The sequence below is a fragment of the Streptomyces sp. NPDC041968 genome (genome assembly GCF_055589025.1).
This window is the reverse complement of sequence record NZ_JBVJCB010000019.1, coordinates 1-53,820: the sequence shown is the minus strand read 5'-3', so window position 1 is coordinate 53,820 and position 53,820 is coordinate 1. Positions and strand designations below refer to the sequence as shown.

Here is a 53,820-nt window from a genome sequence, read left to right as displayed (position 1 = left end):
GCCTACGTCATCGGAGCCGACGCGGCCGTCCAGAAGGCCAGCGACGACGGCGAGCCCGGCGGGACGGCCGGCGTACCGATGCTCCAGATGCTGCTGCGCCGCGACATGCGGTACGTCGTCGCCGTCGTCACCCGGTACTACGGCGGGGTCAAGCTCGGGGCGGGCGGCCTCATCCGCGCCTACGGGGGTGCGGTCGGCGAGGCTCTGGACGACCTCGGCACGCTCACCCGCCGCCGGTTCCGGCTGGCCACGGTGACGGTCGACCACCAACGCGCCGGAAAGCTCCAGAACGACCTGCACGCGGCGGGACGCGCGGTACGCGAGGTGCGGTACGCCGAGGCCGTCACCATCGAGGTCGGCCTGCCGGAGGCCGAGGTGGACGCCTTCCGGTCCTGGCTCGCGGACGCCACCGCGGGCTCGGCCGGCTTCGCCCTGGGCGGCGAGGCGTACGGCGACGCGTAGGGCCGGAGCAACCGACAACGGACAAGAGGGTCGTAACGGCCTTTTGCGGGGCGGTGTGAGGGGCGAAACGGGAGTAACCCCCCGGGCTGTCGGACCCTGCCGTTAACCTCGGGGATCATGCGACTGCTGCACACTTCCGACTGGCATCTGGGCCGGGCGTTCCACCGCGTGAACATGCTCGACGCCCAGGCCGGCTTCATCGGCCACCTCGTCGCGACCGTGCGCGAGCACGCCGTCGACGCCGTGGTCGTGTCGGGAGACGTGTACGACCGGGCGGTGCCGCCGCTCGCCGCGGTCGAGCTCTTCGACGACGCCCTGCACCGCCTCGCCGACCTCGGGGTGCCGACGGTGATGATCTCGGGCAACCACGACTCGGCCCGCCGCCTCGGCGTCGGCGCCGGACTCATCGACCGTGCCGGCATCCACCTGCGCACCGACCCCGCGGGCTGCGGGACCCCGGTGCTGCTGGCGGACGCGCACGGCGAGGTGGCCTTCTACGGACTGCCGTACCTGGAGCCCGCCCTCGTGAAGGCCGCGTTCGGGGTGGAGAAGGCGGGGCACGAGGCGGTGCTCGCCGCGGCCATGGACCGGGTCCGCGCCGACCTCGCCACGCGCGCGCGGGGGACGCGGTCCGTCGTCCTCGCCCACGCCTTCGTCACCGGCGGCGAACAGAGCGACAGCGAGCGGGACATCACCGTCGGCGGAGTGGCCGCCGTGCCCAGCGGGGTCTTCGACGGCGTCGACTACGTGGCACTCGGGCACCTGCACGGCTGCCAGACCCTCACCGAGCGCGTGCGCTACTCCGGCTCCCCGCTGCCGTACTCCTTCTCCGAGGCCACGCACCGCAAGAGCATGTGGCTCGTCGACCTCGACGCCGACGGCTCGGTCACCGCCGAGCGCCTCGACTGCCCCGTGCCGCGCGCGCTGGCCCGCCTGCGGGGCACCCTGGAGGAGCTGCTCGCCGACCCCGGGCTGACCCCGCACGAGGAGGCGTGGGTCGAGGCGACCCTCACCGACCCGGTCCGCCCGGCCGACCCCATGGCCAGACTCACCGGCCGCTTCCCGCACACCCTGAGTCTCGTCTTCGACCCCGAGCGGGGCCCGGAGGACCCGGCCGTCTCCTACGCGCGGCGTCTCGCCGGCCGCGACGACCAGCAGATCGCGGAGGACTTCGTGACGCACGTACGGGGCGCGGGACCAGACCGCCACGAACGGACCGTGCTGCGGGACGCCTTCGACGCGGTGCGCGCGGACGAGACCGTCCGGGAGGTGGCCCGGTGAGGCTGCACCGACTGGACATCACCGCGTTCGGGCCCTTCGGCGCCTCGCAGAGCGTCGACTTCGACGAGCTGTCGGCGGCCGGGATCTTCCTGCTGCACGGCCCGACCGGCGCCGGCAAGACCTCCGTCCTCGACGCCGTGTGCTACGCGCTGTACGGGTCGGTGCCCGGCGCCCGCCAGAGCGGCCAGGGCGCGACCCTGCGCAGCGACCACGCCGCCGTCGGCACACGCACCGAGGTGCGCCTCGAACTCACCGTCGCCGGCCGGCGGCTGGAGGTCACCCGGCAGCCGCCCTGGGAGCGTCCGAAGCTGCGCGGCAAGGGCACCACCGTCGACAAGGCCCAGACCTGGCTGCGCGAGTACGACGCGGGCGCCGGGGCCTGGAAGGACCTCAGCCGCTCGCACCAGGAGATCGGAGAGGAGATCACCCAGCTGCTCGGCATGAGCCGCGAGCAGTTCTGCCAGGTCGTGCTGCTGCCCCAGGGCGACTTCGCGCGCTTCCTGCGCGCCGACGCGGAAGCGCGCGGCAAGCTGCTCGGCCGGCTCTTCGACACCCGGCGCTTCGCCGAGGTCGAGAAGCACCTGGCCGAGAGGCGCCGCGCCGCCGAGGCCCAGGTGCGCGAGGGGGACGCGGCCCTGCTGGCCGACGCGCACCGGATGCAGCAGGCCGCCGGCGACGCCATGGAACTGCCGGAGCTGGCGCCGGGGGAGCCGGGCCTGGCCGAGGCCGTGCTGGGGGCCGCCGCGGTCGCCCGCAGCACGGCCCGGGAGCTGCTCGACATCGCCGAGGGCCGGCTCGCGGCGACCGAGTCCGCGCAGGCAGCCGCCGAGCGCGACCTGGCCGAGGCCCGGGACCTGCACCGGCTCCAGCTGAGGTCCGCCGAGGCGCGGGAGCGGGCCGCACGGCTCGCGGAGCGGGCCGACGCCCACCGCGCCGCCCAGGAGCGTATGGAGCGGGGCCGCAAGGCCGAAACCGTGGCCCCCGCACTGGAGCTGAGGGACGGCACGGACAGCGAACACCGCCGGGCGACGGCCGCCGAGGCACGGGCGCGCGCCCTGCTGCCGGAGGCCCTCGCCGACGCGGGCGCCGCCGGCCTGGCCGCCGCCGCCCGCCGGACGGCCGAGGAACTGGGCGGGCTGGAATCGGCACGCCGAGCCGAGCAGCGCCTCGCCGAACTGACCGAGGAGCGGACCCGGCTGGAGCGCCAGGAACGCGCCGACGAGGACGTCCTGCACGAGGCGGAGACCTGGCTCGCCGGCTGGGAGGCCACGCGCACCGGACTGCAGAGCCGCCTCGACCTGGCGCAGGAGGCGGCGGCCCGCGCCGAGCAGCTCGCCGTCCAGCGCGACCCGGCCCGGCGCCGGCTGAACGCGGCCCGGCAGCGGGACCAGTTCGCCGGTGACACCGACGAGGCCGGGCGCCGGGCGCTGGACTCGGCCGAACGGGCCGTCGCGGCCCGCGCCCACTGGCTCGACCTCAAGGAGCAGCGGCTGGAGGGCATAGCGGCCGAACTCGCCGCGGGTCTCACCGACGGCGCACCGTGCGCGGTGTGCGGCGCCACCGAACACCCCGCCCCCGCCCGCAAGGTCGTCGGGCACGTCGACCGGGAGGCGGAGGAGGAGGCCCTCGCCGCCTACCAGGCGGCCGACGACCGGCGCGCCGAGGCCGAACGACGCCTGGGCACCGTACGGGAGGCGCTGGCCGCGGCCACCGCGGAGGCCGGGGACGCGCCCACCGCCCGGCTGGCGGAGGAGGTCGAGGAACTGGAGCGGCAGTACGCGCGGGCACGGGCCACCGCCTCTGGGCTGCACGCCGCGCAGGAGGAGCTGCGCCGGGCCGGGGAGGAGCGGGAGCAGCGGGTCGCCGCCCAGCAGCAGGCCGCCGTCCGCGCCGCCTCGCGGGTCGGCAACCGGGAGCGACTGGAGAGCGAGCGGCTCGCCCTGGAGGAGGAGTTGACCCGGGCCCGCGGGACCGCGGACAGCGTGGCGGCGCGGGTCACGGAGCTGGAGCGCCGGGCCGAGCGGCTCACCGAGGCCGCCGAGGCCGCCCGCGTCGCCGAGGACACGGCCCAGCGGCTCAAGGACGCCGACGCCCGGCTCGCCGACGCCGCCTTCCGCGCCGGTTTCGACACTCCCCGGGACGCCGCCGCCGCGCTCCTCGACGACGCCGCCCACCGAGACCTGCAACGGCGGCTCGACGCCTGGCAGTCCGAGGACTCCGCCGTCCGCGCCCTCCTCGCCGAGGCCGACACCGCCGACGCGGCCCGGCGCCCGCCCGCCGACCTCCCTGCGGCGGAACGCGCAGCCGCCGACGCGGGCCGGCGGCTGCGCGAGGCCTCCTCGGGACGGGACGCCGCCGCCCGGCGCTGCGCCGAGCTGGACCGCCTGTCCACGCAGGCCACCGCCTCCGTGCGCCGACTGCTCCCGCTGCGTGAGGAACACGGACGCGTGGCCCGTCTCGCCACCCTCGCCGCCGGCACCTCGGCCGACAACGAACGCCGGATGCGCCTGGAGTCCTACGTGCTGGCCGCCCGGCTGGAGCAGGTCGCCGCGGCGGCGACCGCGCGGCTCGGGCGCATGTCCTCGGGCCGCTACACCCTCGTCCACTCCGACGACCGCACCGGGCGCGGCCGCAGCGGCCTCGGCCTGCACGTCGTCGACGCCTGGACCGGACGCGCACGCGACACGGCCACCCTGTCCGGCGGTGAGACGTTCTTCGCCTCGCTCGCCCTCGCCCTCGGCCTCGCCGACGTGGTCACCGACGAGGCCGGCGGTGTGCGCCTCGACACCCTCTTCATCGACGAGGGTTTCGGGAGCCTCGACGACCAGACCCTCGACGAGGTCCTCGACGTCCTCGACTCCCTGCGCGAGCGGGACCGCAGCGTCGGCATCGTCAGCCACGTCGCCGACCTGCGGCGGCGGATCCACGCCCAACTGGAGGTGGTGAAGGGCCGGTCGGGGTCGGCGTTGCGGCAGCGGGGCGCCGGCTGAGCGGCCGCCGGACCTTCAACGGCCGCCGGACTTCAGCGGCCCAGGGGCCGGCGGGGGAGGGGCGAGGAGTAGACGACGCTCGTGGTCACCGAGCCGAGGGCGCTGATCCGGCCCGAGACCTGCTCCAGGTGCCGCATCGAACGGGCCGCGACCTTGATCACGAAGCAGTCGTCCCCCGTGACGTGATGGGCCTCCAGGATCTCGGGCGTCACGGCCACCAGGTCGTGGAACGGCTTGTAGTTGGCGACCGGGTAGCGCAACCGCACGAACGCCAGGATCGGCAGCCCCAGCCGTTCGGGGTCCACCACCGCCGCGTACCCCTGGATCACCCCGGTCTCCTCCAGCCGGCGCACCCGCTCGGTCACCGCGCTCGCGGACATCGAGACGGCACGGGCGAGTTCGGCGAAGCTGGCCCGCCCGTTGCGCTGGAGGGCGTCGAGGATGAGCCAGTCGGTGGCGTCCGGTGAATACGTGGTCATCCCGGATGGATAGCAGGGAATCCCCGGCGGAGCAACGTGTACACCGGGGAAGTGTCCTTCTGCGGGGCGTTCGCGGACCTTAGATTTCTGGCCAGGAGATCCGACGAGGAGAGGTCCGAGCATGAGCGCCACCACCGCCAACCCCGTCCTGCGCGTCGCCCCCGCGCCGTCCGCGGAGGCCGCCGCCTACTTCCGGGCGAGCCTCGCCTTTCACACCGACGTCTCCGACGTGGCCGCCGCCCTCGCGGCCGACGGCGAACCGGGATTCGTCCTCGTGGACTGCCGCTCCACCGAGTCCTGGGACCAGGGCCACGTCCCCGGCGCCGTCCACCTGCCCACCGCGCTCGTCCCCGAGCAGGCCCCCCGGCTCCTCGACCCCGCGGTGCCGGTCGTGACGTACTGCTGGGGGCCCGGTTGCGACGGAGCGAAGCGCGCCGCCCTCGCCCTCGCCGAACTCGGCTACCGCGTCAAGGAGATGCTCGGCGGATTCGAGTACTGGGTGCGTGAGGGTTTCGCCCACAAGACGTGGCAGGGCACCGGGCGCCGCGCCGTGGACCCCCTGACCTCCCCGGTGGACGCGGCCGACTGCGGCTGCTGACGGGCGTGTAGGTTCTGCCGCATGGTGCGATACGCGGAGCCGGGCGCGGTGGAGTGGGTCGAGTCGGGCGGCGGTCCGCTGATAGCGGTCCCGGAGACGGTCCTGCCGTTCTGGACGGGTGCCGACGGCGAGGAGACGGCCTCCGACTACGACCGGGCCTGCGAGGTCGACGGCCACGTCGGGCTCCTCCCGGTCGGCGACGCCACGGCCCTGGTGCTGGGCGAGGAGCCCGCCTCCACCGCGTATCTGCCCGAACACGGTGCCTTCGTCCGCTGGTGCGCCGCGGACTCCGAGGCCGAGGTCCTGGCCGGGGTGCCCGCCGCCCTGGACGTCGCCGAGTGGAACGCCGAGGTGTCCTGGCGGGTGTCCGGCCCCGTGCTGCTGTTCGACGCTGCGTGGCCCGGCGCCGACTGCGAGCGCGCCGACCACGTGCGGGTCGCCCTGGAACCGGGCCGCTACGCGGTACGCGCGGCCGAGGTGCGCCCCGGCCCCGAGACCTGGCTGAACGTCGTGCAACTGCGGCGGCTCGACGGGTAGTCGACGCGGGTGGTCGATGGTGGAGTCGACCGATGACCTCCCCGGAGGGCCGCCCGCGCCGGCGGAGCGAAATCGGCGTGCGGGCCGGTGGCGGACCGCCCATCATGGTTGCCCATGCCACGAATTCCCCAGCCGACCCCCGAAGAACTGCGCCGCGACCCCCTGCCCCTGCGCGGCCGGACCGCCCTCGTCACCGGAGCCAGCCGACGCCGCGGCATCGGTCACGCCGTGGCCCGGCGGCTCGCCGCGTACGGAGCAAGCGTCTACCTGCACCACCACGTCCCGCACGACGCCGCCATGCCCTGGGGCGCCGACCGGCCCGAGGAGGTGGTCGCCTCCGTACGTGCCGCACTCGGCGACCCGGACGCCGCCGTCGTCGCCGGCCCCGGCGACCTCTCCGACCCCGAGGCGCCGGGCGAACTCCTCGCCGCCGCCGCCGGGGCGCTCGGCGGGAGGCTGGACATCCTGGTCGCCAACCACGCGCTCAGCGGCTCCGACGGCACCCTCGACACCATCGACGCCGCCATGCTCGACGCGCACTGGCGGGTCGACACCCGCTCGGTGCTGCTGCTCGTCCAGGCCTTCGCCCGGCTGCGCGCCGAACTGCCGCCCCGCACGCCCGGCGGACGCGTCGTGCTGATGACCTCCGGCCAGGACATCGCGGGCGGCATGCCCGGCGAGATCGCCTACGCCCTGCAGAAGGGCGCCCTAGCCTCCGTCACACGCTCCCTGTCGACGGCGCTCGCCGAGCAAGCCGTCACCGTGAACGCCGTCAACCCGGGCCCCGTGGACACCGGCTACATGACCGGCGAGGACTACGAGGCCATCGCCGCGCTCTTCCCCGCCGGACGGTGGGGCATGCCCGACGACCCGGCCCGCCTCGTCGCGTGGCTCGCCACGGACGAGGCGGAGTGGGTGACCGGTCAGGTCATCGACTCGGAGGGCGGCTTCCGGCGGTGAGCCGGTGCCGGCGTGCTCAGAGCCGGGACAGCTCGTCCACCAGGTCGTCCAGCCCCAGCGAGCCCTGGGAGAGGGCGGCCATGTGCCAGGCCTTGAGGTCGAAGGAGGCACCGTGCCGCGCGCGCGCCTTCTCCCGGCCCAGCAGCCACGCCCGCTCACCGAGCTTGTAGCCGATCGCCTGGCCCGGGATCGTCAGGTACCGGGTCAGCTCGCTCTCCACGAAGTCCGCCGGGCGGCTGCTGTGCGCGCCGAAGAACTCCTGGGCCAGCTCCGGCGTCCAGCGCTCGCCCGGGTGGAACGGCGAGTCGGCCGGGATCTCCAGCTCCAGGTGCATGCCGATGTCCACGATGACCCGGGCGGCCCGCATCATCTGCGCGTCCAGGTAGCCGAGGCGCTGCTCGGCGTCCGTGAGGAAGCCCAGCTCGTCCATCAGCCGCTCCGCGTACAGCGCCCAGCCCTCGGCGTTGGCGCTGACCATGCCGACCGAGGCCTGGTAGCGCGAGAGGTCCTCGGCGACGTGCGCCCACTGGGCGAGCTGGAGGTGATGGCCGGGGACGCCCTCGTGGTACCAGGTGGAGACCAGGTCGTAGACGGGGAAGCGGGTCAGGCCCATCGTCGGCAGCCAGGTGCGGCCGGGGCGCGAGAAGTCCTCCGACGGAGGCGTGTAGTAGGGGGCCGCGGCGCTGCCCGGCGGGGCGATGTGCGACTCCACCTTCCGCACCCGCTCGGCGAGTTCGAAGTGGGTGCCGTCCAGCGACTCGATCGCCTCGTCCATCAGGCCCTGGAGCCACGCGCGGACCTCGTCGACGCCCTCGATGTGCCTGCCGTGCTCGTCCAGGTGCGCCAGCGCCACCCAGGGCGTCTCGGCGCCCGGCAGGATCTTCTCCGCCTCCTGCTTCATCTCGGCGAGCAGCCGGTGGTACTCGGCCCAGCCGTACGCGTACGCCTCGTCCAGGTCCAGGTCGGTGCCGTTGTAGTAGCGCGACCAGCGTGCGTAGCGCTCGCGGCCGACCGTGTCCGGGGCCCCCTCGATCGCCGGCGCGTACACCTCGCGCATCCAGTCCCGCAGCCGGACCACGGCCGCCGTCGCGGCTCCGGCCGCCTCGTCCAGTTCCGCGCGCAGCGCCTCGGGACCGGCGGACGCGAAGTCCTCGAACCAGCCGCGGCCCTCCCCCGTGTCGGCCCACTCGCCGAGCTGGTCGACGAAGGTGGCGGTCGGCCGCGGCGAGGCGTACAGCTTGCGCTCCAGGCCCAGCGACAGGGACTCGCGGTAGCCCGCGAGCGTCGCGGGCACCGCGCGCAGCCGCTCGGCGATCCGGGCCCAGTCCTCGTCCGTCCCCGTCGGCGTCACCGTGAAGACCTCGCGCACCCCGTGCACGGCGGTGCCCAGGTTGCCGACCGAGCGCAGGCCCTCCTCCGCCTCGTGCACGGCGAGTTCGGCGGTGAGGCGCTCGCGCAGCAGCCGGGCGCAGCGCCGCTCCACGTCGCTGTCCCCGCCGGGCCGGCGCTCCGCCTCGTCCAGCCGGGCGAGCGTGGTCCGCGCCAGCTCCGCGAGAGCTTCCTGCCCCGCGGGCGAGAGATCGGGCAGACGACGGGAACTCTCCTGCACGCCGAGGTACGTACCGGTGACCGGGTCGAGGGCGATGAGGTCGTCGACGTAGGCGTCGGCGACCTCGCGGGGCAGCGGGCTCTTGGTCTCTGACATGCGGACATCCTCGTACGGATACCGGTGCCGCGTCAGCCCGCTCCGGCAGGCCCGGTGGCGCGGGCGGCCGGATTTCGCTCAGGGCGTGGCCGGGGGCGCGGAGGGCGGCAGCAGGGGGCCGCACTCCCACTGCTGGAAGATCAGCCGCGTCTCGACCCGGGCCACTTCCCGGCGGGACGTGAACTCGTCCAGGACCAGCCGCTGGAGATCCGACATGTCGGCGACCGCGACATGGACCAGGTAGTCGTCGGGACCGGTGAGATGGAAGACGGTGCGCGACTCCGGAAGGGCCCTGATCCGGTCCACGAACGGGCCCACCAGCTCCCGCCGGTGCGGGCGCACCTGCACCGACAGCAGCGCCTGGAGCCCGCGCCCCAGCTTCGCCGGGTCCAGTTCGAGCCGGTGGCCGAGGATCACTCCGGCCCGCCGCAGCCTGACCACCCGGTCCAGGCAGGTCGACGGGGCCACGCCGACCTGGGCGGCGAGGTCGCGGTAGGTGGTCCGGGCGTCGTTCTGCAGCAGCCGCAGCAGCTGGAGATCAACCGGATCCAGTACGACGGACTCGGTCATGTGCCGAACGTAGCACGGTCACCGGCCCGGCAGGCCCGTTCGGTGTTCACCCTTGCGCCCATGGACTCCGCGCGCACGCCCACGTCATCACCCCACGACGTACGCACCGCCCCGCACCCGGGCAGGGCACTGGCCACCGAGGCGGTGCACGCCGGCCGCGACGACCTCGCGGGCCGGGGACTGCACGCCCCGCCCATCGACCTGTCCACGACCTACCCGTCGTACGACAGCCGCGGTGAGGCGGCCCGCATCGACGCGTTCGCCACCACCGGCGCCGACCCGCAGGGCCCGCCGGTCTACGGCCGTCTCGGCAACCCCACCGTCGCCCGTTTCGAGACGGCGCTGGCCCGGCTGGAGGGCACCGAGGCCGCCGTCGCCTTCGCCAGCGGGATGGCCGCGCTGACCGCGGTCCTGCTGGTCCGCGCCTCGATGGGACTGCGGCACGTCGTGGCCGTACGGCCCCTGTACGGCTGCAGCGACCACCTGCTGACCGCCGGCCTGCTGGGGTCGGAGGTCACCTGGACCGACCCGGCGGGCATCGCCGACGCGCTGCGTCCGGACACCGGTCTGGTGCTCGTGGAGTCGCCCGCCAATCCCACCCTGGCCGAGGTGGACCTGCGGGCCGTCGCCCACGCCTGTGGCTCGGTGCCACTGCTCGTGGACAACACCTTCGCCACGCCCGTCCTGCAGCGCCCCGCCGAGCAGGGCGCCCGGCTGGTGCTGCACAGCGCCACCAAGTACCTCGGCGGGCACGGGGACGTGCTGGCCGGTGTCGTGGCCTGCGACGAGGAGTTCGCCGGCCGGCTGCGGCAGGTGCGGTTCGCCACGGGGGGCGTTCTGCACCCGCTGGCCGGATACCTCCTGCTGCGCGGGCTGTCCACCCTGCCCGTGCGGGTACGGGCCGCCTCCGCCAACGCCGCCGTCCTGGTCGAGCGGCTTGCCGCCGACCCGCGCGTGACCCGCGTCCACTACCCGCGGATCGGCGGCGCGATGGTCTCCTTCGAGATCCACGGCGACCCGCACGAGGTCATCGCCCGGGTCCGTCTGATCACCCCGGCGGTGAGCCTCGGCAGCGTCGACACGCTGATCCAGCACCCGGCGTCCATCAGCCACCGCATCGTCGACGCCGACGACCGCCGGGACGCCGGGGTGGGGGACCGGCTGCTGCGACTGTCGGTCGGCCTGGAGGACGTGGACGACCTGTGGGCCGACCTGGACCACGCGCTGGGGGAGCGGGTGGCCGAGGCGATCCCGCCGCGGGAGGCGCTGGCACGGGCCGAGTGACCACGGGGGCGCGCCTTTGCCCGCTCACTCCCGGCCGATCCGCTCCCCGTGGGGCAGCCGCGCCGCCGCCCGGGCCGCGGCGTCCAGGCGGGCCGTGACGACGAGGGTCCCCTCCTCGATCTGGTAGTCGAGGGGGAGGCCCAGGCCCCGCATGGCGGCGACCATGCCGGTGTTGGACGCCTGCGTCACGGCGTACACGCTCTCGCAGCCGGTCTCCGCGGCCATCGCCACGAGCCGGCGGAGCAGCTCACCGCCGATGCCCCTGCGCTGCCACGCGTCCTCCACGAGCAGCGCGACCTCCGTCTCGTCCCCGTCCCACAGCAGGTGTCCCAGCGCGACGATCCGCCCCGAGGCGGTCTGCACGGCGAGCGTCCGGCCGAAGCGCGGGCTGAGCAGGTGGGTCAGATACCGGTCGGCGTCACCGACCGGCCCGTGGTACCGCATCCCGACGGTCGTGGCCGAGCACCGCTCGTGCATCGCCTTCGCCGCCGCCAGGTCACGCGGGTGGGCGCGGCGGACCGTGATGTCGCTCCCCTCGGGCAGCGTCAGTACGTCCCGGCCGCGCGGGACCCGCGGACCGAGCCGGGCGTCCAGCTCCACCAGTGCCCGGGCCCGGGCGAACTCGGCGGGCGTGAACGGCAGGTACGGCCGCTCCACGCTGATCGTCCCGCCCTCCGGCGCGCGCAGCCGCAGCACGGTGTCCTCCAGTACGCCTTCCGGTGGCACCTCCTCCGAAGGGCGTCCCCCGAGCGGCGCGGGCAGCGACCGGATGGTGCAGCGGCCCAGCAACTGCCGTAGCGCGAGCGGGAGTTCCGCGGTGTCCAGGGCGGTGCGGGTGGCCAGCCCCAGTATCCGGGCCGGCGCGTCCACCAGGTCGTGCGCGTCCGCCCGTTCGGTCCAGGTCCCGGTTCCGCCGGCCGCCGACACCAGGCCGGACAGCTCCGTGCCGGTCAGCTCGCCCGGGGCGCGGAGCAGGAACTCGTCCACCGTGCCGTCGGCCAGCGGGTGCGTCTGCAGGCTGAGGATGTCGATCCGCCGGCCGGCGAGGGCCGCGCACAACCGGGCCAGCGATCCGGGGGCGTCCCGCACCGTCGTCCGCATCCGCCACAACGCGCTGTCCGTGGCCCGGGCCCCGGAGCCGCCGTCGGGGGCGGACGTGGTCCCGGTCTCCGGCGACCCGGCCGGCCGTGCCGCGGACGGCCGCCGGGCGCCGGTATCGTCCGGCGGCGGGGCGTGCCCGTGGCGCCTTGACCGCCAGGTGCGGACGCCCGCCGTGGCGGCCAGGGCCGCCACCGAGGCCACGAGCAGGGCGGGCACCCCGGGGCCGTTCTCCATCAGGGGCGCGGCGGTCGTCGTCAGGTCGGACAGGTAGCGACTCATGCAGCCACTGTGGAGGAGGGGTGTTGCGTGATCGCGAACGCCCCGTGACAGACGGGTAAAGAGTGCCTCTGGGGCATTTGTTGCACTTTTTACGACGAGGGCGGAGACGCGGCTTTCCCCCGTCTCGGACGGCAACTCCGGGCCGCGCACCGGGGGATGACGCCGATGCGCGGCACACCCGACAGGCTACGGGACCTACGGGACCTACGGGAGCCAGGGGACCTACTGGCCGACCCGGCCCGGCCGGAGCACCTTCGTGAACAGCACCGTGCCGTCCTGCTCGCGCAGCCGGACCGTCATCTCGGCGGTGTCACCGTCGATGTCGACCTCGCCGAAGAACTGGTAGCCGCCCGCGGGCGAGACGTTCGACGCGGTCGGCGCCTTCACGAAGACCCGCTCGGGGCCGAAGGTGCCGTCGAGGGCGCTGGCCGGGAAGGCACCCGCGTTGAGCGGCCCGGACACGAACTCCCAGAACGGCTCGAAGTCGTTGAACGCGGCCCGTGAGGGCTGGTAGTGCTGCGCCGACGTGTGGTGCACGTCGGCCGTCAGCCACACGGTGCCGGTGATCCGCCGGTGCTTGACGAACCGGAGCAGTTCGGCGATCTGCAGCTCACGGCCCAGCGGCGCGCCCGGGTCGCCCTGCGCCACGGCCTCGACGTTCGCGCCGCCCTCGGAGGTGTCGGGGACGACCAGGCCGATCGGCATGTCGGCGGCGATCACCTTCCACACCGCCCGCGAGCGGGACAGCTCCCGCTTGAGCCACTCCAACTGCTCGCGGCCCAGGATGCCCTGCGGGTCGACGCTCTGGTCGCCGGGGGAGTTGGCGTTGCGGTAGGTCCGCATGTCCAGCACGAAAACGTCGAGCAGCGGCCCCTGGCGCAGCACCCGGTGCACGCGTCCCTCCCGGGCGCCGGGGCGGAGAGTGGAGATCGGGAAGTACTCACCGAACGCGCGCCGGGCCCGGGCGGCCAGCACGTCGACGCTCTTCTCGGTGTAGCGGGCGTCCGTGTCCGCGATCACCTGTCCCGGGTACCAGTTGTTGCGGACCTCGTGGTCGTCCCACTGGATGACCGAGGGGACCCGGGCGTTGAAGCGCCGCAGGTTCTCGTCGAGCAGGTTGTAGCGGAAGTTGCCGCGGAACTCCGCGAGGGTCTCGGCGACCTTCGACTTCTCCTCGGTGGTGACGTTCCGCCAGGTACCGCCGTCGGGCAGCGCGGCCGTCCCGGCGATGGGGCCGTCGGCGTAGATGGTGTCGCCGCTGCACAGGAAGAAGTCCGGGTCCAGGGCGCCCATCGCGTCGAAGATGCGGTAGCCGCCGAGGTCGGGGTTGATGCCCCAGCCCTGGCCGGCCAGGTCGCCGGACCACACGAACCGCGTTCCCCCGCGCCGGCGCACCGGCACCGTGCGGAAGGTGCCGGGGACCGGCTCGCCGGTGCGGCGCGGGTCGTCCGGGTCGGCGAGGAGCACGCGGTAGTGGATCTGCTCGCCGGGCGGCAGACCGGTCAGGCTGGTCGTGCCGGTGAAGTCGGTGCCGGCCCCGAGCAGCGGGCCGCGCCATCTGCGCGGGTTGCGGAACGACTCGGTCGCGGACGTCTCGACGATCATCCGGGCCGGCCGGTCGGACCGTACCCACACCAGACCGGAGTGGGAGGTCACGTCCCCGGTCTGCACGCCCCACCCCGCACCCGGCCGGCCGGAACGGGCGAACGCCGGCGCGGACCCGAGGGCCGTGGGCAGGGTGAGGGCCGCGGACGCGGCGAGGGAGCCGCGCAGCACGCTGCGGCGACCGGGCGACGGGCGGTGGGACATGGATACGCCTCCAGGGACGGGAACCGGCCGGCGCTGCGGCCGGGGTGTGCAGAGCCAGACCTACTGGTGCGGCGCGGCGGCCACGGAAATTCCGGGTGAACAGGCGCCCGCCCCCACGGGGTCATCCGGCCGTGCCGCGCGCGGTACTCGTCCGGGGGGCGTCCCGCTCCCGCGTCGTACGGCACTCGCCCGAGGAACGCTCCGCTCCCGCCCCGCACGGGGACGCGGCACGTCTCATACGGCCCGCGCCATCCGTTCCACCCCCGCCCGGACGCGCCCCGGCGTCAGGTGCGCGTACCCCAGCACCAGCCGCACCCCCTTCTCCGCCGCCTCCTCGCCACCCGCCCCGTGTCCGTACTCCGTCAGCGCACGCACCGCGATTCCGGCCTCCCTCGCCCGTGCGAGGAAGCGCTCCTCGGGTCCGTGGCGCTCGGGGAGCGCGGCGATGGCGTGCAGGCCGGCGGCGATGCCGGAGACCCGCGAGCCGGGGAAGTGCTCGCCCAGCGCGGCGACCAGGGTGTCGCGCCGCTCGCGGTAGGCGCGCTGGCACGACCGCAGTTGACGGTCGTAGTCGCCGCGTTCCACGAAGCGCGCGAAGACGGCCTGGTCGAGGGCCGGATGTCCGAGGTCGGTGGTGCGTTTGCGCTGGACGGCGTCCTCCGCGAGCCACTCGGGAACCAGCAGCCAGCCCAGCCGCAGCCCCGGCGCGAGGGACTTGCTGACCGAGCCCGTGTAGGCGACGCGTTCGGGGTCGAGCCCCTGGAGGGCGCCCACGGGAGCGCGGTCGTAGCGGAAGTCACCGTCGTAGTCGTCCTCCACGACGAGGCCGTCCACGGACCGCGCCCAGTCCAGCAGTTCGGCGCGCCGCCTCGCGGAGTAGGCGATCCCGGTCGGGAACTGGTGGGCCGGAGTCGTCACGATGCAGCGCACGCCCGAGGCGCGCAGCGGGCCGACGGCGATCCCCTCGTCGTCCAGGGGCAGCGGCACGGTGCGCACACCCGCCGACGCGTACAGGGCGTCGTGCTGGGGGCTGCCGGGGTCCTCGACGCCGGCGGTACGCGTCCCGCGCGCCCGCAGCACGCTCGCGAGCAGGGCCGTCGCCTGCGCCACCCCGGAGACGACCATGATCCGTTCCGGATCGGCCACCACGCCCCGGCGCCGCGAGAGCAGTTCGGCCAGCGCGGTCCGCAGCCGCGGCAGCCCGCGCGGGTCGGGGTAACCGAGGCTCTCGTGCGGCAGCTCCGCCAGCACGCCCCGCTGTGCGGCGGCCCAGGCCGCGCGGGGGAAGAGCGACAGATCCGGTGTCCCCGGCACGAAGTCGGTGTGGTCGCCCGGCGCGCGCGGGGCGAGGTCCCGCGCACGAGGGCGGGCGGCCCGTACGGCGTCGCCCACCCAGGTCCCCGCGCCGCGCCCGCTGCGCAGGTAGCCCTCGGCGGTGAGTTGCTCGTACGCCTCGGTCACCAGTCCGCGCGACACCCCGAGGTCGGCCGCGAGGTCCCGGCTCGACGGCAGACGGGTGCCGGGCGAGAGCCGTCCCGAGCGGACCGCGTCCCGCAACGCGGCCTGGAGCGCGCGGCCGCGCGCCCGCGCCGGCGCCGAGGCGGCGGGCAGCAGCAACTCCCATGCGGCGGTCCCGGTCGTGCCACCGGCCCCTGTCGTGCTGCCGTGGATGCAACCCGGTCGGCCGCCCGGGCCGGTCGGCGCTGGCGTCATGAAAGCAGTCCCCCCGAGATTCATCCGCGCCCGATCACCCTCACCCTACGAGGGGTTGGGCCCGTCGACACCGGATACCGCCGCCCCGAGGGCCGCCGGGTCGACCGGGCCGAGCGGGGCGCCGATGTGCCGGATGTGCTGACGAATGTTATCGGGGGCATTCTTCCAAGGCCTTCGTGCACGCTTTTCTCAATCGTGCACGCCCCCTGGTGAAGGCGGCCTCTGCCGCCTTCAGTGAAATATTGTGCAGACGGGCGAATTCCGCAGTGGATATGCCCTTGGTGCGGGCGAGTATGATTTCCTGCTCCCGCCCCCGAAGATGCCGGACCTGGCCGAGCAGCCATCTGCCGAAGTCCTCGTCGCAGACGTCCTCCTCACCCGGGCCGGGGGTGTCGACGAACGCCGCACGGTGGAGGAGTCTGCCGCGACGTTCCAGGTCACGGTGGAAGTCGATGCAGAGGCGGAGCGCCACGGAGGTCAGAAAGGCACCGAGTCGATTCCGGTCCAGCGTGGCGTGGGCAGCAGTGCGGGCCATGGTCTCCTGAACGCAGTCCTCGGCGTCCTGAAGGCTCGGCAGTCTTCGCCGAACCAACCGCATGAGGCGTTCGCGATGCTGGAGGATTTCCTCCCAGGGGCATTCAGCGGGCGATGGGAGGATGGAATGGTGCGCCATGTCGGATTGCGGCCCGTCGTCTCTCGGTGAAGCAGGGGAAACCGAGGCCGACTTTCCCGTGGTCGGCCAGGGCCCTTTCCTACCCGAGCGTTTGGAGCGACAAACCGGAATGCCGGTCCCCGCCGGAGGGGACATCGCCTCGGACGGCCGCGGCCGGCATGCGGACGCGCTACGAGGCGACCGCGCGGAGCGAGGTGCTCACGGTCCCGGCCGACCGGCTGCGGCTGCCGTCCAGCAGGACGCGGGCGACCAGTGCCGGGTCGTCGTTCATCGGTACGTGACCGCAGCCGGGCAGGCGCACCAGCCGGGCCCGCGGGATGACCCGCTTGGCGCGGACGCCCTGCCGGGGCAGCAGCAACCGGTCCCGGGTGCCCCACGCCACGGTGACGGGGAGGCCGGGGACGTCGTCGGAAAAGAGCACGGTGCGCCCCGCCCGGAGCGTCTCGGCGAAGCCTTCGGCGCGGGCGAGGGCGAGCGTCTCGGCGACCACGGCCTCGGGGGAGCGGCGCGCCGGACGGGCGTAGATCGTGCTGGTCAGGGCGGTGCGGCCGGCCGCAGTGCGGGACAGCCGCTCGACGAGGGGGAGCGGCAGGGCGCGAGCGGTCCGGCGCATGCCCGTGAGCACGCCGAAGGCGTAGCGCCGCTCGGTCTGCGTCCAGAAGCCGGCCGGGGAGAGGGTCGTCACCGACCGCACCAGGTTCTCCCGGCCGAGTTCCAGGGCCAGCAGACCGCCCAGGGAGTTGCCCGCCACGTGCGGCCGGTCCAGGCCCAGCGCCGCGCAGAACGCGCCGAGCACCGCGGTCGTCGTCGGCAGGTCGTGCGGGAGCCCTTGCCGCAGCGCGGAGGACTGCCCGAATCCCGGCAGGTCCACGGCGATCACGTCGCGCTCGGTCGCGAGGATGTCGACCACCGGGTCCCAGGCCTGCCGGTGGTGGCCTATGCCGTGCAGCAGGAGCAGCGGCTCACCGGCGCCCGCGCGCGTGTAGGACAGGGTGATGTCCTGGGGGCCGTGCTCGGTGGGGGCCGTGAAGGAGAGCGTTGCGGACATGGGACTCCTTGTCGGGAATACGCGTCTGCGGGACGGCGTGGGCGATGACGGCGTTGCGTAGACAGACTGTCAGTAGTGGCTACCGACGGGTAGCCCCCGGGCGCCGCCCCTTCGCCCGGACCCTCCCGGAGGCGGGCGATCCCGCCTGGACAGGGCGAGGCGCGTCCGCTGGGATGGAGCGGTGACCGCCGACACCGCCACCGACGTCTTCGAAGCGCACCGCCCCGTCCTCCTGGGGGTCGCCTACCGCATGCTGGGTCGACTGGCCGACGCCGAGGACGTGGTCCAGGAGGCCTGGCTGCGCTGGTCCGGTGCCGACCGGTCCGGCGTCCGCGAGCCGCGCGGCTACCTGGTGCGGATCACCACCCGGGTCGCCATCGACCGGTTGCGGCAGATCAAGTCGCGGGGCGAGACGTACGTCGGACCGTGGCTGCCCGAGCCCTGCGTCACCGACTTCGGGGACGTCGTCGCGGACACCGAGGAGCGGGCCGTGCTCGCCGACTCCGTGTCCCTCGCCGTCCTCGTGGTCCTGGAGTCGCTGTCGCCGCTGGAGCGGGCGGTGTTCGTCCTGAGGGAGGCGTTCGGCTACCCGTACGCCGAGATCGCCGCCATGCTGGAGCGCGGTGAGGCGGCCGTGCGCCAGCTGGCCGGGCGGGCCCGCAGGCACGTGGACGAACGGCGGCCCCGCTACGAGGTCGACCCCGCGCAGCGCCGGGACCTCACCGAGCGCTTCCTCGCCGCGGCGACCGAGGGCGATCTCGACGGGCTGATGGCGCTGCTCGCGCCGGACGTGCGGCTGGTGGGCGACAGCGGCGGCAAGGCCAGAGTGCCGCTGCGCGTCGTGGAGACCTCCGGCAAGGTGGCCCGCTTCCTGCTCGGGGCCGCGCACAAGGGAGTCCCGGACGTCTCGTTCCACTTCCTGGAACTCAACGGAGGCCCGGCGCTGCTGGTGCTGTCCGGCAGCGAACCCGACTCCGTCTTCCAACTGGACGTGGCGGACGGCCGCATCCAGTCGGTCTACATCATCCGTAACCCCGACAAACTGCGCTCCCTGGCCGCCCTCGGCTAGCCGCCCCTGCCCCGCCCGAGCCCCCGCCCCGCGGCGGGGGCTCCGCCGCCCTGTTCACCGGATTGGTCTTGACCAAGGGTGTGGGCCGTTTTATGGTCGCAGAGAACTGCAACAACCTTTAATAAACAAGGGCGTCAAAACGCCGCCGGACCACGGCGATTGCGGAGGACAGGGTGGGGACCACGCAGTTGGAACCGGTACCGGAGCCGAAGTACTGGCATCTCAGGAACCTGCTCGGCCGGGCCCTGGACACGGAGTTCTCGGTGGGCGAGGTACTGCCCAACGAGCGCGACCTCGCCGCCCGCTTCGGCGTCGCCCGCGCCACCCTCCGTCAGGCCCTGGAGCAACTCGAACTGGAGGGCAGGCTTCAGCGTCGACGCGGCGTCGGCACGACCGTCGCCCCGCCGCGCGTCGGCGTGGCCGTCGGCACCCGGCGGCACGACTGGCCCGGAGCGCCCGACGACGTCTGGCAGCCCGCCGACTGCGTCCTCGCCGCACCGCCCGCGGCCGTCGCCGACGCCCTGGGCACCGGACGGGACGAGCCGGTGCACACCGTGCGCCGTTCCCGCGGGACGCACGGCCTGCCCGTAGCGGCCGAGCTGCTCTACATCGCGCCGTCCTCGGTGCCCGACCTCACCGCCATCGACGCGCCCTCCGGCGCCGCACGCGCCCGTGCCGTGCTGCGCGAGTTGCAGCGCGGCGAACTGGAGGGGCAGGAGAGCGCCGTGGAGCTGGGATCGGCCGGCGCCGACGACGCCAAGGAGCTGGACCGGCTGCCGGGAGCGCCCGTCCTCGTGGTCACCACCCGCTATCTCGCCGAGGGCCGCACCGCCGCGCTCTCCGTCGCCACCTACCGCGCGGACACCTGCCGGCTGACGTTCGGGGACTCCGGCGACGTCGAGATACACCACGGCCCGCAGACCCGGGCCTCCTGACGGCGGTCCGGGTCGGCCCGCCGACGATCGGGCCCGGCCCGGCCGGTGCCCTCGCCGGTGGGCCGGCCCGCACCGGGTCAGCGGCGGGCCGTCGCGCCCTCCACGGCGAACAGCTGCTCCTCCACGTGGTCGAGCGCCAGCCGCAGCGAACCCGTGGCCACGGCGGCCTCTCCGAGGAGCGAGAGGGCCACCTTCGGCGGGCGCAGACAGTAACGTGCCAGCTCCTGCCGCAGCGGCTCCAGCACGCCGTCGAGGCCGGCCGCCCAGCCGCCGATGACGACGAGTTCGGGATCGAGCGCCAGTACCAGCGCCGCCACGTCGTGCACCAGCCGCTGGAGGAAACGCTCGACGGCCGCGCGCGCCCGTGCGTCGCCCCCACGCGCCTCGGCGAACACCTTCGCGACCGCCTGCTCGTCCAGCGGATGCAGCGGCTGGTCCGTCGTGGACAGCAGCGTCTCCGGTGTCACCCCCCGGCCCAGCAGGTGCAGCGCGCCGATCTCACCGGCCGCCCCGCCGTACCCCCGGTGCAGCCGCCCGCCGATCAGCGCCCCGGCCCCCGGACTGAGCCCGGCCAGGACGAACACGACATCGTCGGACTCGGTGGCGGCGCCCTTCCAGTGCTCGGCGACGGCCGCCGCGTTCGCGTCGTTCTCGACCAGCACCGGACACTTGAAGGAACGGCTCAGCCGCTCGCCCAGGCGCAGCCCCGTCCACTCGGGCAGCGCGGTGCTCAGCCGCACCGTGCCGTCCGCCTCGACGATGCCCGGCGTGGCGGCGCCCACGGCCCGCAGCGAACCACGGGCGACCCCGGCCCGGCGCAACAGCTCGGCGACCGCCGTGCGCAGCCGCTCCAGCCGCTCGTCCGCCGAAGCGGTCTCGTCGACGTCCTTGGCCTGCGCGCCGATCACCCGGCCGTCCAGACCGGACAGGAGCGCGGCGACGCGGTGCGGACCGATCTCCAGACCGAGCAGGTGCCCGGCCTCCGCCCGGAACCGGAAGCGCCGGGCCGGCCGGCCCTGCCGCCGGGCCGTGCCCTCGTCGGCGGCCGCCTCGACGACCAGACCGGTCTCGATCAGCCCCTCGACGACACCCTCGACGGTCGGCCGGGACAGCCCCGTCACCCGGGTGATCTCGGTCAGCGTCGCGCAGTCCGTGGCACGCAACGCGTGCAGCACCACAGCGGAGTTGATCCTCCGCAGCAGCGACGGATCCCCGCCGGTCAGCCCTCCCAACGTCCGTCCTCCCAGCTTGTGCGCGTGTTGGCCGGATCGTACTCGGCCCGGTCCACCCCGGCGAGTGCCGGTCCGTGAGGTCACCACGGGCGGGTTTCCTCAGCCGGGCGCGACGAACCCCGACTCGTACGCCGTGATCACCGCCTGGGTGCGGTCCCGCGCACCCAGCTTGGCCAGAACCGCGCTCACGTGCGACTTCACCGTCTCCGTGCCGACGACCAGCCGGGCGGCGATCTCCGCGTTCGACAACCCGCGGGCCATCAGCCGCAGCACCTCGCCCTCCCGCTCGGTGAGCTGAGCCCGCGTCAGCTCCGCGCGGGCCGCGCGGTTACCGCCGCCGTCGCCGTACTCGGCGGCGAGCTGCCGCACCGAGGCCGGGAACAGCAGCGACTCGCCCTCGGCGATCAGTCGTACCGCGTGCACGATCTCGGCGGGCCGGGCCCGCTTCAGCAGGAACCCGTCGGCGCCGGCGCGCAGTGCCTCGTACACGTACTCGTCGTTCTCGAAGGTCGTCACCACGAGGATCTTCGGCGGGTCGGCCACCGTCCGCAGCAGCGCGCGGGTGGCCTCGATGCCGTCCAGCAGCGGCATCCGGACGTCCATGGCCACCACGTCCGGCCGCACCTGCCGCACCAGCGGGATGACCGCCGCCCCGTCGGCCGCCTCCCCGACCACCTCGATGTCCGGCTGCGCCTCCAGCACGGCCCGCAGACCCGCGCGTACGAGGGGTTCGTCGTCGACGAGGAGCACTCTGACCGGCATTCGTCCAGCGTAGATCAGCCCGCCGGCAGCTCGACCCGCACCCGCCAGTCGCCGGCGCCGTCCGGCCCCGTGTGCGCGTGCCCGCCGAGCAGCGCGGCACGCTCGCGGATGCCGCGCAGACCGCTGCCGCGTCCGGGGTCGGCTCTCCCGTCCAGCAGCGCGTTGCACACCTCCAGGGTGAGCGCACCGTCCGCCACCGCGACGCGGACCCGCGCCGGCACCGTCCCCGCGTGCCGCAGCACGTTGGTCAGCGCCTCCTGGAGGATGCGGTAACCCTCCCGGGAGACGGGACCCGGCAGGGTCTCCACCGGCCCCGTGACCTCGGCGTCGACCGTCGCCCCGGAGGCGCGGGCGGACTCCAGCAGACGGTCGGCGTCGGCGAGCGTCGGTCTGGCGCTCAGGGGCCGCTCCGTCTCCCGCAGCACGCCGAGCACCCGCTCCAGATCCTCCAGCGCGGCCCGGCCGGTCTCCTCGATCGCGGTCAGGGCCCGGTCGGTGAACTCGGGACTGTTCGCCGTGCGGGCGGCCCCGGCCTGAACGACGGCGACGGTCAGGGCGTGCCCGATGGAGTCGTGCAGCTCGCGGGCTATGCGGGTGCGCTCCAGGAGCTGTTCGGTGCGTTCCTCGAGGGCGGCCAGGCGCTCGGCGGCCGAGGGGCCGAGGAACGTGCGGGCGCCCGCTGTCGCCAGGGCGCCGAGGCCGAGCACGGCGCCGTACAGTCCGAGCAGAGGGAGCGGCGCGAGGAGCGCGTACGCCCAGTGCGTCGCGGCATCGCGCAGGACCGGTATGTCGTCGATCCGGTACCCCAGGGCGAGCCGGACCAGTTCGACGCTGACGATGGGCAGCCAGACGCAGGCCCCCGTGGTCAGCACGCCCAGCAGCATGCGCAGTTCCAGCCACACCACGGTGCGCATCCGGTCCCGCCAGGTCGCCGAGGGCGCGACCGAGAAGGCGGAGTCCTCGGGGCCGGGCGTGAGAAGCAGCCGGGCCTGCACGCCCTCACCGGTCCGCACCGCCGGAATGAAGCCGATCGGGACCAGCACCGCCGCGGGCACCCACAGTGTGGTGTCGTCGATGAGCGCCCACACGCTCACCACGAGCATGGGCACCCACAGGTGCAGCAGCCGTGTGTACGTCGTCCCTCGGATCAGCGGGCGCAGAAAGCGGACCATTCCGTCATCCTGTCAGCGGCCACTGACAGCACACCTCCCCCGCACGGGGGAGGCGGTCTCCGCGTGCGGGGGAGGACCCGCCCCCGCACGGACCGTCACGCTGTAGCCATGACCAGCATCGACGTCCAGAACCTCACCAAGGAGTACGGCACCCGACGAGCCGTCGACGACCTCACCTTCACCGTCCGCCCCGGCCGCGTCACCGGCTTCCTCGGCCCCAACGGCGCCGGGAAGTCGACCACGATGCGCCTGGTCCTCGGACTCGACCGGCCGACCTCCGGCACCGCGACCGTCGGCGGACGCCCCTACGCCACCCTCGACGAGCCGCTGCGGCACGTGGGCGCCCTGCTCGACGCGGACGCCGCCCACGGCTCCCGCACCGGTCGGGACCACCTGCGCGTCCTCGCGGCGAGCAACCGCCTTCCCGCGCGCCGGGTCGACGAGGTGCTGGAGGAGACCGGCATCGCCTCGGTGGCGCGCCGCCGGGTGAAGACGTACTCCCTGGGGATGCGCCAGCGGCTCGGCATCGCCGCCGCGCTGCTGGGCGACCCCGAGGTGGTGATGCTGGACGAGCCCTCGAACGGTCTGGACCCGGAAGGCATCATCTGGATCCGCGAGCTGTTGCGCCGCCTCGCGGCCGAGGGGCGCACGGTCCTGGTCTCCAGTCACCTGATGAACGAGACCGCGTCCTTCGCCGACCACCTGGTCGTCCTCGGGCGGGGCCGACTGCTCGCCGACACCCCGATGCGGGAGTTCATCGACGCGCGTGTGCAGCCCAGCGTCCGTGTCCGGACCTCGGACGCCACCGCGCTCAAGGCGGCTCTCGCCCGGCACGGGCACGAGGCGGTGGAAGACCACGACGGGTACTGGACCGTGCCGCACGCACGCGTGGACGACATCGGCCGCGCCATGTCCGGTGCCGGCGTCCCGATCCTCGAACTGAGCCCGGCGGAAGGCACCTTGGAACAGGCCTACCTCGACCTGACGGCCACCGAGACCGAGTTCACCGCACAGCCCCAGGAGGCCTGACCATGCACTTCGCACCCGTACTCCGCTCCGAGGCGCTCAAGGTACTCACCCTGCGCTCACTGTGCGGCGCGCTGCTGGCCGTGTTCGCGGTCACCACCGCCTTCTCCGCGCTGGCCGGGGTCTCCGAGACCTCCGATCCGGACTTCGACCCGCTGTTCATGGCCCTGTCCGGCGTCATGCCCGGCCAGATCGCCGCCGTCGCCTTCGGCGCCTTGGTCGTCTCCTCCGAGTACCAGGGCAACGGGATCCGGCTCTCCCTTGCGGCGGTGCCGCGGCGCGGGCGGTGGTTCGCGGCGAAGCTCGGCGTCGTCGCCGTACCGGTCCTCGTGGTGGGGCTGCTCACCGCGTTCGCCGCCCTCGTGGCGGCCCGGGCGGGACTCGGCCCCGCGGCGGACGGGCTCACCCCGGGCGAGCAGGCGCGCGGAGTGGTGGGCTGCGGCATCTACCTCATGCTGATGGCCCTGCTCGCGGCCGGCCTCACCGCCCTGTTCCGCAGCGGCGTGGCCACCCTGTCCACCCTGATCCCGTTCCTCCTCGTCGTCTCCTTCGTGATCGGGGACGTCGCGGGCGGTGCCACTGACTTCCTGCCGGACAAGGCCGGTCAAGTCGTCCTGTACCAGACGCACGACGGGATTCTGGGCCCCTGGGCGGGACTCGTGGTGACGGCGCTGTGGACCGCGGCGGCCCTCCTCGCGGGAGCCTGGCGGCTGCGCGGCCGGGACGCCTGACGACGCCCGCGACTGACGCTCCGCCAATTGTCAGTGGTGGCCGGTTTACTGGACGGCATGGACATCGCCCGGCACATCGCCCTCGTCGACGAGTTGTGCTTCCGGCCCTTCCCGGCGGAGCACGGCCCGTCGGACGGGGGCGCCGCGGGGCCCGGCCACTTCACGGCGGTGCTGGAGAGCAGCCACGGCCTGCCCGACGGCGACCCGGCGGAGCGGGCGGTGGCGGTGGAGCAGTACGAGAAGGTCCGGGACGCGCTGTACGAGCGCCTGAGCATCCGCTGGGGGGAGACGGACCCCTGGAATCTGCTGACGGTCCTGCTGCGGAGCGACCGGGAGGAGATACCCGAGCCGTGGGCCGGCCTGAGCGCCCGCGCGCGCGTGGCGTACCTCTGGGAGGCGGAGGGCACCGGCCGCTGGGTCGCGGTCGCCGTCGCCGACCGGGACGAGACGGACGAGGTGCGGTTGCTGGCCGTCGTCACGCAGGAGGCACCCCCGTGACCCCGGACTACTCCTCCGCCTCCGCCGCGACCCGCAGCCGCGCGAACTCCTCCGCCATCGTCTGCGCCGTCCAGTGCGCGTTGAGCCCGCTGGGGTTGGGCAGCACCCACACCCGGGTGTCCCCGAAGGTCCTGGCCTGCGGGCCCACCTGCGCCTTGCGGTCGTCGAACGCCGCGCGGTACGCGGTCACTCCGACGACGGCCAGCCAGCGCGGCCGCAACCGCGCCACCTTCAGCGCCAGCAGCCGACCGCCCTCGCGGTACTCCTCGGCCGTCAGTTCGTCAGCCCGCGCGCTGGCCCGCGCGACGACGTTCGTGATGCCGAGCCCGTAGGACGGCAGCTCGCCCTGCTCCGACGGCTTCAGCAGCCGGGGTGTGAACCCGGACAGATGCAGCACCGGCCAGAAGCGGTTCCCGGGGCGGGCGAAGTGGTGGCCCGTGACCGCCGTCATCAGACCGGGGTTGATCCCGCAGAACAGCACGCGGAGGCCGTCCGCGACGACGTCCGGTACGAGACGGTCGCGGGCGGCCTCCAGCTCGGCCCGGGTGAAGCGCGTCAGAGGATCGCTCCGGGGGTGTAGGCCGCGGCGGCCGGGTGCTGCTTGACGATCTCCTCGATGCGGCCGACGACGACACCGACCTGGTCGGCCGCGGCGCCGGTGAAGGAGAGCTTGTCGGCCATCAGCGCGTCCAGCGCGGCGCGGTCCAGCGGGATGCGCTCGTCGGCGGCCAGCTTGTCGAGCAGCTCGTTGCGCTCCGCGCCCTGCTCACGCATGGCCAGGGCGGAGGCGACGGCGTTCTCCTTGATCGCCTCGTGCGCGACCTCGCGGCCGACACCGGCCCGCACCGCGCCCATCAGGACCTTGGTGGTGGCCAGGAAGGGCAGGTAGCGGTCCAGCTCCCGGGCGACGACGGCCGGGAAGGCACCGAACTCGTCGAGCACGGTCAGGAAGGTCTCCAGCAGTCCGTCCAGCGCGAAGAACGCGTCGGGGAGCGCCACCCGGCGCACCACCGAGCAGGACACGTCGCCCTCGTTCCACTGGTCGCCGGCCAGCTCGCCGGTCATCGAGGCGTAGCCGCGCAGGATCACCATCAGGCCGTTGACGCGCTCGCAGGAGCGGGTGTTCATCTTGTGCGGCATCGCCGAGGAGCCGACCTGGCCGGGCTTGAAACCCTCGGTGACCAGCTCGTGCCCGGCCATCAGCCGCACGGTCTTCGCCAGCGAGGAGGGCGCCGCGGCCAGCTGGACCAGCGCGGTGACGACCTCGTAGTCCAGCGAACGCGGGTAGACCTGGCCGACCGAGGTGAAGGCCTGGGAGAAACCGAGGTGCGTCGCGATCCGCTGTTCCAGCTCCGCGAGCTTGCCCGCGTCGCCGCCGAGCAGGTCCAGCATGTCCTGGGCGGTGCCGACCGGGCCCTTGATGCCGCGCAGCGGGTAGCGGCCGAGCAGCTCCTCCACCCGGCCGTACGCCACGAGCAGCTCGTCGGCGGCGGTGGCGAAGCGCTTGCCCAGCGTCGTGGCCTGCGCGGCGACGTTGTGGGAGCGACCGGCCATGACCAGCTCGGCGTACTCGCCGGACAGCTTGCCCAGCCGGGCCAGGACGGCCACCGAGCGGTCGCGGATCAGCTCCAGCGAGAGCCGGATCTGGAGCTGCTCGACGTTCTCCGTCAGGTCGCGGGAGGTCATGCCCTTGTGCACGTGCTCGTGCCCGGCGAGGTCGTTGAACTCCTCGATCCGCGCCTTCACGTCGTGCCGCGTGACCTTCTCGCGCTCGGCGATCGAGGCGAGGTCCACCTGGTCGAGGACGCGTTCGTAGTCGGCGAGCGCGGCGTCCGGCACCTCGATGCCGAGGTCCTTCTGGGCCCGCAGCACGGCGAGCCAGAGCTGTCGCTCGAGCTTCACCTTCTGCTCGGGCGACCAGAGCGTGGCGAGCTCGGCGGAGGCGTAGCGTCCGGCGAGGACGTTCGGGATGCGGGGCTTGGCGGGAGCGGAAGTCACGTGTACGGATTCTACTGGCGATTCGTGCAGGCCAGCGCCGCGGGGTTGTTCGTCGGAAGCTACGAAGGCCGTCCGGGCGGGCCTGGCGCGGGCCGGCGCGGGGTCACGCCAGGTCCTCGTAGGGCAGCAGCTCCGGGCGCTTGGCCGGCAGGCCGTCGCCGGAGGACCGGCCGGTCAGCCTGCGGCCTATCCAGGGCAGCAGGTGCTGCCGGGCGAACCGTACGTCCGCCGTCCGCCGCATGATCCAGCCCGGTGGCGGCGTCTTGGGTACCGGCGCGTGCCAGTCGGGGTCCTCCGGCTCGTAGCCGAGGGACTGCCACACCGCCTCCGCCACCCGGCGGTGCCCGTCGGCGGTCAGGTGGAGCCGGTCCACGTCCCACAGCCGCGGGTCGGCCAGCGACCGGGCCCCGTACAGGTCGACGACGACGGCGTCGTGCTCCGCGGCCAGGTCGTCGATGATCGCGAACAGCGCCTCCATGCGCGGCCGGAACCGGTCCAGCACCGGCCCCTGCCGGCCCGGGCTGCGCATCAGCACCAGCTGCTTGCAGTGCGGGGCAAGCCCTTCCACGGCCTGCGTCAGCAGGTCCCGCACCCGGGCCATGTCGCACTTGGGACGCAGGGTGTCGTTGAGCCCGCCGACCAGCGTGATCACGTCGGCGCCCATGGCCGCCGCGACGTCGACCTGCTCGTCGACGATCTGTCCGATCAGCTTCCCGCGCACCGCGAGGTTCGCGTACCGGAAACCGGGGGAGCGGGCGGCCATCCGCGCCGCGAGGATGTCGGCCCAGCCCCGGTAGGAGCCGTCGGGCAGCAGGTCCGACATGCCCTCGGTGAAGGAGTCGCCGACGGCGACGAGGCTGGTGTGGGTGGGATGCGTCTGCATGGCGACAGAAATGGTAGCCCCCGCACATACCCGCCGGTCGGTCGCCTCCGCCTTTCGGCTTCCGTTCAGGTCCGCTGCCCGAACAGTTCGCGCAGCACGTCCTCCATGGTCACCAACCCGGCCAGCCGTCCGTCGGACCCGAGCACCGCCGCCAGGTGCGTGCGGCTGCGCCGCATGGCGGTGAGCACGTCGTCCAGCGGCGTGCTCTCCCGCACCCGTGCGATGGGCCGCATGTCCGGCAGCCGGAAGGGCAGGTCCCGCGGCGAGGCGTCCAGGGCGTCCTTCACGTGCAGGTAGCCGACGATCCGCCGCCCGTCGTCCACCACCGGGAACCGGGAGAAGCCGGACCGGGCCGACAGCCGCTCCAACTGCTCCGGGGTGATGCCCACGCGCGCGTGGACGACCTTCTCCAGGGGCAGCACCACGTCCCGGACCGGCCGCCGGCCCAGTTCCAGAGCGTCGTGCAGCCGCTCCTGGGCCCGGTCGTCGATCAGCCCGGCCTCACTGGCGTCCTTCACGATCTCGGCCAGTTCCGCGTCCGTGAAGGTCGCCGACACCTCGTCCTTGGCCTCGACCCTGAGCAGTTTGAGCAGGGCGTTCGCGAAGGCGTTGACGGTGAAGATCACCGGACGCAGTGCCCGGGACAGCGCCACCAGGGGCGGCCCGAGCAGCAGCGCGCTGCGCACCGGTTCGGCCAGGGCGATGTTCTTGGGCACCATCTCACCGAGCAGCATGTGCAGGTACGTCGCCAGCGACAGGGCGATCGCGAAGGAGACCGCGTGCCCCACGCCCGACGGCAGGCCCACGGCGTGGAACAGCGGCTCCAGCAGGTGCGCGATCGCCGGTTCCGCGACGACGCCGAGGACCAGCGTGCACAGGGTGATGCCGAGCTGGGCCGCCGCCATCAGCGCCGACACGTGCTCCAGCCCCCACAGCACGCTCTTCGCCCGCCGGTCGCCCTCCTCGGCGTAGGGCTCCACCTGGCTGCGCCGCACCGAGATCAACGCGAACTCGGCGCCCACGAAGAACGCGTTGACGACGAGCGTCGCCAGACCGATCAGCAGTTGTACGGCGGTCACCGTCCGGCCTCCCCGTCCTCGCCGGTCGCGCGTGCCGCGTCGAGCGGCGCGTGCAGCAGCACCCGGGCGGCCCGGCGTCCCGTGGCGTCCACGACCTCCAGTCCCCAGCCGGCGACCTCCACCGTGTCCCCCACGGCGGGGATGCGTCCCAGCTCGGCCGCGACCAGCCCGGCGACCGTCTCGTACGGCCCGTCGGGCACCCGGAGCCCCAGACGCGCGAGCCGGTCCACGCGTGCCGCGCCCTCCGCCCAGTACAGGGCGTGGCCCCGCTCGTCGGTACCGGCCGGGTCCAGTTCGGGCGTCTCGTGCGGATCGTGCTCGTCCCGCACCTCGCCGACGACCTCCTCGACGATGTCCTCCAGCGTGGCCACGCCCGCGGTCCCGCCGTACTCGTCGATCACCACGGCCATCGTGCGCCGGCCCGAGAGCCGGTCCAGCAACCGGTCGACCGTCAGCGACTCGGGGACGAGCAGCGGCTCGCGCATGAGGTCGGCGACCGGGATGGCGGGCCGCTGCTCGGCGGGCACGGCGAGGACGTCCTTGACGTGGGCGGTCCCCACCACGGCGTCCAGGGTCTCCCGGTAGACGGGGAACCGGGACAGCCCCGTCGCCCGCGTCGCGTTCGCCACGTCCTCGCAGGTCGCGCGGGAGTCGAGGGCGATGACCTGCACGCGAGGGGTCATCACGTTCCCCGCCGTGAGGTCGGCCAGGTTCAGGGTGCGGACGAACAACTCGGCCGTGTCCGCCTCCAGGGCCCCCGCCTTGGCCGAGTGCCGGGCGAGCGCCGCCAGCTCCTGGGGGCCGCGTGCGGACGCCAGCTCCTCGGCGGGCTCCACGCCGAAGCGGCGGACGATCCGGTTGGCGGTGTTGTTCAGATGCGTGATGAAGGGCCGGAAGGCCGCGCTGAACCAGCGCTGCGGGCCCCCCACCCGCCGGGCGACGGCCAGCGGTGAGGAGATCGCCCAGTTCTTCGGCACCAGCTCACCGACGATCATCAGGACGATCGTCGACAGGGCGGTGCCCAGCACCAGCGCCAGCGACGAGGCCGCCGAACCCGACATGCCCGCGCTCTCCAGCGGACCGGAGATCAGCGCGGCCACGGAGGGCTCGGCGAGCATGCCCACCACGAGGTTGGTGACGGTGATGCCGAGCTGGGCCCCGGAGAGCTGGAAGGTCAGGCTCCGGACGGCCTTCAGCGCGCTCGCGGCACCCCGCTCCCCGCGCGCCGCGGCCCGCTCCAGTTCGCCGCGCTCGACCGTGGTCAGCGAGAACTCCGCCGCGACGAAGGCGCCGCAGGCCAGCGAGAGCAGGATCGCCACCAGCAGCAGGAGCACTTCGGTCATCGGGTCACCTCGCACCCATGATCGGCCAGGACGCGCCGATGCGCGCGATGTCGTGCGCCGGGGGAGGCGCCGAGGGATGAACCGGGGAAGGCGCCGAGGGAGAAACCGGGTGGGGCGCCCGGGCAGGCGCCGGGGAACTCGCCGAAGGGGACTCGCTCATGCGCCGGTGGTCACAGCCTTTCAGTCGGCCAGGGGCTTCACCCAGCGTCGCCACTGCTCCTCGGGCGCGTACCCGGCCGCCCGCCAGGCATGCTGGGCCCGCTCGTTGCGCCGCAGCACCATGGCGTCCCCGCGACGCCCGCCGAGCCGTACGAAGCGCTCCTCCGCGGCCGCGAGCAGCGCGGAGCCGATGCCCCGGCGCCGGTGGTCCGGGTGGACCGCCAACCGGTACAGATGGCAGCGCCAGCCGTCGAAGCCCGCGATCACCGTGCCCACCAGCTCACCGTCCCGCTCGGCCAGGACCAGGGACTCGGGGTCGCGTGCGACCAGCCGCTCCACGCCCTCCCGGTCGTCGCTGATGCTCGTCCCCTCGGCGGCGACCTTCCAGAAGGCCAGCACGACGTCCAGGTCCCCGGGCCCGGCGGCCCGTATCCGCAGATCGTTCATGATCAGATCCCACCACGCGCGTCGGGCGGAGACGCGGGTGTTCCGGCATGCGGACCGTCCGCCCTCGCGCAGCGCCCGCATCGGTCGGGTTCACTCCTGAGAGGTGCGGTACCGACATCAATTCTGCTCACCCGCACGGCACTTGAGACCAAGAGGGTCAGTCATCCGGGTGGGACGGTCGTCCGCGCGTCGAGCGGAGTCCGCTCTTGCCCCTGCCAGCGTTCCGCGCTGGCTTCGAGGTATGGCGAAGACCCGAAAGGCCCAGCTGAACGTACGCGTGGACGAGGGCGCCGCCCGTGCGGCCCGCGAACGCGCGCTGGCCCGGGGAGTGAGCGTCAACCGCTACATCGAGGACCTGGTCCGGCAGGACACCGGCGAGGCAGGGCCGCGCCTTCGTGGACGCGGCCGCCCCTTCATGCGGCAGTACGAGACGGTGTTCGCCGAAGAGGCCGGCGAGGGGCGGGTACGCGGCTGAGCCGTCGCGCGACGTCGATGGACGACCTCGGGATCGACCTCGCCCGGCTGCTGATGCTCGCCGGACAGCGAACCCCGGGAGACCCCCGGGTCACCGACCGGGGAGCACTGGTCGCGGCCGTCGCCCGCCACCGGGCCGAGATGTTCGCCACCTCGCGGGAGCGAGGTCGTCACCACCCCCGAACGGGTGCGGGACCTCGCCCTGCTGGTCAGGAGCGGTGAAGCGTCCGTCGACGAGACCGCGGGAGAGCTGCGCGGGTGGGGCGTGCGACTACGCCTCGGCCCCGGGCGGACGCCAGGCCGTGCCCAGCACGCAGTACGAGGTCGGCAGGGCCGGCCCGTTCTCCGGCATCATCACCCGCCGGTAGGGGCCCAGCGCGAAGCCGGCCTCGCGCAGGGCGGCGACCGGCTCACGGGACAGGTGGCAGCCGCCGCTCAGCGGTGGCCACAGCGTCCGGTCCAGAGCCCTCTGGGTGAGCGTCATCACCCGGCCGCCACCCCGGCCGTGTTCGAAGAAGCGCAGCTCACCACCCGGGCGCAGGACCCGCCGCAGTTCCGCGAGGGCCCGGGGCACGTCGCGGACGCTGCACAGCACCAGCGAGACGACGGCCGCGTCGAAGGCCTCGCTCTTGACCGGCAGTGCCTCGGCCGCGCCCGGCGCCACGTCGACCGGCACCTGCGAGCGCAGCGCGGCCTCCACGGCCAGCTGCCGCAGCAGGCGCTCCGGTTCGATGGCGACGACCTCCGAGACGGTGCCCGGGTAGTGGGAGAAGTTCAGTCCGTTGCCCGCGCCGATCTCGATCACCCGGCCGGACAGTCCGGCGAGCAGCCGCTCGCGCACGCGCCCCATGCCCATCCGGGTCTCGGCGCCCACACTGCACCTGGCGTAGCAGCGGGCGAACAGCGGGTGGTGCACGGAGTCCCGCGGCACCCCGCGGGGGCGGGCGGATCGCAGGGGCATGGGACCTCCTTCACGAGGTGGTGCCTCACCCCGATTCTCCCCCTCACGGCCTCCGCGTACCCACCGCGTCGGCGGCGCGTTCCGCCTGGGGCGCCGTCCGCGGTGCGCCGGATGGGCACACCGGCGCATCCGCGTGCGACGGCATCGGGCGGGGCGAGCGAACACCGTCCGGGGCACCCCGTCCGGCCACCCCGCCCCGGCCGTCGGACCGTGCCGGCCGCCGCCGCGGTCAGGGCGCCTGCCGTGCCCGGAACGCGTCCGCGTCCCACGTCCCTTCCAGCCGGGGCGCCAGCCAGCGGGGCGCCGACGACCGGAACTCGCCCGGCGGGAGGGACGCCGCCCCGGCGGGCACGGCACCGAGCAGAGGGGCGCCGGCCACGTCGGGCAGATCCGCGAGGTTGCAGCGCGAGGCGAGGTCCGGGGCACCGGGCCAGCTGCCGATCACCACGCCGGGCAGCTCCAGCCCTCGGGTCCGCAGCTCACGTGCCGTCAGCTCCGTGGTGTTGAGCGTGCCCAGGCCCGCCGACGCCACCAGCAGTACGGGCGCCCCCAGCAGCGCGGCGACGTCGGCCAGCGTCCCGCCCGCGGCGTCGAAGCGTACGAGCAGCCCGCCCGCACCCTCCACCAGCACCAGGTCGTGCTCGGTGGCCAGCTTGTCCGCCGCCTCCGCCACCTCCGCCGGACGCACCGGCGCCCGGCCCGCCCGGCGCGCGGCCGTCCACGGTGCCAGCGGCTCGGGGAAGCGGGCGACTTCGGCCGTGGTCACCTCGCCCGCGAGCCGCGCCACCTCCTGGGCGTCCCCGGGTTCGTCCGGCCGGACGCCGGTCTGCGCGGCCTTCAGCACGGCCACCGAACGGCCGGCCGCCACCGCCGCCGCGGCCACGGCGCCGGTCACGACCGTCTTGCCGACCTCCGTGCCCGTGCCCGTGATCACCAGTACCGGCATGTCATCCCTCCCGTGCCGCCGCGCACACCGCGCGGGCGATCCGTGCCACGTCCGCGTCACCCGTGACGTACGGCGGCATCGTGTAGACCAGGTCGCGGAACGGGCGCAGCCACACGCCCTCCCGCACGGCGGCCCGCGTCGCCGCCGCCATGTCGACGTCGTGGTCCAGCTGCACCACGCCGATCGCGCCGAGCACCCGCACGTCGCGCACGCCCGGCAGACCGGCGGCGGGCGCCAGCCCCTCCCGCAGGCCCGCCTCGATCCGCTTGACCTCCCCGAGCCAGTCCTGCCCGAGCAGCAGCCCGATCGACGCGCACGCCACGGCCGCCGCCAGCGGATTGCCCATGAACGTCGGCCCGTGGGCCAGCACCGGCACCTCGCCCCGGGAGATGCCCTCGGCCACCCGCGCCGTGCACAGCGTCGCCGCCATCGTCAGGTAGCCGCCGGTCAGCGCCTTGCCGACGCACATCACGTCCGGCACCACCGCCGCGTGCTCCGCCGCGAACAACGCGCCCGTGCGCCCGAACCCGGTCGCGATCTCGTCGAACACCAGCAGCACGCCGTACGCGTCGCACGCCTCCCGCAGCACGCGCAGATAGGCGGGGGAGTGGAACCGCATCCCGCCCGCGCCCTGCACCACCGGCTCCACGATCACCGCGGCCAGCTCGTCGGCGTGCCGCTCGATCATGGACCGCAGGTGATCGGCGTACGTCTCCTCGTACTCCGCCGGGGGTGCGTCCGCGAAGACCTGGCGCTGCAGCACCCCCGTCCACAGGTCGTGCATCCCGCCCTCGGGGTCGCACACCGACATGGGCTGCCAGGTGTCGCCGTGGTAGCCGCCGCGCCAGGTCAGCAGGCGTCGCTTGGCCGGGCGTCCCAGCGAGCGCCAGTACTGCAGGCACATCTTGACCGCGACCTCGACCGACACCGACCCGGAGTCGGCGAGGAAGACGTGCTCCAGTCCCTCGGGCGACATGTCGACAAGGAGCTTCGCCAGTCGCACGGCGGGCTCGTGGGTGAGCCCGCCGAACATGACATGGCTCATCCGCCCCAGTTGCTCACGCGCGGCCTCGTTCAGCACCGGGTGGTTGTACCCGTGGATCGCCGACCACCAGGACGACATCCCGTCGACCAGTTCGGCCGAGCCGTCGGCCGGCCGCAGCCGCACCCCGCTCGCCGACTCCACGACGAGCGGGTCCTGCCGGCCGGGCATGGGGCCGTACGGGTGCCAGACGTGCCGACGGTCGAGCGTCAGCAGCTCGTCCACGGTCAGCTCGGGCTCAGGCATTGGGCGCGAGGTCCGTTCCGGCACCACGGCGGCGTACGGCGACCAGGTCGGTACGGATCTCACCGGCCCCCGCCGGACCGGCGGGCACGGCCGAGCCGCGGTCCGCCCCGGCCGGTACGGAGCCGCAGACACCGTCCCCCGCGTGGGACCCGCAGCCGCCGCCACCCTCATGGGAGCCGCAGCCGCCGCCACCCTCGTGCGACCCGCAGCCGCCGCCCGCCGTGGCCCGGTGCTCGGGCAGGGTCACCTCGCCCGCGCCCTCCACCTCGAACCCGGCGTCCGCGATCATCTCCAGGTCGGTCCGGCCCGCCTGCCCCTCACTGGTGAGGTAGTCGCCCAGGAAGATGGAGTTGGCCAGGTGCAGGGCGAGCGGCTGCATCGTGCGCAGATGGACCTCGCGGCCGCCCGCGATGCGCACCTCGACGTCCGGGCAGACGAACCGCGTCATCGCGAGGATGCGCAGGCACCGCTGCGGGGTGAGGTGCCACTCCTTCGCCAGCGGCGTGCCCTCCATCGGGATGAGGAAGTTGACGGGCACGGAGTCGGGGTCCAGTTCGCGCAGCGAGAAGACCACGTCTACCAGGTCCTCGTCGCTCTCGCCCATGCCCGCGATCAGCCCCGAGCAGGCGGAGAGTCCCGCCGCGTGCGCCTTGCGCACCGTGTCCACCCGGTCGGCGTACGTGTGCGTGGTCGTGATGTCCCCGTACGTCGCCTCAGAGGTGTTGAGGTTGTGGTTGTAGGCGTCGGCGCCCGCCTCGCGCAGCCGCTCCGCCTGGCCGTCCGAGAGCAGACCCAGACAGGCGCACACCTCGACGGCCTCGTTCTGCTCCTTGATGGCCTTGATGGTGTCCGAGACCCGGTCCACGTCCCGGTCGGTCGGTCCGCGTCCGCTGGCCACCAGGCACACCCGCTTGGCGCCTCCGGCCAGGCCCGCCGCCGCGGCGCGGGAGGCCTGGTCGGGCTTGAGCCACGTGTACTTGAGGATCTCGGCCTTGGAGCCGAGCCGCTGCGAGCAGTAGGAGCAGTCCTCGGGGCACAGGCCCGACTTGAGGTTGACGAGGTAGTTGAGTTTCACCCGTCGGCCGAACCAGTGACGGCGCACCTTGCCGGCCGCGGCCACCACATCGAGCAGGTCGTCGTCGGAAGTGGCGAGGACGGCGAGCGCCTCCTCGCGGGTCGGCGTCTCGCGCCGAAGCCCCTTGTCCACCAGCGTGTTCAGCAGGTCCATGAGAGCCGATCCTGTCCTAAGGGGCCGTCCGGGGCCAAGGAGACTTCGCACAACACTGCCAGTTCGACGTGTGGGTATTGCCACACCTCGCGGGGGTGGCGGTGCCGCTATCGTCTGTCCACTGCCTACAAATCCTCTGGAGGACCGATCCATGGCGTTCGGCTGGATCGACGAGCAGGCCCGGGCGCGTCGCGAGGCGGGTCTGGTACGGATTCTGCGCCCCCGCCCGGCCGACTCGGCACCGCTGGACCTGGCGAGCAACGACTACCTCGGACTGGCCCGGCACCCGGAGGTCACCGAGGGGGCGGCCCGGGCCGCGCGGACGTGGGGCGCCGGCGCCACCGGCTCGCGCCTGGTGACCGGCACGACCGAGCTGCACGCCGAGCTGGAACACGAACTGGCCGCCTTCTGCGGTTTCGAGGCGGCGCTCGTCTTCTCCTCCGGCTACGCGGCCAACCTCGCCGCGGTCACCGCGCTGGCACCGCACGGCTCCCTCATCGTCTCCGACGCGGGCAACCACGCCTCGCTGATCGACGGCTGCCGGCTGGCCCGCGGCGCTGCCCAGGTGGTGGCGCACGCCGACCCGGACGCCGTGCGCAAGGCGCTGGCGACCCACGAGGGCCCCGCCCTCACCGTGTCCGACACCGTCTTCTCGGTCGACGGCGACGCCGCGCCGCTGGCCGGGCTCGCACAGGCGTGCCGGGAGCACGGCGCCGGGCTGGTCGCCGACGACGCCCACGGTCTCGGTGTCCTCGGCGAGGGCGGCCGGGGAGCCGCGTACGAGGCGGGCCTCGCGGGCGCGGACGACGTGGTCGTGACGGTGACGCTCTCCAAGTCGCTGGGCAGCCAGGGCGGCGCCGTGCTCGGACCCGCCCCGGTGATCGAGCACCTGGTCAACGCGGCCCGGACCTTCATCTTCGACACCGGCCTCGCCCCCGCGGCGGCGGGCGGGGCCCTCGCGGCCCTCACCCTGCTGCGCCGCGAGCCCGAACGGGCGGCGCGCGCACGGGCGGTGGCGGGCGAACTGCACGCTCGCCTGACCGCCATGGGCCTGTCCGCGGCGCGTCCGGACGCCGCGGTCGTGTCGGTGCGCGCGCCCTCCCCGGAGGGAGCCGTCCAGTGGGCGGCCGACTGCCGTTCGGCCGGCCTGTCCGTGGGGTGCTTCCGGCCTCCTTCCGTACCCGACGGCATCTCACGGCTGAGGCTGACCGCTCGTGCGGACCTCTCCGCGGAACAGGTGGAACACGCGGTACGGGTGATCGGCGAAACGCGGCCATGAGTCGGCGTGGCACGGCCGTGCTCCGCACGATCCGACCCGGGTTCAGCGGTGGTGGACCGCGCCCGTGAACGACGCCCAGCTCTCGGGGGAGAAGAGCAGCGCGGGTCCGGCCGGGTCCTTGGAGTCGCGCACGGCGAGCAGTCCGGCCCACGGGCCGGCCGACGGCCGTGCCGTCTCCACGCAGTTGTTCGCTCCGGTGCTGTAGCTGCTGCGCAGCCACCGCAGGTCGGGGAGATGGGTGCCGGCAGGGATGCTCCGGCGGAGTACGGACGGGGTGCCTGACATGGTGCCTCCTTACGCGCCTGCCGCGGTCGCGGCGATGAAGTCCAACGAGTCCTGGGGCGAAAGGGTATGGAGCAGAAGGGCGTTGAAGGCCTCGGTGTAGGCCTCCAGGTCTTCTTTCCGTTCGAGATGCAGGCTACTCGTCAAGTGGTCGAGAACAACCACGTCCAGATCAGAAGTGCTCGAAAAAGAGAAGATTACGAAAGGGCCGGTGACACCGATGTGCGCCCCGGCGGCGAACGGCAGGACCCGGAGCCGGACATGGGGGAGGCGCGCGGCCTCGACCAGGCGTGCCAGTTGCCGTTCCATGACCCCGGGGCCGCCCACCTCCCGGCGGAGCACCGCCTCGTCCAGGACCGCGCTCAGCTCCAGCGGCGGCTGGGTCCGCAGCACGTCCTGGCGGGCCAGCCGGACCTTCACCAGGGTGTCCAGCCGCTCCTGGGGCAACCCGTCCGCCGCGGCGCGCGTCACCGCGCGGGCGTACTCGGGTGTCTGGAGCAGCCCGGGCACCACCGTGGTCTCCAGCGTGCGCATCGCGCTGGCCTGGGACTCCAGGCTGATGAAGTCGCGGTAGGCCGGTGGCAGCACCCCGCGGTAGGCGTGCCACCAGTGGTGCCGGCCGCCCGCGTCGTCGGAGCCCGCCAGCACCTCCAGCAGCTCCCGGAGCCGGGAGTCGTCGACACCGTAGGCGTCGAGGAGTAACCGTACGTCCGCCGGCTTCGCCCCGCTGGTCCCGGTTTCGATGCGGCTGACCTTCGACTGGTGCCAGCCCACCAACCGGGCCGCCTCGCCGCTGGTGATCCCCGCCGACGTGCGCAGGGTGCGCAGTTCGGCGCCCAGCTTCCGACGGCGCACCACGGGACCGTGTTGCATGGGCCACTCCCTTACTCCTTATGGGCCGCCCAAATCCGCTCTGCCGTCGCAGAGTTCACCGCTTCGAGCGACAGATATATGCATATCTTGGTGGATCGCCGCCCTTCCCGGGCCTGGTGGTGGCAGTCTGGCGGCGAAGCACCAGTCCGGGACCGTACTCGAACCGTCCGCTCCGTGTCCGGTTGCGGTCCCGTGGGAAAGGGACGACGTCGCCATGGCAGACCATCTGGAAGCATCCGTCACTCTGCCGAGCGATCCCGCCTCGGTGGCCGCCGCGCGTACCTATGTGGTCGGGACCCTGACGGAGTGGGGCCTGCCGACGGACGCCGATCTCTCCGACACCGTCCGGCTCATCGTCTCCGAACTGGCGACCAACGCGGTCCAGCACACGCTCGGACAGTCGCCCACCTTCACGGTGGACCTCGCGCTCGACCGTGACGAGCGGCTGCGCATCGGCGTCACCGACAGCCATCCGCGCTTCCCCAAGCGCCTGCCCGCCGCGGTGCAGCAGGACAACGGCCGGGGCATGGTGATCATCCGCTGGCTCACGGCGGAGGGCGGGGGCAGGCTGCGGGTGCGGCCCACCCGCGAGGGCGGCAAGACCGTCTCCATCGAGCTGCCCTGGACGCCGCCGGGCCGCCCGGTGGCCACCGAACCGGCCACGGCCGTCAGGCGGACGCCGGGAGAGCCGGAGCGCTCGCGCTGAGCCCCCTCCGGTGAGTGCGACGCCGGTGCCGACCACCCGGCGGGGTGACGGCGGAACAGGCGCCGTCACCCCGCTCGGGCGGTCTACTTGACCCGGCCGTACCAGACGCTGCTGGTCCAGATCTTCTGCAGGCGCACCACGTCGCCGGTCTTCGGAGCGTGCCAGATCTTGTTCTTCCCGGCGTAGATGCCGACGTGGTAGACGCTGCGGCCCGAGTGGAAGAACACCAGATCCCCGGCCTTGCGGCTCTTCGAGGAGATGTGCCGGGTCTTGTTGTACTGCTGGGCCGCGGTGCGCGGAAGCTTCTTGCCGACCTTCTTGAACGAGTACAGCGTCAAACCGGAGCAGTCGAACCTGCCCGGTCCGACGGCACCCCATTTGTAGGGCGCACCTTTCTTCGAGGCCGCGATCTTGAGGGCCTTCGTCGCGTGGCTCGCCGCGGCGGCCTCGGAGGTGACGCCGGGGACCACCACGGAACCGCCGACGGCGGCGAGGGTGAGAGCCGAGGCCGTACCGGCACGGGCCATCAGTGACGGGACACGATTGAGCGCAGACATGCGCAACCCTTCGTCAGCCGCCTGTGAAGGATGACCTGTCGGATTCGGGCTGGCGAAGTTGCCCGGCCGCACGGGTGCGGCTTCACCCCAAGGGCTGCTCGGTACGGTGCCTGAATCGCACAGGCGACCGTTCCGGCGACCCGTCGTGCTCGGGTCCTCCACTCCTGCCGATCCACTCCTGTCGACCGGTCGTCCGGGCGGCGGCAGGATTCGGCGTCCGCCCGGACCGCCCCGCCGCTGCGGCGGGGGCTTGTCGTCAGTCACGGATCTTGTCTCGCCCCGTGGGAAAATCCCAACGGAACGTGGCTTTTGTGTTGTTACTCACCACTCACCCGTTCGGGTGGACGCCGCGCGTTCGAGTCGCGTGGTGGGCGCGACGGCGACGCCGGGACCAGCGGCGGAGTGGCTCGTTCCGCCGCTCGGGCAGCCGCGTCCCGCAACTGCGGGGAGCCGGAAATTCCCGGTGTTCCTACGCCGAAAGGGGGTAAGCCGTTTGGTGCGTTTCGTGTGCGTGGGCGTCAACTGTCGGAAGGCGGCGGCAGACTGACGCGCGCCGTCCGCCGTTCCCCGTCCAGGACGCGCAGCGCCCGGACCAGGGTGGCGGCGTGCAGTTCCGTCTCGCCCCGCCGATGCATCAGGGCCAGCGCGTCGCGCAGGGCGGTCGCCTTGCCGACCAGTGCCTGGGCGGCCCGCAGACCGCGGTAGGTGTCACCGTCCTGCGCCGGGTTGATGCGGCCCAGGAGATCGACGACGTCCAGATAGCAGTCGATCAGCTCGGCCTCGGCGCGGGTGAGGGCGGGCAGGGGAGGCGGCTCCGGCGGCGGCATCGACGGCTCACCTCGCGCCGGGCGTGGGGAGCGTCGCGTCGAGGTCGGGCGCGACGTGGTCCACCAGCCCGTGGCCGAGGACCCGTTGAGCGCCCGGGGTCGTGCCCCGCGCGAGGTCGGCGCGGTCTTCAGCCGTGTGCTCCGCGTACGGGTCCACGGCCGGGTCGCCGGTGCCGGCGCGCTCGGTGAACTCGGGTGGTGCGTGGCGGGCGGACGACCGGATCATGACGAACCCCTCCTCGTGGCAGAGCCGTTGTGGGCGGCGCTGTCTCCGAAAAATGTACAGGACGTACATCCGGGGAAGGAGGGAGTCGCGAAGGCCGCGGTCCGGTGGCGGAGGGGTGCCTCACCGCCCCTTCGGAGGTTCGTGCAGGCCGAACGGGGAGTCCTGGTCGTCCCGGCACAGGGCGAACCGGCCGAACCGCGCGGCCGACTGCGCGTCCTCCGTGCCGAGGTCCCCGACCGTCCCGCCCAGCTCGCGGACGCGGGCCATGGCCTCCTCCAGGTCCGGGACCCGGAAGAAGAGGTACGGGGACGCCTGTGCGTCCCCTCCGTGGAGGCCACCGGGAAGGCCATCGGTCCCGACGGCGAATCCGCCGCCCGAGGGCCCGGGTTCGAGGGTCCAGCCGAAGAGGGTGCCGTAGAAGGCGCGCCCGCGTTCGGGGTCGGCCACGCCGAGTTCGAAGAACGACGGTTCGCCTGCCATGGGGCACCTCCTGCGGGCCGGTGGCCGTGCTCGCCCCCGGCTCCATCGTCCTCCCCGGCGGGCGGCACCGCAGCCGGTGGCCGAGTGCCGAACCGTAAGCTGGGGCCATGGCCTACGAGATTCCGGTGACGCAAGCCAGGGCTGAGCTCGCCGACCTGATCAACCGGGTCGTGTACGGCGGTGAACGGGTCGTCGTGACGCGGCACGGCAAGCCGCTGGTCGCCCTGGTCTCCGCCGCAGATCTCGCGTGCCTGGAGGACCTCCGGGAACCGGCGGGGGAGCAGGTGGTCGGTGCGCTTTCCCGGGGCCGGGACGCCGCCGCCACGCCCCGCGAGCATCACCGCTTCGGCCTCGCGGCGGAGCACCGGGGGCCGAACCCGTCGTAGTGAGCGTCCACCAGGGCCGGACCCGCTGCAGCGGGCGTCCACCGGCCCTTCGTGGCGCGGGTGGGGGGGCGTACGCCGACCGGGGCTCAGGCGACCCGTGCGGGGGCCGGGGCCCGGTCGGCGGCCGGCGAGTCGTCGGTCGCGCGCTGCCGCAGGGCGTTGCCGAGCACGACCGCGCCGAGGCCGAGCCCGGCCCACCACGCGAGGGTGAGCGCGTGGCCGGTGGCCGCGGCTCCGTCGAAGAAGGACACCGAGCGCAGCAGTGAGGCGCCCGCGCCCGGCGGGAGCCACTGGCCGATCGCACCGGCCGGCTGCGGCAGCATCTCCGGCGCCGAGGAGGCACCCGAGAAGGGATTGCCCAGCAGCATCACCACGGCCGCGCCCAGACCGATCCCCGCTTGCCCCAGCAGGGCCGCCAGTCCCGCCACGCTCGCACCCACCGCGAGGACCGACAGCCCGAACACGCCGGCCACGGCCCACCAGTCACCGACGACCGTCCCGAGCCAGCTGTGCGCGATGGCCGCGGCGACCAGACCCGCCACCGCGGAGGCGCCGACCAGTGCGACGACCGTACGGATGCCGCGCAGGCCCAGCAGCGTGGTGACGGCGCCCGCCGCGATCCCGGCCAGTGCCAGCGGCAGCACGCTCGCGCCCAGGGCCGCGCCGCGCGGGTCCGTCTCGGGTGCGGGTACGACGTCGACCACCTGGGCCGGGGCTCCCGCCGCGGTCCCCTGCGCGGCCACTGCCTGCCGGAGCAACTGGGCGACGACGGGGCTCGCCGCCGATGCCGTGAGCAGCTTGCCGCCGCGGTCGTCGGCGACCACCGCGCCGTACACGGTCCGGTCCTCGATGGCGGCCCGGGCCGCCGCCTCGTCGGCGTAACGGTGGATCTCGAAGGCGCCCTCCTGCCGGGCGAGCCGCTGCTCCACCTGCGCGACCGCCCCGGGCGGTCCCGCCACACCGAGCGGCAGGTCGTGCGGGGCCGTGCGGGCGGCGGGCCAGGCGAAGGCCCACAGGGTCAGGGCGACCAGTGCGGGCACCAGGGCGATCACGGCGATCACGTGGCGGCGGCTGTCCATGAGGACTCCTGAAAAAGAAGGATCGTTCGTTTTGCTTGCTGGCCCCACCGTGCGCCCGGCTCGGCCCCTTGTCAAGAAGGAACGTTCGTTTTAGCGTGGACGCCATGGCCCGCGTATCCCAGGAACACCTCGACGCCCGCCGCCGGCAGATCCTCGACGGCGCCGCCCTCTGCTTCGCCCGCAACGGGTTCCACGCCACGTCGATGCAGGACGTGCTGAAGGAGGTGGACCTGTCCGCGGGGGCCGTCTACCGCTACTTCAGCGGCAAGGAGCAGCTGATTGAGGCCATCGTCACCGACGTGATGGGTGTCCTCCGCGGCGTGTACGAGCGGGCCGCGCTGGAGAGCCCGCCGCCGATGCCCGACGAGCTGATCGCCCGGACCGTGGCGCACATGCAGCGGGAACGGCCGGCGCTCACGGACGACGGGGAGTGGCTGTTCCCGCGGCTCATGATCCACGCCTGGACGGAGACGCAGCGCAACGACGAGCTGTCGGCCCTGTTGGGGGAGGGCTTCGACGCGGTGACGGCCGCCTGGGTGAAGTTGGTGGTCCGCTACCAGGAGAGCGGCATGATGTCCGCCGACGTCGATCCCCAGGCCGTGGCCCGGACGCTGATGGCCACGGTGCAGGGCTTCGGGGTCCAGCACGTGCTCTTCGGCAGCTTCCCTCCCGAGGCGCTCCGGGCGGGTGTGCGGGCGCTGACGGGCATGCGGGAGGCCGCCGACGGCACCGGTAATCAGTCGGTCAAATCCGGGTGACGTGGCGGAAACACTGCGAGCCTACTCTGCACCCCGATCCACCTGCGGTTTCCTGTGCACCGGCAGGCGCTTCCCAGCGCATTCATGTGTGTTACATCTAGAGCCGTCGCGGTGGCCGCGGCAGTCGGGCCGTGCGTCCCGGCGTGATGCCCTGTGAGGTGGTACGTGCAGCTGACCCCGCACGAGCAGGAGAGACTGCTCATCCATGTGGCCGCGGACGTGGCGGAGAAGCGCCGCGCGCGAGGCGTGAGGCTCAATCATCCCGAGGTCGTCGCGCTGATCACCGCGCACATCCTGGAAGGCGCTCGGGACGGTCGTACGGTCGGTGAACTCATGGCCTCCGGCCGCAAGCTGCTCCAGCGCGACGAGGTCATGGAGGGCGTCCCGGAGATGATCCACGACGTGCAGGTCGAGGCCACCTTCCCCGACGGCACCAAGCTGGTCACCGTCCACGATCCGATCATCTGACGGGGCGGCAGTCATGATCCCCGGAGAGATCCTCTTCGCCGACGAGCCGGTCGTCTACAACGAGGGGTGCGAGATCACCCGCCTGACCGTGCTCAACACCGCCGACCGGCCCGTCCAGGTCGGGTCCCACTACCACTTCGCCGAGGCGAACCCCGGCCTCGACCTCGACCGCGCCGCGGCCCACGGCAAGCGGCTCAACATCGCCGCCGGCACCGCCGTCCGGTTCGAGCCCGGCATCCCCGTCGACGTGGAGCTCGTCCCCCTGGCGGGGGCCCGCGTCGTCATGGGGCTGCGCGGCACGACCGGAGGTGCCCTCGATGCCTGAACTGACCCGCCCCGCCTACGCCGACCTGTTCGGCCCCACCACCGGCGACCGCATCCGCCTCGCCGACACCGACCTTTTCGTCGAGATCGAGGAGGACCGCTCCGGCGGGCCCGGCCGCTCGGGTGACGAGGCCGTCTTCGGCGGCGGCAAGGTCCTGCGCGAGTCCATGGGCCAGTCGCGGGCCACCCGCGCCGAGGGCGCCCCCGACACGGTGATCACCGGAGCCGTGGTCATCGACCACTGGGGCGTCGTCAAGGCCGACATCGGCATCCGCGACGGTCGCATCACCGGCATCGGCAAGTCCGGCAACCCGGACACCATGGACGGCGTCCACCCGGACCTCGTCATCGGCCCCGAGACGGAGGTCATCGTCGGCAACGGCAAGATCCTCACCGCCGGCGGCATCGACACGCACGTCCACTTCATCGCCCCGGCCGCCGTCGACGAGGCCCTCGCCTCCGGTGTCACCACCCTCATCGGCGGCGGCACCGGCCCCGCCGAGGGCAGCAAGGCCACCACGGTCACCCCCGGCTCCTGGCACCTCGCGCGGATGTTCGCGGCCCTGGAGTCCAGCCCCGTCAACATCGGCTTCCTCGGCAAGGGCAGCACCATGTCCAAGGAGTCGATGCGCGACCAACTGCGCGCGGGCATCCTGGGCTTCAAGATCCACGAGGACTGGGGCGCCACCCCCGCCGTCATCTCCGCCTGCCTGGACGTCTGCGAGGAGTCCGGCGTCCAGCTCGCCGTCCACACCGACACCCTGAACGAGGCCGGGTTCATCGGCGACACCTTCGACGCGATCGCGGGACGCACCCTGCACGCCTTCCACGTCGAGGGAGCCGGCGGCGGCCACGCCCCCGACATGATCACGGCGGTCTCGCTGCCCCACATCCTGCCGGCGTCCACCAACCCGACCCGGCCGCACACCGTCAACACCGTCGAGGAGCACCTCGACATGCTGATGGTCTGCCACCACCTGAACCCCGCCGTCCCCGAGGACCTGGCCTTCGCGGAGTCCCGCATCCGGCCCAGCACCATCGCGGCCGAGGACATCCTGCACGACATGGGAGCCATCTCCATCATGGCCTCGGACGCCCAGGCGATGGGCCGCATCGGAGAAGTGATCCTGCGGACCTGGCAGACCGCGCACGTGATGAAGCGGCGCCGCGGCTTCCTGCCCGGCGACACCCGCGCCGACAACCTGCGCGCCCGCCGCTATGTCGCCAAGTACACCATCAACCCCGCCGTGGCCCAGGGCATCGAGCACGAGGTCGGCTCGGTGGAGACCGGCAAGCTGGCCGACCTGGTGCTGTGGGACCCCCGGTTCTTCGGTGCGAAGCCGCAGCTCGTCCTCAAGGGCGGGCAGATCGCGTACGCGCAGATGGGCGACGCCAACGCCTCCATCCCCACCCCGCAACCGGTGCTGCCGCGACCGATGTTCGGGGCCCACGGGACGGCTCCGGCCGCCAACTCGGTCGGCTTCGTGGCCGGGGCCGCCCTCGAGGACGGGCTGCCGGAACGCCTCGGACTCGGCCGGGAGCTCGTGCCCATCCGGTCGACCCGTGGCCTCACCAAGGCCGACATGCGGGAGAACGACGCGCTGCCCCGCGTCGAGGTGGCCGCGGACTCCTTCGCGGTGACCATCGACGGCGAGCTCGTCGAACCCGCACCCGCCGTCGAACTGCCGCTCGCGCAGCGGTACTTCCTGTTCTGAGCGCCGACATGAGCCGCGCCGCACTGCTCGTCCTCGCGGACGGCCGCTTCCCCGCCGGAGGGCACGCCCACTCCGGCGGGGCGGAGGCCGCCGTCCGGGCGGGCCACATCACCGACGCCGCGAGCCTGGAGGAGTTCTGCCGAGGGCGGCTGCACACCGGCGGAAGCGTCGCGGCCTGCCTCGCCGCGGCGGCGGCCCTCGGTGTGGACCCCGTCGCACTCGACCGGGCCGCGGACGCCCGCACCCCTTCACCCGCCCTGCGCGGGGTGGCGCGCCGACTCGGGCGGCAGCTGATGCGGGCCGCGCGGGCGACCTGGCCGCACCCCGAACTCGACGCGCTGGCGGGACGGTTCCCCAAGGGGGCGCACCAGCCCGTCGTCCTCGGCCTGACCGCCCGAGCGGCCGGACTCGGGCCCCTGGACGCGGCGTACTGCTCCCTCTACGAGGCAGTGAGCGGACCGGCCACGGCCGTGGTGCGGCTGCTCGGCCTCGACCCGTTCGACGCGACGGGCGTGCTGGCGCGTCTCGCACCCGAGCTGGACCGGGTGGCACAGGACGCCGTCGAGGCGGCGCACGCCGCCGTGACCGACGGGGTCGACGTGCTGCCCGCGCGGTCCTCGCCGGTGCTGGAGATCGGCGCGGAGGCGCACGCCGCCTGGGCTGTGCGGTTGTTCGCCTCGTAGCGCTCCGAACGTTCGGCCCGCGCGCCCGCCGTCCCTTCCTTCCCTTTCCGTCCCCTTGCAGGGGCTTTACAGGGGGTTCCGCCCCCGTGCAGGAGTCGCAGCATGCACCTCGATCACCACCACGAAGCGCCCGCCGTCTCCGCCGACGCCAGGCGGCCCGACGGAAGCCGCCGCGCGCTGCGGATCGGGCTCGGCGGACCCGTCGGCTCGGGGAAGACCGCCACCGTGGCCGCGCTCTGCCGGGCCCTGCGCGAGGAGTTGTCCCTCGCCGTCGTCACCAACGACATCTACACCCGCGAGGACGCCGAGTTCCTGCTCCGCGAGGCGGTACTGCCGCCGGAGCGGATCAGCGCCGTGGAGACCGGCGCCTGCCCGCACACCGCCATCCGGGACGACATCTCGGCCAACCTCGAAGCGGTGGAGGACCTGGAGGACGAGGTGGGTCCGCTGGACCTCGTCCTGGTGGAGTCCGGGGGCGACAACCTCACCGCCACCTTCTCCAGGGGGCTCGTCGACGCCCAGATCTTCGTGATCGACGTCGCCGGGGGCGACGACATCCCGCGCAAGGGCGGGCCGGGCGTCACCACCGCCGACCTGCTGATCGTCAACAAGACCGACCTCGCGCCGTACGTCGGCTCGGACCTGGCGCGGATGGCCGCCGACGCGAAGGCGCAGCGCGGTGAACTGCCGGTCGTCCTCCAGTCGCTGCGCGGCGAGGACGGCGTCCGGGACGTGGCCGACTGGGTGCGGGCCCGGATCACCGCATGGACGGCATGACGGCCGCGGCCGGCGTACGGGCGAGGGCGCGCGTTCTCGCCCGCGACGACGGGCGCGGCGGCACCTCGCTGCCGGTGCTGGAGGGCGAGGGGCCGCTCACGGTGCGGCGCACCCGGGGGAGCGGAGCCGAGGCCCGGGTCCTGCTGGTCGGTGCGATGAGCGGCCCGCTCGGCGGGGACCACTTCACGGTGACCGCCGAGGCGGACCGGGGCGCCCGCCTGCGGGTCGGATCGGCCGCCGCCACCCTGGCCCTGCCGGGGCAGACCAAGACGGGTGCCCGCTACGACGTCCGGCTCACCGTCGGCGACGACGCGGAACTGCGCTGGCTGCCCGAGCAGTTGATCTCCGCGGGCGGCAGCGACCTGCACGTCACCACACACGTCGACCTCGCCGCCACGGCCCGGCTCCTGCTGCGCGAGGAGCAGGTGCTCGGGCGGTCCGGGGAGGAACCGGGGCGGCTCACCAGCCGTCTGACCGTGCGGATCGCCGGCCGGAGCGTCCTCGACCAGGAGCTGGCCTGCGGGCCCGGCGCCCCGGGCGGCTGGGACGGCCCCGCAGGCTTGGCGGGGAACCGTGCGGTCGGCCAGCTGATCGTCGCCCGCCCGGAGTTCGCGACCGCGCCACCGGCGGCCCGCGTCCTCGCTCCGGGTGCGGCCGTCATGCCGCTCGCCGGGCCGTGCGCGCTGGTGACGGCGGTGGCCTCGGACGCGCTGCGGCTGAGACGGCTGCTGGACGAGGCGCTGGCCTCGCTGGACCGGGGTCCGTCGACCGGAGCCCTTTGACCGAACGCCTTTCTCCGTTTATCGGATTGGCAAAGAAGTAGCATCGCCTCTGTCCTCAGGGAACGCACAACCGCGAAGATCCCCGTACTTGTCGCGAACACGTACGGGGAGGCCACGTGAGGAAGAGCGGACCGGGGCGGAGGGCGGCGGCGTTCGGCACGGCCGGAGCGCTCGTCACCGCCACACTGATAGCCGGCGCGGTCGCGGCGCCCACCGCGAGCGCGGGCCCGGCCGGCGGCCACGCGAAGGGCTGGGACCGCGAGGCCCGCGGGGCCGCGATCGCCGCCGCCCGCGCGGCGAAGGCCGGCATCGACTGGCAGGACTGCCCCACCGACTGGAACCTGCCCAAGCCGATCCAGTGCGGCTACGTCACGGTGCCGCTCGACTACGCCAAGCCGTTCGGCAAGCAGATCGAGATCGCCGTCGACCGCATCGGCAACACCGGCACCAAGGCCGAGCGCCAGGGCGCGCTCCTCTACAACCCCGGCGGTCCCGGCGGCTCCGGGCTGCGCTTCCCGGCCCGCGTCACGAGCAAGAGCGCGGTCTGGGCCGACGCGGCCGAGGCCTACGACTTCGTGGGCTTCGACCCGCGCGGTGTCGGCAAGTCCGCGCCCATCTCCTGCGTCGACCCGCAGGAGTTCGTGAAGGCGCCCAAGATGGACCCGGTGCCCGGCTCCGAGGCCGACAAGCTCGCGCAGCGCAAGCTGGCCCGCGAGTACGCCGAGGGGTGCGGCGAGCGCAGCGGCGAGATGCTCCCGCACATGACCACGCCGAACACCGCACGCGACCTCGACGTCATCCGCGCCGCGCTCGGCGAGCGGAAGCTCAACTTCCTCGGCGTCTCCTACGGCACCTACCTCGGCGCCGTCTACGGCACTCTCTTCCCGGACCACGTCCGCCGGATGGTCGTCGACAGTGTCGTCAACCCGTCCCGCGACAAGATCTGGTACCAGGCCAACCTGGACCAGGACGTCGCCTTCGAGCAGCGCTGGCAGGACTGGCAGGACTGGGTCGCGCGGAACGACGCCACCTTCCACCTCGGGGACACCCGCGCCGAGGTCCAGGACCAGTGGCTCGAGCTGCGCGCCACCGCGGCGAAGGAGCCGCTCGGCGGGGTCGTCGGCCCGGCCGAGCTGATCTCCTTCTTCCAGAGCGCCCCGTACTACGACTCCGCGTGGGTGCCGGTCGCCACGGTCTTCGGCAAGTACGTCGCCGGTGACACCCAGGCCCTCGTGGACGCCGCCGCCCCCGACCTCAGCGACACCGCGGGCAACGCCTCCGCGGAGAACGGCAACGCCGTCTACACCGCCGTCGAGTGCGCCGACGCCCAGTGGCCCACCGACTGGCAGACCTGGGACCGGGACAACACCCGGCTCCACCGCGACCACCCGTTCATGACCTGGGCCAACGCCTGGATGAACCTGCCGTGTGCCACCTGGCCCGTCAAGCAGCACACCCCGGTGGACGTCAAGACCGGCAAGGGCCTGCCGCCCGTGCTGATCGTGCAGGCCGAGCGGGACGCGGCGACCCCGTACGGAGGCGCCGTCGAACTGCACCAGCGGTTCAAGGGATCGCGCCTGATCACCGAGCGGGACGCCGGATCGCACGGGGTCACCGGCCTGGTCAACCCGTGCGTCAACGACCGGGTCGACACCTACCTGCTCACCGGCGAGGTGGACGCCAGGGACGTGACCTGCGCGCCCCACGCCACACCCAAGCCGTAGCGACCCGAAGGCGCAGGGAGGGGCGGCCGGACCGACCGGCCGCCCCTCCGCGTCCTCACGTCCGCCGCGCCGCCGACCAGGCGTCCTCCGCGGCGTAGTCGAAGAGGTCGCCGTAGGCCCGGACCATCTTCGGGTACGCCTCCCGCCAGTCCCGTGCGGCCAGCCGCCCCTCGATCCAGGCCACCGTCTCCGGCAGGGTCTCGGCGTAGCGGACCACCGGACGGTAGCCCAACTGCCGCTCGGCCGCGCTCATGTCGCACACCACGGGCAGGGGCACCGACCAGGGCGTGTCGCCCACGCCGTCGGCGGTGGGCGGGCCGTCCATCAGCACGTCCTCCGCCTCCACCCCCATCACCGCGTCGATCGCCGCCGCGATCTCCGCGACCGTCGGTGCCTCGGGATCGACCGCGTTCAGCACACGCGTGCCCGGCCGTGGAGCGGCCAGCCGGATCAGCTCGGCGATGGTGTGCACGCTCGCCGGGTGGAAGCGGCTCGTACCGCGGTGGGCGAGGAAGCGCCGGCGCCGGCCGTCGAGGTTGCGCTTGACGAAGTACAGCTCGCGCGGGGTACGGCAGTGCGGCCCGTGGACCGCGCCCGCGCGCAGCAGCGTGACCGGCAACCGGTCGCCCGCCGCGAGCAGTTCACGCTCCAGCGCCGCCTTGCGGGTGCTGTACGAGGCGTCGCCCGGGCGGATCGTGCGCTGCTCCTCGGAGAGGGGCACCGGGTACGCGGGGAAGCCGTCGGGCTCGCCCTGCGTGTCGAAGTTGCGGCCCTTGTCGTCCTCGTAGACCGACACGCTGGAGATCACCACGGCGGAGCCGACCCGCCCGGCGAGCGAGACCAGCTGCCGCGCGTGCCCCTCCCCGAAGGCCACCGTGTCCACCAGGACGTCGCAGCCGTCGCCGACCGCCGCCGACAGGGCCGCGTCGTCCTCCCGGTCGGCCCGCACCACCCGCACGTCCCCGGGCCAGTCCCCGTCCCGCTCACCGCCCCGCGAGACGGCCGTCACCTCCCAGCCGTCCCGGGCCAGCACTCCCACGGTCGGGCGCCCGATCTGCCCCGTCGCCCCGATCACCACAGCTCGTGTCATAGGGCGACGGTAGGCGGACCGGGCGCTCTTCGACCACGCTCTTCTGCCGAGGGCAGACAGCGGCCTGCTAGCGGTGCGGCAGCCGGGGGAATTTCGGTCCCCTGGCCGCCGTCCGGGCCTCCTCGGCCTTGACGTCGGCCGCGTACCGGTCGACGTACTCCTGTCCGGACAGCGTCAGGACGGCGTACATGATCTCGTCGGTGATGGCGCGCAGCACGGCCTTCTCGCCCTCCATCCCGGCGTAGCGGGAGAAGTCCAGGGGCTCGCCGAAACGGATCACCACGGGGTGCAGCTTCGGGATCTTCCGGCCCGGCGGCTGGGCCTCGAAGGTGCCGATCATCGCGCAGGGCACGACCGGCGCCCCGGCCCGGAGCGCCATCACCGCGACGCCCACCTTGCCCTTGTACAGCCGGCCGTCGTGCGAGCGGGTGCCCTCCGGGTAGATGCCGAGCAACTCGTCCTTGCCCAGCACGCCGAGCCCCTCGCGGATCGCCGCCTGGCCCGCGTCCTTGCCGGAGCGGTCGACGGGGATCTGCCCGGCGCTGCGGAAGAAGAACGCGGTCAGCCGGCCCTTGATGCCGGGGCCGGTGAAGTACTCGGCCTTGGCGAGGAAGGTGATGCGGCGCCTGAGCACCGCCGGCATCAGGAAGTGGTCCGAGAAGGAGAGGTGGTTGCCCGCGATGATGGCCGCCCCGGACGCCGGCACGTGGTCCAGGCCCTCGATCCGGGGACGGAAGAGCAGTCTCAGCAGGGGCCCCAGCAGCACGTATTTGAGCACGTAGTAGAACACGACTCGCCCTTCATTCCGCCCGGTCGGTCTCGCGGCAGCGTCTTCCCAGGTCAGCCTACGGATATCCCGGGCGTCGGACGAGCCCCCCGACCGGCGTCCCGCGCGTGGGCCTTCAGCGATAGGCCTGGACCGGGTGCCTGTCCTTCAGCGGTCGGCCCGTACCGGGTGCCGGCTCATCACCGAGACCCGGTTGAACGCGTTGATGGTGACGGCCACCCAGATCACCGCGGAGATCTGGTCGTCGGTCAGGTGTTCCCGGGCCAAGGCGTGGGCGGCGTCCCGCGCGGCGGTGTCGGCCGGCGTGGTGGTCGCCTCCGCGAGGGCGAGGGCGGCCCGCTCCACCGGGGTGAACAGCTCGGTGTCCCGCCAGGCGGCCAGCACGCCCAGGCGCCGCGGGGTCTCGCCGAGGCGCTGGGCGGCCCGGGTGTGCACGTCCAGGCAGGAGGCGCAGCCGTTGAGCTGGGAGACGCGGAGGTTGACCAGCTCCGCGACGGTCCGGTCGAGACCCGCCTCGGCGGTGACCGCGCGCACCGCCTCGGCGGTCTGCACCAGCGCGCGGTACGCGGCCGGGCTCCGCTTGTCGATGTAGAGCCGCGGGGCGGCGGGTTCCGGGGCGGGAGTGGTCACCCGACGCTCCTTCGAGAGGCCGCGGACGTCTATGATCACGGCGTATTGTTGAAGTTGAAACTACCATGAGGGTGCAGGAGGCTGCCGATGAGCCACGTCGAGACGGACCCCGTCGCGGTGCGGTGCGGACCCGCCGACGGCGCGGGCTCCCCGGGCGCCCCGCGCGTCGACGTCCTCGCGCCGCGCGACGTGCCCCTGGGCGGCCCGCGCGCCATGACCGTGCGCCGCACCCTGCCGCAGCGTTCCCGGACCCTGATCGGGGCCTGGTGCTTCGCCGACCACTACGGCCCCGACGACGTGGCGGACACCGGCGGCATGGACGTCGCCCCGCATCCGCACACCGGGTTGCAGACGGTGAGCTGGCTCTTCAGCGGGGAGATCGAGCACCGCGACAGCCTCGGCAGCCACGCCTTCGTCCGGCCCGGTGAACTGAACCTCATGACCGGCGGCCACGGCATCAGCCACACCGAGGTCTCCACCCCGCGGACCACCGTCCTGCACGGCGTGCAGCTGTGGCTGGCCCTGCCGCGGGAGCACCGCGACGCCCCCCGGGACTTCCAGCGCCACGTGCCCGAGCCGGTGGCCCTGGACGGCGCGGAGATCAGGGTCTTCCTGGGCTCCCTGGCCGGATCCACCTCGCCCGTGGAGACCTTCTCGCCCCTCCTCGGCGCGGAGATCGCGCTCGCGCCGAGGGCCGCGGTCACGCTCGACGTCGACCCGGCCTTCGAGCACGGCCTCCTGGTCGACCGGGGCGAGGTACGCATGGCGGGCACCGCGCTGCGCCCCGCCCACCTCGGCTTCCTCGACGTCGGGAGCGACACCCTGGCCCTCGTCAACGAGTCCGACACCCCGGCCAGGGCGGTCCTGATCGGAGGCGCCCCCTTCGACGAGGAGATCGTGATGTGGTGGAACTTCATCGGCCGCAGTCACGAGGACATCGTCCGGGCCCGGACCGACTGGCAGAACGCCTCCGACCGCTTCGGCGCCGTCGAGGGGTATCCGGGAGACCGGCTGCCCGCTCCCGCCCTGCCCAACGCGGCCCTGACCCCGCGCGGCAACCCGCCGCGCCGCTGACCGCCGCCCCCCACGAGAGGAACCCCGTGAACGACCAGCCCGCCCCCGTCGCGCCCACCGTCGAGCGGATCGACGCACGCCACCGCTACGTGATCCTGGTCGACGGCCGGCAGGCCGGCCTGACCGCCTACCGCGACCGCGGCGAGCAGCGCGTCTTCTTCCACACGGAGATCGACGACGCCCACGCCGGACAGGGCCTGGCCGGACAGCTGGTCCGACAGGCCCTCACCGACGTGCGCGCCCAGGGACTGCGTATCGTGCCCGTCTGCCCCTACGTCGCCAAGTACCTCACCAAGCACCACGACTTCGACGACATCACCGACCCCGCGACCCCCGAGGTCCGCACCTGGCTGGACGCCCAGCTCGGACGCTGAGGCCCGCCCGGGGCACGGCCGACGGGGAACTCCGGGCCGGCCGCCGCGACGGTCGGCGCACACGGACACCGCGACGGCCGTGCCGCACCCCCTGGCCGGGGGGCGGCACGGCCGTCGCGCGGGCCGGCCGGAGCGTCAGAACTTCGGGGTCGGCGCCTGCGCCTCCACCAGCTCCGCCGCCTCCTCGTCGGTCTGCACCGCGGGAGGGGAGCCCTCGAG

57 protein-coding genes, 1 pseudogene and 1 riboswitch (1 of these 59 only partly in view) are annotated in these 53,820 nt (G+C 73.7%); of the genes and pseudogenes, 27 read left to right on the top strand and 31 right to left on the bottom strand.

Features of this window, described 5'->3' with window-relative positions:
• The 3 genes from ACZ6EG_RS32970 to ACZ6EG_RS32960 form a co-directional block, all read left to right on the top strand.
• Positions 1-462, top strand: the 3' portion of a protein-coding gene (locus ACZ6EG_RS32970) for a YigZ family protein (protein WP_391969438.1). It extends 165 nt beyond the left edge of the window; the window shows 462 of its 627 coding nt (coding positions 166-627); the start codon falls outside the window, past its left edge; it ends in the stop codon at positions 460-462.
• 117 nt (positions 463-579) lie between these two features.
• Positions 580-1,743: an exonuclease SbcCD subunit D gene (locus tag ACZ6EG_RS32965; protein ID WP_391969437.1), complete on the top strand. Its 1,164-nt coding sequence runs from the start codon at positions 580-582 to the stop codon at positions 1,741-1,743.
• The gene (locus tag ACZ6EG_RS32960) at positions 1,740-4,733 is read left to right on the top strand and encodes an AAA family ATPase (RefSeq protein WP_469610166.1); all 2,994 of its coding nucleotides are present in this window, start codon (positions 1,740-1,742) and stop codon (positions 4,731-4,733) included. Before ACZ6EG_RS32965 ends, ACZ6EG_RS32960 begins: the two co-directional genes overlap by 4 nt.
• Before the next feature lie 32 nt (positions 4,734-4,765).
• On the opposite strand, the gene ACZ6EG_RS32955 is transcribed toward ACZ6EG_RS32960, so the two are convergent.
• Complete coding sequence (locus tag ACZ6EG_RS32955; RefSeq protein WP_063481504.1) at positions 4,766-5,212, bottom strand: Lrp/AsnC family transcriptional regulator; 447 nt, start codon at positions 5,210-5,212, stop codon at positions 4,766-4,768.
• Positions 5,213-5,333: 121 nt separating this feature from the next.
• On the opposite strand from ACZ6EG_RS32955, the gene ACZ6EG_RS32950 reads away from it, so the two are divergent.
• The 3 genes from ACZ6EG_RS32950 (at position 5,334) to ACZ6EG_RS32940 (ending at position 7,307) form a co-directional block, all read left to right on the top strand.
• Entirely contained in the window at positions 5,334-5,810 is a 477-nt protein-coding gene (locus ACZ6EG_RS32950) for a rhodanese-like domain-containing protein (protein WP_469610162.1), read from the top strand.
• 21 nt (positions 5,811-5,831) lie between these two features.
• Positions 5,832-6,347, top strand: a complete 516-nt coding sequence (locus ACZ6EG_RS32945; protein ID WP_469610159.1) for an immunity 21 family protein — start codon at positions 5,832-5,834, stop codon at positions 6,345-6,347.
• A 114-nt stretch (positions 6,348-6,461) separates the two neighbouring features.
• Complete coding sequence (locus tag ACZ6EG_RS32940; protein WP_469610156.1) at positions 6,462-7,307, top strand: SDR family oxidoreductase; 846 nt, start codon at positions 6,462-6,464, stop codon at positions 7,305-7,307.
• 16 nt (positions 7,308-7,323) lie between these two features.
• Here the strand turns inward: ACZ6EG_RS32940 and ACZ6EG_RS32935 are convergent, their stop codons facing one another.
• Both ACZ6EG_RS32935 and ACZ6EG_RS32930 read right to left on the bottom strand, forming a co-directional pair.
• Complete coding sequence (locus ACZ6EG_RS32935) at positions 7,324-9,012, bottom strand: DUF885 domain-containing protein (protein ID WP_469610153.1); 1,689 nt, start codon at positions 9,010-9,012, stop codon at positions 7,324-7,326.
• A gap of 78 nt (positions 9,013-9,090) precedes the next feature.
• On the bottom strand, positions 9,091-9,582 hold the full coding sequence (locus tag ACZ6EG_RS32930; protein ID WP_469610150.1) for an Lrp/AsnC family transcriptional regulator: 492 nt from the start codon (positions 9,580-9,582) through the stop codon (positions 9,091-9,093).
• Positions 9,583-9,642: 60 nt separating this feature from the next.
• Here ACZ6EG_RS32930 and ACZ6EG_RS32925 point away from each other — a divergent pair, with 60 nt between their 5' ends.
• Positions 9,643-10,866 (top strand): trans-sulfuration enzyme family protein, encoded by a 1,224-nt coding sequence (locus tag ACZ6EG_RS32925; protein ID WP_469610147.1) that lies wholly within the window; start codon positions 9,643-9,645, stop codon positions 10,864-10,866.
• Positions 10,867-10,890: 24 nt separating this feature from the next.
• Here ACZ6EG_RS32925 and ACZ6EG_RS32920 read toward each other — a convergent pair whose 3' ends face one another.
• The 5 genes from ACZ6EG_RS32920 to ACZ6EG_RS32900 form a co-directional block, all read right to left on the bottom strand.
• The gene (locus tag ACZ6EG_RS32920; RefSeq protein WP_391969429.1) at positions 10,891-12,246 is read right to left on the bottom strand and encodes a GNAT family N-acetyltransferase; all 1,356 of its coding nucleotides are present in this window, start codon (positions 12,244-12,246) and stop codon (positions 10,891-10,893) included.
• Positions 12,247-12,468: 222 nt separating this feature from the next.
• The gene (locus tag ACZ6EG_RS32915) at positions 12,469-14,055 is read right to left on the bottom strand and encodes an alkaline phosphatase D family protein (RefSeq protein WP_391969428.1); all 1,587 of its coding nucleotides are present in this window, start codon (positions 14,053-14,055) and stop codon (positions 12,469-12,471) included.
• Between the two features lie 234 nt (positions 14,056-14,289).
• On the bottom strand, positions 14,290-15,768 hold the full coding sequence (gene pdxR, locus ACZ6EG_RS32910; protein WP_391969427.1) for a MocR-like pyridoxine biosynthesis transcription factor PdxR: 1,479 nt from the start codon (positions 15,766-15,768) through the stop codon (positions 14,290-14,292).
• A gap of 148 nt (positions 15,769-15,916) precedes the next feature.
• Positions 15,917-16,366 carry an RNA polymerase sigma factor gene (locus ACZ6EG_RS32905; RefSeq protein WP_469610231.1) on the bottom strand — a complete coding sequence of 150 codons (450 nt, stop codon included), beginning with the start codon at positions 16,364-16,366 and terminating at the stop codon, positions 15,917-15,919.
• A 244-nt stretch (positions 16,367-16,610) separates the two neighbouring features.
• Positions 16,611-17,489 (bottom strand): alpha/beta fold hydrolase, encoded by an 879-nt coding sequence (locus ACZ6EG_RS32900; RefSeq protein ID WP_391969426.1) that lies wholly within the window; start codon positions 17,487-17,489, stop codon positions 16,611-16,613.
• Between the two features lie 181 nt (positions 17,490-17,670).
• Here ACZ6EG_RS32900 and ACZ6EG_RS32895 point away from each other — a divergent pair, with 181 nt between their 5' ends.
• Both ACZ6EG_RS32895 and ACZ6EG_RS32890 read left to right on the top strand, forming a co-directional pair.
• A complete protein-coding gene (locus ACZ6EG_RS32895) occupies positions 17,671-18,558 on the top strand; it encodes an RNA polymerase sigma-70 factor (RefSeq protein WP_391969425.1) in 888 nt (295 codons plus the stop codon).
• A gap of 173 nt (positions 18,559-18,731) precedes the next feature.
• Complete coding sequence (locus tag ACZ6EG_RS32890) at positions 18,732-19,493, top strand: GntR family transcriptional regulator (protein ID WP_391969424.1); 762 nt, start codon at positions 18,732-18,734, stop codon at positions 19,491-19,493.
• A gap of 77 nt (positions 19,494-19,570) precedes the next feature.
• Here the strand turns inward: ACZ6EG_RS32890 and ACZ6EG_RS32885 are convergent, their stop codons facing one another.
• The 3 genes from ACZ6EG_RS32885 to ACZ6EG_RS32875 form a co-directional block, all read right to left on the bottom strand.
• Complete coding sequence (locus ACZ6EG_RS32885) at positions 19,571-20,725, bottom strand: ROK family transcriptional regulator (protein WP_356606393.1); 1,155 nt, start codon at positions 20,723-20,725, stop codon at positions 19,571-19,573.
• A gap of 99 nt (positions 20,726-20,824) precedes the next feature.
• A complete protein-coding gene (locus tag ACZ6EG_RS32880; RefSeq protein ID WP_356606395.1) occupies positions 20,825-21,487 on the bottom strand; it encodes a response regulator transcription factor in 663 nt (220 codons plus the stop codon).
• Between the two features lie 14 nt (positions 21,488-21,501).
• On the bottom strand, positions 21,502-22,659 hold the full coding sequence (locus ACZ6EG_RS32875) for a sensor histidine kinase (RefSeq protein WP_469610137.1): 1,158 nt from the start codon (positions 22,657-22,659) through the stop codon (positions 21,502-21,504).
• 108 nt (positions 22,660-22,767) lie between these two features.
• Here ACZ6EG_RS32875 and ACZ6EG_RS32870 point away from each other — a divergent pair, with 108 nt between their 5' ends.
• The 3 genes from ACZ6EG_RS32870 to ACZ6EG_RS32860 are packed head-to-tail and all read left to right on the top strand — an operon-like array spanning position 22,768 to position 24,914.
• Positions 22,768-23,688, top strand: a complete 921-nt coding sequence (locus ACZ6EG_RS32870; protein WP_391969422.1) for an ABC transporter ATP-binding protein — start codon at positions 22,768-22,770, stop codon at positions 23,686-23,688.
• A 2-nt stretch (positions 23,689-23,690) separates the two neighbouring features.
• Positions 23,691-24,416, top strand: coding sequence for an ABC transporter permease (locus ACZ6EG_RS32865; protein ID WP_469610134.1), 726 nt, complete (start codon positions 23,691-23,693; stop codon positions 24,414-24,416).
• A 57-nt stretch (positions 24,417-24,473) separates the two neighbouring features.
• Entirely contained in the window at positions 24,474-24,914 is a 441-nt protein-coding gene (locus tag ACZ6EG_RS32860; protein WP_391969420.1) for a hypothetical protein, read from the top strand.
• 7 nt (positions 24,915-24,921) lie between these two features.
• Here ACZ6EG_RS32860 and mug read toward each other — a convergent pair whose 3' ends face one another.
• From mug to ACZ6EG_RS32830, 6 genes are all read right to left on the bottom strand, one after another.
• Entirely contained in the window at positions 24,922-25,473 is a 552-nt protein-coding gene (gene mug / locus ACZ6EG_RS32855) for a G/U mismatch-specific DNA glycosylase (RefSeq protein ID WP_356606917.1), read from the bottom strand.
• Positions 25,470-26,912 carry an adenylosuccinate lyase gene (purB, locus tag ACZ6EG_RS32850; RefSeq protein ID WP_391969419.1) on the bottom strand — a complete coding sequence of 481 codons (1,443 nt, stop codon included), beginning with the start codon at positions 26,910-26,912 and terminating at the stop codon, positions 25,470-25,472. Before purB ends, mug begins: the two co-directional genes overlap by 4 nt.
• Positions 26,913-27,015: 103 nt before the next feature.
• Positions 27,016-27,795, bottom strand: a complete 780-nt coding sequence (locus tag ACZ6EG_RS32845) for an SGNH/GDSL hydrolase family protein (protein WP_391969418.1) — start codon at positions 27,793-27,795, stop codon at positions 27,016-27,018.
• Positions 27,796-27,860: 65 nt separating this feature from the next.
• Entirely contained in the window at positions 27,861-28,874 is a 1,014-nt protein-coding gene (locus ACZ6EG_RS32840; RefSeq protein ID WP_356606409.1) for a hemolysin family protein, read from the bottom strand.
• Entirely contained in the window at positions 28,871-30,217 is a 1,347-nt protein-coding gene (locus ACZ6EG_RS32835) for a hemolysin family protein (RefSeq protein WP_391969417.1), read from the bottom strand. The genes ACZ6EG_RS32840 and ACZ6EG_RS32835 overlap by 4 nt, the downstream gene beginning before the upstream one ends.
• Before the next feature lie 180 nt (positions 30,218-30,397).
• Complete coding sequence (locus ACZ6EG_RS32830) at positions 30,398-30,823, bottom strand: GNAT family N-acetyltransferase (RefSeq protein WP_469610128.1); 426 nt, start codon at positions 30,821-30,823, stop codon at positions 30,398-30,400.
• A 241-nt stretch (positions 30,824-31,064) separates the two neighbouring features.
• Here ACZ6EG_RS32830 and ACZ6EG_RS32825 point away from each other — a divergent pair, with 241 nt between their 5' ends.
• The gene (locus tag ACZ6EG_RS32825) at positions 31,065-31,298 is read left to right on the top strand and encodes a toxin-antitoxin system HicB family antitoxin (protein WP_391969415.1); all 234 of its coding nucleotides are present in this window, start codon (positions 31,065-31,067) and stop codon (positions 31,296-31,298) included.
• 17 nt (positions 31,299-31,315) lie between these two features.
• A pseudogene (locus ACZ6EG_RS32820) lies at positions 31,316-31,559 on the top strand (fic family toxin-antitoxin system, toxin component); the annotation flags it as partial.
• A gap of 9 nt (positions 31,560-31,568) precedes the next feature.
• Here ACZ6EG_RS32820 and ACZ6EG_RS32815 read toward each other — a convergent pair.
• The 4 genes from ACZ6EG_RS32815 to bioB all read right to left on the bottom strand — a co-directional run bounded on the left by ACZ6EG_RS32815 (position 31,569) and on the right by bioB (position 35,720).
• Entirely contained in the window at positions 31,569-32,258 is a 690-nt protein-coding gene (locus tag ACZ6EG_RS32815; protein ID WP_469610125.1) for a class I SAM-dependent methyltransferase, read from the bottom strand.
• Between the two features lie 229 nt (positions 32,259-32,487).
• The gene (gene bioD / locus ACZ6EG_RS32810; RefSeq protein WP_391969413.1) at positions 32,488-33,204 is read right to left on the bottom strand and encodes a dethiobiotin synthase; all 717 of its coding nucleotides are present in this window, start codon (positions 33,202-33,204) and stop codon (positions 32,488-32,490) included.
• A gap of 1 nt (position 33,205) precedes the next feature.
• Positions 33,206-34,492, bottom strand: coding sequence for an adenosylmethionine--8-amino-7-oxononanoate transaminase (locus ACZ6EG_RS32805; RefSeq protein WP_391969412.1), 1,287 nt, complete (start codon positions 34,490-34,492; stop codon positions 33,206-33,208).
• The gene (bioB, locus tag ACZ6EG_RS32800; protein WP_391969411.1) at positions 34,485-35,720 is read right to left on the bottom strand and encodes a biotin synthase BioB; all 1,236 of its coding nucleotides are present in this window, start codon (positions 35,718-35,720) and stop codon (positions 34,485-34,487) included. Before bioB ends, ACZ6EG_RS32805 begins: the two co-directional genes overlap by 8 nt.
• A gap of 151 nt (positions 35,721-35,871) precedes the next feature.
• Between bioB and ACZ6EG_RS32795 the strand changes: the two genes are divergently transcribed.
• Positions 35,872-36,999: an 8-amino-7-oxononanoate synthase gene (locus ACZ6EG_RS32795; protein ID WP_391969410.1), complete on the top strand. Its 1,128-nt coding sequence runs from the start codon at positions 35,872-35,874 to the stop codon at positions 36,997-36,999.
• A gap of 42 nt (positions 37,000-37,041) precedes the next feature.
• Here the strand turns inward: ACZ6EG_RS32795 and ACZ6EG_RS32790 are convergent, their stop codons facing one another.
• Entirely contained in the window at positions 37,042-37,284 is a 243-nt protein-coding gene (locus ACZ6EG_RS32790; protein ID WP_391969409.1) for a DUF397 domain-containing protein, read from the bottom strand.
• Positions 37,285-37,293: 9 nt separating this feature from the next.
• Entirely contained in the window at positions 37,294-38,154 is an 861-nt protein-coding gene (locus ACZ6EG_RS32785) for a helix-turn-helix domain-containing protein (protein WP_469610118.1), read from the bottom strand.
• 214 nt (positions 38,155-38,368) lie between these two features.
• Here ACZ6EG_RS32785 and ACZ6EG_RS32780 point away from each other — a divergent pair, with 214 nt between their 5' ends.
• Positions 38,369-38,860 carry an ATP-binding protein gene (locus ACZ6EG_RS32780; RefSeq protein ID WP_469610115.1) on the top strand — a complete coding sequence of 164 codons (492 nt, stop codon included), beginning with the start codon at positions 38,369-38,371 and terminating at the stop codon, positions 38,858-38,860.
• An 83-nt stretch (positions 38,861-38,943) separates the two neighbouring features.
• Here the strand turns inward: ACZ6EG_RS32780 and ACZ6EG_RS32775 are convergent, their stop codons facing one another.
• The 4 genes from ACZ6EG_RS32775 to ACZ6EG_RS32760 all read right to left on the bottom strand — a co-directional run bounded on the left by ACZ6EG_RS32775 (position 38,944) and on the right by ACZ6EG_RS32760 (position 40,950).
• Positions 38,944-39,417, bottom strand: a complete 474-nt coding sequence (locus ACZ6EG_RS32775; protein WP_469610112.1) for a C40 family peptidase — start codon at positions 39,415-39,417, stop codon at positions 38,944-38,946.
• Between the two features lie 3 nt (positions 39,418-39,420).
• Positions 39,421-39,643, bottom strand: a riboswitch (cyclic di-AMP (ydaO/yuaA leader).
• Positions 39,644-39,935: 292 nt separating this feature from the next.
• Positions 39,936-40,244: a hypothetical protein gene (locus tag ACZ6EG_RS32770; RefSeq protein WP_391969406.1), complete on the bottom strand. Its 309-nt coding sequence runs from the start codon at positions 40,242-40,244 to the stop codon at positions 39,936-39,938.
• A gap of 7 nt (positions 40,245-40,251) precedes the next feature.
• Positions 40,252-40,470, bottom strand: a complete 219-nt coding sequence (locus tag ACZ6EG_RS32765; protein WP_391969405.1) for a hypothetical protein — start codon at positions 40,468-40,470, stop codon at positions 40,252-40,254.
• A gap of 120 nt (positions 40,471-40,590) precedes the next feature.
• Entirely contained in the window at positions 40,591-40,950 is a 360-nt protein-coding gene (locus ACZ6EG_RS32760; RefSeq protein ID WP_469610108.1) for a VOC family protein, read from the bottom strand.
• 107 nt (positions 40,951-41,057) lie between these two features.
• Here ACZ6EG_RS32760 and ACZ6EG_RS32755 point away from each other — a divergent pair, with 107 nt between their 5' ends.
• Entirely contained in the window at positions 41,058-41,336 is a 279-nt protein-coding gene (locus ACZ6EG_RS32755) for a type II toxin-antitoxin system Phd/YefM family antitoxin (RefSeq protein WP_391969403.1), read from the top strand.
• 86 nt (positions 41,337-41,422) lie between these two features.
• Here the strand turns inward: ACZ6EG_RS32755 and ACZ6EG_RS32750 are convergent, their stop codons facing one another.
• Positions 41,423-42,415 carry an ABC transporter permease gene (locus tag ACZ6EG_RS32750; protein ID WP_469610105.1) on the bottom strand — a complete coding sequence of 331 codons (993 nt, stop codon included), beginning with the start codon at positions 42,413-42,415 and terminating at the stop codon, positions 41,423-41,425.
• A 104-nt stretch (positions 42,416-42,519) separates the two neighbouring features.
• On the opposite strand from ACZ6EG_RS32750, the gene ACZ6EG_RS32745 reads away from it, so the two are divergent.
• The 8 genes from ACZ6EG_RS32745 (at position 42,520) to ACZ6EG_RS32710 (ending at position 49,646) form a co-directional block, all read left to right on the top strand.
• Entirely contained in the window at positions 42,520-43,173 is a 654-nt protein-coding gene (locus tag ACZ6EG_RS32745; protein WP_391969401.1) for a TetR/AcrR family transcriptional regulator, read from the top strand.
• Between the two features lie 165 nt (positions 43,174-43,338).
• Positions 43,339-43,641, top strand: a complete 303-nt coding sequence (locus ACZ6EG_RS32740; protein WP_391969400.1) for an urease subunit gamma — start codon at positions 43,339-43,341, stop codon at positions 43,639-43,641.
• 13 nt (positions 43,642-43,654) lie between these two features.
• Positions 43,655-43,966 carry an urease subunit beta gene (locus ACZ6EG_RS32735; RefSeq protein WP_391969399.1) on the top strand — a complete coding sequence of 104 codons (312 nt, stop codon included), beginning with the start codon at positions 43,655-43,657 and terminating at the stop codon, positions 43,964-43,966.
• On the top strand, positions 43,959-45,680 hold the full coding sequence (locus tag ACZ6EG_RS32730; protein ID WP_469610100.1) for an urease subunit alpha: 1,722 nt from the start codon (positions 43,959-43,961) through the stop codon (positions 45,678-45,680). The genes ACZ6EG_RS32735 and ACZ6EG_RS32730 overlap by 8 nt, the downstream gene beginning before the upstream one ends.
• A gap of 8 nt (positions 45,681-45,688) precedes the next feature.
• Complete coding sequence (locus ACZ6EG_RS32725) at positions 45,689-46,363, top strand: urease accessory protein UreF (protein WP_356606449.1); 675 nt, start codon at positions 45,689-45,691, stop codon at positions 46,361-46,363.
• 102 nt (positions 46,364-46,465) lie between these two features.
• A complete protein-coding gene (ureG, locus tag ACZ6EG_RS32720) occupies positions 46,466-47,140 on the top strand; it encodes an urease accessory protein UreG (protein WP_391969397.1) in 675 nt (224 codons plus the stop codon).
• A complete protein-coding gene (locus ACZ6EG_RS32715; RefSeq protein ID WP_469610095.1) occupies positions 47,128-47,922 on the top strand; it encodes an urease accessory protein UreD in 795 nt (264 codons plus the stop codon). The genes ureG and ACZ6EG_RS32715 overlap by 13 nt, the downstream gene beginning before the upstream one ends.
• Positions 47,923-48,038: 116 nt before the next feature.
• Entirely contained in the window at positions 48,039-49,646 is a 1,608-nt protein-coding gene (locus ACZ6EG_RS32710) for an alpha/beta hydrolase (RefSeq protein ID WP_391969395.1), read from the top strand.
• Between the two features lie 55 nt (positions 49,647-49,701).
• Here the strand turns inward: ACZ6EG_RS32710 and ACZ6EG_RS32705 are convergent, their stop codons facing one another.
• The 3 genes from ACZ6EG_RS32705 to ACZ6EG_RS32695 all read right to left on the bottom strand — a co-directional run bounded on the left by ACZ6EG_RS32705 (position 49,702) and on the right by ACZ6EG_RS32695 (position 52,153).
• Positions 49,702-50,736: an NAD-dependent epimerase/dehydratase family protein gene (locus ACZ6EG_RS32705; protein WP_469610091.1), complete on the bottom strand. Its 1,035-nt coding sequence runs from the start codon at positions 50,734-50,736 to the stop codon at positions 49,702-49,704.
• Positions 50,737-50,803: 67 nt separating this feature from the next.
• Positions 50,804-51,526, bottom strand: coding sequence for a lysophospholipid acyltransferase family protein (locus ACZ6EG_RS32700; protein ID WP_391969393.1), 723 nt, complete (start codon positions 51,524-51,526; stop codon positions 50,804-50,806).
• Between the two features lie 144 nt (positions 51,527-51,670).
• On the bottom strand, positions 51,671-52,153 hold the full coding sequence (locus ACZ6EG_RS32695) for a carboxymuconolactone decarboxylase family protein (RefSeq protein ID WP_391969392.1): 483 nt from the start codon (positions 52,151-52,153) through the stop codon (positions 51,671-51,673).
• An 87-nt stretch (positions 52,154-52,240) separates the two neighbouring features.
• Between ACZ6EG_RS32695 and ACZ6EG_RS32690 the strand changes: the two genes are divergently transcribed.
• Together ACZ6EG_RS32690 and ACZ6EG_RS32685 are read left to right on the top strand one after the other, a co-directional pair.
• Positions 52,241-53,227 (top strand): pirin family protein, encoded by a 987-nt coding sequence (locus tag ACZ6EG_RS32690; protein WP_469610085.1) that lies wholly within the window; start codon positions 52,241-52,243, stop codon positions 53,225-53,227.
• Between the two features lie 26 nt (positions 53,228-53,253).
• Positions 53,254-53,601, top strand: coding sequence for a GNAT family N-acetyltransferase (locus ACZ6EG_RS32685; RefSeq protein WP_356606463.1), 348 nt, complete (start codon positions 53,254-53,256; stop codon positions 53,599-53,601).
• Positions 53,602-53,820 lie beyond the last annotated feature (219 nt).

Excerpts from the sequence above, each read along its gene's own strand:
- ACZ6EG_RS32805 (WP_391969412.1), bottom strand. The coding sequence starts at position 34,492 with ATGCCTGAGCCCGAGCTGACCGTGGACGAGCTGCTGACGCTCGACCGT.
- ACZ6EG_RS32965 (WP_391969437.1), top strand. The coding sequence starts at position 580 with ATGCGACTGCTGCACACTTCCGACTGGCATCTGGGCCGGGCGTTCCAC.
- ACZ6EG_RS32835 (WP_391969417.1), bottom strand. The coding sequence starts at position 30,217 with ATGACCGAAGTGCTCCTGCTGCTGGTGGCGATCCTGCTCTCGCTGGCC.
- ACZ6EG_RS32765 (WP_391969405.1), bottom strand. The coding sequence starts at position 40,470 with ATGATCCGGTCGTCCGCCCGCCACGCACCACCCGAGTTCACCGAGCGC.
- ACZ6EG_RS32815 (WP_469610125.1), bottom strand. The coding sequence starts at position 32,258 with ATGCCCCTGCGATCCGCCCGCCCCCGCGGGGTGCCGCGGGACTCCGTG.
- ACZ6EG_RS32940 (WP_469610156.1), top strand. The coding sequence starts at position 6,462 with ATGCCACGAATTCCCCAGCCGACCCCCGAAGAACTGCGCCGCGACCCC.
- ACZ6EG_RS32825 (WP_391969415.1), top strand. The coding sequence starts at position 31,065 with ATGGCGAAGACCCGAAAGGCCCAGCTGAACGTACGCGTGGACGAGGGC.
- ureG (WP_391969397.1), top strand. The coding sequence starts at position 46,466 with ATGCACCTCGATCACCACCACGAAGCGCCCGCCGTCTCCGCCGACGCC.
- ACZ6EG_RS32760 (WP_469610108.1), bottom strand. The coding sequence starts at position 40,950 with ATGGCAGGCGAACCGTCGTTCTTCGAACTCGGCGTGGCCGACCCCGAA.
- bioB (WP_391969411.1), bottom strand. The coding sequence starts at position 35,720 with ATGGACCTGCTGAACACGCTGGTGGACAAGGGGCTTCGGCGCGAGACG.
- ACZ6EG_RS32790 (WP_391969409.1), bottom strand. The coding sequence starts at position 37,284 with ATGTCAGGCACCCCGTCCGTACTCCGCCGGAGCATCCCTGCCGGCACC.
- ACZ6EG_RS32770 (WP_391969406.1), bottom strand. The coding sequence starts at position 40,244 with ATGCCGCCGCCGGAGCCGCCTCCCCTGCCCGCCCTCACCCGCGCCGAG.
- ACZ6EG_RS32930 (WP_469610150.1), bottom strand. The coding sequence starts at position 9,582 with ATGACCGAGTCCGTCGTACTGGATCCGGTTGATCTCCAGCTGCTGCGG.
- ACZ6EG_RS32780 (WP_469610115.1), top strand. The coding sequence starts at position 38,369 with ATGGCAGACCATCTGGAAGCATCCGTCACTCTGCCGAGCGATCCCGCC.
- ACZ6EG_RS32755 (WP_391969403.1), top strand. The coding sequence starts at position 41,058 with ATGGCCTACGAGATTCCGGTGACGCAAGCCAGGGCTGAGCTCGCCGAC.
- ACZ6EG_RS32715 (WP_469610095.1), top strand. The coding sequence starts at position 47,128 with ATGGACGGCATGACGGCCGCGGCCGGCGTACGGGCGAGGGCGCGCGTT.
- ACZ6EG_RS32865 (WP_469610134.1), top strand. The coding sequence starts at position 23,691 with ATGCACTTCGCACCCGTACTCCGCTCCGAGGCGCTCAAGGTACTCACC.
- ACZ6EG_RS32845 (WP_391969418.1), bottom strand. The coding sequence starts at position 27,795 with ATGCAGACGCATCCCACCCACACCAGCCTCGTCGCCGTCGGCGACTCC.
- ACZ6EG_RS32935 (WP_469610153.1), bottom strand. The coding sequence starts at position 9,012 with ATGTCAGAGACCAAGAGCCCGCTGCCCCGCGAGGTCGCCGACGCCTAC.
- ACZ6EG_RS32735 (WP_391969399.1), top strand. The coding sequence starts at position 43,655 with ATGATCCCCGGAGAGATCCTCTTCGCCGACGAGCCGGTCGTCTACAAC.
- ACZ6EG_RS32925 (WP_469610147.1), top strand. The coding sequence starts at position 9,643 with ATGGACTCCGCGCGCACGCCCACGTCATCACCCCACGACGTACGCACC.
- ACZ6EG_RS32775 (WP_469610112.1), bottom strand. The coding sequence starts at position 39,417 with ATGTCTGCGCTCAATCGTGTCCCGTCACTGATGGCCCGTGCCGGTACG.
- ACZ6EG_RS32915 (WP_391969428.1), bottom strand. The coding sequence starts at position 14,055 with ATGTCCCACCGCCCGTCGCCCGGTCGCCGCAGCGTGCTGCGCGGCTCC.
- ACZ6EG_RS32900 (WP_391969426.1), bottom strand. The coding sequence starts at position 17,489 with ATGTCCGCAACGCTCTCCTTCACGGCCCCCACCGAGCACGGCCCCCAG.
- bioD (WP_391969413.1), bottom strand. The coding sequence starts at position 33,204 with ATGCCGGTACTGGTGATCACGGGCACGGGCACGGAGGTCGGCAAGACG.
- ACZ6EG_RS32745 (WP_391969401.1), top strand. The coding sequence starts at position 42,520 with ATGGCCCGCGTATCCCAGGAACACCTCGACGCCCGCCGCCGGCAGATC.
- ACZ6EG_RS32705 (WP_469610091.1), bottom strand. The coding sequence starts at position 50,736 with ATGACACGAGCTGTGGTGATCGGGGCGACGGGGCAGATCGGGCGCCCG.
- ACZ6EG_RS32860 (WP_391969420.1), top strand. The coding sequence starts at position 24,474 with ATGGACATCGCCCGGCACATCGCCCTCGTCGACGAGTTGTGCTTCCGG.
- ACZ6EG_RS32905 (WP_469610231.1), bottom strand. The coding sequence starts at position 16,366 with ATGCGGTTGGTTCGGCGAAGACTGCCGAGCCTTCAGGACGCCGAGGAC.
- ACZ6EG_RS32875 (WP_469610137.1), bottom strand. The coding sequence starts at position 22,659 with ATGGTCCGCTTTCTGCGCCCGCTGATCCGAGGGACGACGTACACACGG.
- ACZ6EG_RS32795 (WP_391969410.1), top strand. The coding sequence starts at position 35,872 with ATGGCGTTCGGCTGGATCGACGAGCAGGCCCGGGCGCGTCGCGAGGCG.
- ACZ6EG_RS32785 (WP_469610118.1), bottom strand. The coding sequence starts at position 38,154 with ATGCAACACGGTCCCGTGGTGCGCCGTCGGAAGCTGGGCGCCGAACTG.
- ACZ6EG_RS32870 (WP_391969422.1), top strand. The coding sequence starts at position 22,768 with ATGACCAGCATCGACGTCCAGAACCTCACCAAGGAGTACGGCACCCGA.
- ACZ6EG_RS32955 (WP_063481504.1), bottom strand. The coding sequence starts at position 5,212 with ATGACCACGTATTCACCGGACGCCACCGACTGGCTCATCCTCGACGCC.
- ACZ6EG_RS32950 (WP_469610162.1), top strand. The coding sequence starts at position 5,334 with ATGAGCGCCACCACCGCCAACCCCGTCCTGCGCGTCGCCCCCGCGCCG.
- ACZ6EG_RS32750 (WP_469610105.1), bottom strand. The coding sequence starts at position 42,415 with ATGGACAGCCGCCGCCACGTGATCGCCGTGATCGCCCTGGTGCCCGCA.
- pdxR (WP_391969427.1), bottom strand. The coding sequence starts at position 15,768 with ATGACGCCAGCGCCGACCGGCCCGGGCGGCCGACCGGGTTGCATCCAC.
- ACZ6EG_RS32725 (WP_356606449.1), top strand. The coding sequence starts at position 45,689 with ATGAGCCGCGCCGCACTGCTCGTCCTCGCGGACGGCCGCTTCCCCGCC.
- ACZ6EG_RS32830 (WP_469610128.1), bottom strand. The coding sequence starts at position 30,823 with ATGAACGATCTGCGGATACGGGCCGCCGGGCCCGGGGACCTGGACGTC.
- ACZ6EG_RS32880 (WP_356606395.1), bottom strand. The coding sequence starts at position 21,487 with ATGCCGGTCAGAGTGCTCCTCGTCGACGACGAACCCCTCGTACGCGCG.
- ACZ6EG_RS32690 (WP_469610085.1), top strand. The coding sequence starts at position 52,241 with ATGAGCCACGTCGAGACGGACCCCGTCGCGGTGCGGTGCGGACCCGCC.
- ACZ6EG_RS32920 (WP_391969429.1), bottom strand. The coding sequence starts at position 12,246 with ATGAGTCGCTACCTGTCCGACCTGACGACGACCGCCGCGCCCCTGATG.
- ACZ6EG_RS32945 (WP_469610159.1), top strand. The coding sequence starts at position 5,832 with ATGGTGCGATACGCGGAGCCGGGCGCGGTGGAGTGGGTCGAGTCGGGC.
- ACZ6EG_RS32730 (WP_469610100.1), top strand. The coding sequence starts at position 43,959 with ATGCCTGAACTGACCCGCCCCGCCTACGCCGACCTGTTCGGCCCCACC.